The organism is Leisingera sp. McT4-56, from assembly GCF_020514995.1.
Lineage (GTDB): Bacteria > Pseudomonadota > Alphaproteobacteria > Rhodobacterales > Rhodobacteraceae > Leisingera > Leisingera aquaemixtae_A.
In genome coordinates this window covers 1-54,704 of record NZ_JAJALF010000021.1, presented here as the reverse complement: position 1 = coordinate 54,704, position 54,704 = coordinate 1, and the positions used below count along the sequence as shown (strand labels likewise).

At 63.9% G+C, this 54,704-nt stretch carries 59 protein-coding genes; 29 read left to right on the top strand and 30 right to left on the bottom strand.

Translation table 11 applies throughout. The features are described from left to right. Positions 1 to 109: 109 nt before the first annotated feature. From LHL23_RS18975 to LHL23_RS18955, 5 genes are all read right to left on the bottom strand, one after another. Positions 110 to 1,342: a Tm-1-like ATP-binding domain-containing protein gene (locus LHL23_RS18975; RefSeq protein ID WP_226431095.1), complete on the bottom strand. Its 1,233-nt coding sequence runs from the start codon at positions 1,340 to 1,342 to the stop codon at positions 110 to 112. A 115-nt stretch (positions 1,343 to 1,457) separates the two neighbouring features. Beyond that, the gene (locus tag LHL23_RS18970) at positions 1,458 to 2,900 is read right to left on the bottom strand and encodes an aldehyde dehydrogenase (protein ID WP_226431121.1); all 1,443 of its coding nucleotides are present in this window, start codon (positions 2,898 to 2,900) and stop codon (positions 1,458 to 1,460) included. After that, on the bottom strand, positions 2,807 to 4,426 hold the full coding sequence (locus LHL23_RS18965; protein ID WP_226431094.1) for a tripartite tricarboxylate transporter permease: 1,620 nt from the start codon (positions 4,424 to 4,426) through the stop codon (positions 2,807 to 2,809). The genes LHL23_RS18970 and LHL23_RS18965 overlap by 94 nt, the downstream gene beginning before the upstream one ends. A gap of 9 nt (positions 4,427 to 4,435) precedes the next feature. Further along, entirely contained in the window at positions 4,436 to 4,966 is a 531-nt protein-coding gene (locus LHL23_RS18960; protein ID WP_226431093.1) for a tripartite tricarboxylate transporter TctB family protein, read from the bottom strand. Between the two features lie 71 nt (positions 4,967 to 5,037). Beyond that, a complete protein-coding gene (locus tag LHL23_RS18955; protein WP_226431092.1) occupies positions 5,038 to 5,985 on the bottom strand; it encodes a tripartite tricarboxylate transporter substrate binding protein in 948 nt (315 codons plus the stop codon). A 161-nt stretch (positions 5,986 to 6,146) separates the two neighbouring features. Between LHL23_RS18955 and LHL23_RS18950 the strand changes: the two genes are divergently transcribed. Both LHL23_RS18950 and LHL23_RS18945 read left to right on the top strand, forming a co-directional pair. After that, complete coding sequence (locus tag LHL23_RS18950) at positions 6,147 to 6,926, top strand: IclR family transcriptional regulator (protein ID WP_226431091.1); 780 nt, start codon at positions 6,147 to 6,149, stop codon at positions 6,924 to 6,926. Between the two features lie 45 nt (positions 6,927 to 6,971). Next, positions 6,972 to 8,327 (top strand): aspartate aminotransferase family protein, encoded by a 1,356-nt coding sequence (locus LHL23_RS18945; RefSeq protein WP_222479627.1) that lies wholly within the window; start codon positions 6,972 to 6,974, stop codon positions 8,325 to 8,327. A 161-nt stretch (positions 8,328 to 8,488) separates the two neighbouring features. On the opposite strand, the gene LHL23_RS18940 is transcribed toward LHL23_RS18945, so the two are convergent. The 3 genes from LHL23_RS18940 to LHL23_RS18930 form a co-directional block, all read right to left on the bottom strand. Then, entirely contained in the window at positions 8,489 to 8,800 is a 312-nt protein-coding gene (locus LHL23_RS18940) for a 2Fe-2S iron-sulfur cluster-binding protein (RefSeq protein ID WP_222479625.1), read from the bottom strand. 19 nt (positions 8,801 to 8,819) lie between these two features. Beyond that, positions 8,820 to 10,109 carry a glutamine synthetase family protein gene (locus LHL23_RS18935; protein WP_226431090.1) on the bottom strand — a complete coding sequence of 430 codons (1,290 nt, stop codon included), beginning with the start codon at positions 10,107 to 10,109 and terminating at the stop codon, positions 8,820 to 8,822. Between the two features lie 110 nt (positions 10,110 to 10,219). Next, a complete protein-coding gene (locus LHL23_RS18930; RefSeq protein WP_226431089.1) occupies positions 10,220 to 11,479 on the bottom strand; it encodes a cytochrome P450 in 1,260 nt (419 codons plus the stop codon). Between the two features lie 81 nt (positions 11,480 to 11,560). Here LHL23_RS18930 and LHL23_RS18925 point away from each other — a divergent pair, with 81 nt between their 5' ends. Further along, a complete protein-coding gene (locus tag LHL23_RS18925; RefSeq protein WP_226431088.1) occupies positions 11,561 to 12,268 on the top strand; it encodes a type 1 glutamine amidotransferase in 708 nt (235 codons plus the stop codon). A 99-nt stretch (positions 12,269 to 12,367) separates the two neighbouring features. On the opposite strand, the gene LHL23_RS18920 is transcribed toward LHL23_RS18925, so the two are convergent. Further along, a complete protein-coding gene (locus LHL23_RS18920; protein WP_226431087.1) occupies positions 12,368 to 13,018 on the bottom strand; it encodes a GntR family transcriptional regulator in 651 nt (216 codons plus the stop codon). Positions 13,019 to 13,156: 138 nt separating this feature from the next. After that, positions 13,157 to 14,782: a sulfatase-like hydrolase/transferase gene (locus LHL23_RS18915; protein ID WP_226431086.1), complete on the bottom strand. Its 1,626-nt coding sequence runs from the start codon at positions 14,780 to 14,782 to the stop codon at positions 13,157 to 13,159. 126 nt (positions 14,783 to 14,908) lie between these two features. On the opposite strand from LHL23_RS18915, the gene LHL23_RS18910 reads away from it, so the two are divergent. The 23 genes from LHL23_RS18910 to LHL23_RS18800 all read left to right on the top strand — a co-directional run bounded on the left by LHL23_RS18910 (position 14,909) and on the right by LHL23_RS18800 (position 34,388). Continuing rightward, entirely contained in the window at positions 14,909 to 15,436 is a 528-nt protein-coding gene (locus LHL23_RS18910) for a GNAT family N-acetyltransferase (RefSeq protein WP_226431085.1), read from the top strand. Positions 15,437 to 15,706: 270 nt separating this feature from the next. After that, the gene (gene pcaF, locus LHL23_RS18905) at positions 15,707 to 16,909 is read left to right on the top strand and encodes a 3-oxoadipyl-CoA thiolase (RefSeq protein ID WP_226431084.1); all 1,203 of its coding nucleotides are present in this window, start codon (positions 15,707 to 15,709) and stop codon (positions 16,907 to 16,909) included. Between the two features lie 24 nt (positions 16,910 to 16,933). Beyond that, positions 16,934 to 17,911, top strand: coding sequence for a 1,2-phenylacetyl-CoA epoxidase subunit PaaA (gene paaA / locus LHL23_RS18900; RefSeq protein ID WP_222479609.1), 978 nt, complete (start codon positions 16,934 to 16,936; stop codon positions 17,909 to 17,911). Positions 17,912 to 17,973: 62 nt separating this feature from the next. Next, the gene (paaB, locus tag LHL23_RS18895; protein WP_008557866.1) at positions 17,974 to 18,258 is read left to right on the top strand and encodes a 1,2-phenylacetyl-CoA epoxidase subunit PaaB; all 285 of its coding nucleotides are present in this window, start codon (positions 17,974 to 17,976) and stop codon (positions 18,256 to 18,258) included. Beyond that, positions 18,258 to 19,019: a 1,2-phenylacetyl-CoA epoxidase subunit PaaC gene (gene paaC, locus LHL23_RS18890; RefSeq protein WP_222479607.1), complete on the top strand. Its 762-nt coding sequence runs from the start codon at positions 18,258 to 18,260 to the stop codon at positions 19,017 to 19,019. The genes paaB and paaC overlap by 1 nt, the downstream gene beginning before the upstream one ends. Positions 19,020 to 19,146: 127 nt before the next feature. Next, positions 19,147 to 19,620 carry a 1,2-phenylacetyl-CoA epoxidase subunit PaaD gene (gene paaD / locus LHL23_RS18885; RefSeq protein ID WP_226431083.1) on the top strand — a complete coding sequence of 158 codons (474 nt, stop codon included), beginning with the start codon at positions 19,147 to 19,149 and terminating at the stop codon, positions 19,618 to 19,620. 10 nt (positions 19,621 to 19,630) lie between these two features. After that, on the top strand, positions 19,631 to 20,704 hold the full coding sequence (paaE, locus tag LHL23_RS18880; RefSeq protein ID WP_226431082.1) for a 1,2-phenylacetyl-CoA epoxidase subunit PaaE: 1,074 nt from the start codon (positions 19,631 to 19,633) through the stop codon (positions 20,702 to 20,704). A 24-nt stretch (positions 20,705 to 20,728) separates the two neighbouring features. After that, entirely contained in the window at positions 20,729 to 21,490 is a 762-nt protein-coding gene (locus LHL23_RS18875) for a Phenylacetic acid catabolic protein (protein ID WP_226431081.1), read from the top strand. A 200-nt stretch (positions 21,491 to 21,690) separates the two neighbouring features. After that, positions 21,691 to 22,185 (top strand): VOC family protein, encoded by a 495-nt coding sequence (locus tag LHL23_RS18870; protein WP_226431080.1) that lies wholly within the window; start codon positions 21,691 to 21,693, stop codon positions 22,183 to 22,185. Positions 22,186 to 22,408: 223 nt separating this feature from the next. Beyond that, positions 22,409 to 23,272, top strand: a complete 864-nt coding sequence (locus LHL23_RS18865; RefSeq protein ID WP_226431079.1) for a branched-chain amino acid aminotransferase — start codon at positions 22,409 to 22,411, stop codon at positions 23,270 to 23,272. A gap of 131 nt (positions 23,273 to 23,403) precedes the next feature. Further along, a complete protein-coding gene (locus LHL23_RS18860; RefSeq protein ID WP_222479594.1) occupies positions 23,404 to 23,859 on the top strand; it encodes a universal stress protein in 456 nt (151 codons plus the stop codon). 21 nt (positions 23,860 to 23,880) lie between these two features. Then, positions 23,881 to 24,480 (top strand): 2-hydroxychromene-2-carboxylate isomerase, encoded by a 600-nt coding sequence (locus LHL23_RS18855; protein ID WP_226431078.1) that lies wholly within the window; start codon positions 23,881 to 23,883, stop codon positions 24,478 to 24,480. A 69-nt stretch (positions 24,481 to 24,549) separates the two neighbouring features. Then, positions 24,550 to 25,116, top strand: a complete 567-nt coding sequence (locus LHL23_RS18850; RefSeq protein WP_222479590.1) for a NifU family protein — start codon at positions 24,550 to 24,552, stop codon at positions 25,114 to 25,116. Positions 25,117 to 25,137: 21 nt separating this feature from the next. Beyond that, positions 25,138 to 25,734, top strand: a complete 597-nt coding sequence (gene tsaB, locus LHL23_RS18845) for a tRNA (adenosine(37)-N6)-threonylcarbamoyltransferase complex dimerization subunit type 1 TsaB (RefSeq protein WP_226431077.1) — start codon at positions 25,138 to 25,140, stop codon at positions 25,732 to 25,734. Continuing rightward, entirely contained in the window at positions 25,727 to 26,152 is a 426-nt protein-coding gene (locus tag LHL23_RS18840) for a GNAT family N-acetyltransferase (protein ID WP_226431076.1), read from the top strand. The genes tsaB and LHL23_RS18840 overlap by 8 nt, the downstream gene beginning before the upstream one ends. Before the next feature lie 155 nt (positions 26,153 to 26,307). Then, positions 26,308 to 27,303 carry a BMP family lipoprotein gene (locus LHL23_RS18835; protein WP_222479586.1) on the top strand — a complete coding sequence of 332 codons (996 nt, stop codon included), beginning with the start codon at positions 26,308 to 26,310 and terminating at the stop codon, positions 27,301 to 27,303. Positions 27,304 to 27,320: 17 nt separating this feature from the next. Next, on the top strand, positions 27,321 to 27,674 hold the full coding sequence (locus tag LHL23_RS18830) for a nuclear transport factor 2 family protein (RefSeq protein WP_226431075.1): 354 nt from the start codon (positions 27,321 to 27,323) through the stop codon (positions 27,672 to 27,674). After that, positions 27,671 to 29,200 carry an ABC transporter ATP-binding protein gene (locus LHL23_RS18825; RefSeq protein WP_226431074.1) on the top strand — a complete coding sequence of 510 codons (1,530 nt, stop codon included), beginning with the start codon at positions 27,671 to 27,673 and terminating at the stop codon, positions 29,198 to 29,200. The genes LHL23_RS18830 and LHL23_RS18825 overlap by 4 nt, the downstream gene beginning before the upstream one ends. Continuing rightward, a complete protein-coding gene (locus tag LHL23_RS18820) occupies positions 29,201 to 30,295 on the top strand; it encodes an ABC transporter permease (protein WP_222479579.1) in 1,095 nt (364 codons plus the stop codon). It abuts the gene before it with no gap. Continuing rightward, complete coding sequence (locus LHL23_RS18815; RefSeq protein WP_226431073.1) at positions 30,295 to 31,260, top strand: ABC transporter permease; 966 nt, start codon at positions 30,295 to 30,297, stop codon at positions 31,258 to 31,260. The genes LHL23_RS18820 and LHL23_RS18815 overlap by 1 nt, the downstream gene beginning before the upstream one ends. 383 nt (positions 31,261 to 31,643) lie before the next feature. Then, on the top strand, positions 31,644 to 32,567 hold the full coding sequence (locus LHL23_RS18810) for a sulfite exporter TauE/SafE family protein (protein WP_226431072.1): 924 nt from the start codon (positions 31,644 to 31,646) through the stop codon (positions 32,565 to 32,567). 109 nt (positions 32,568 to 32,676) lie between these two features. After that, on the top strand, positions 32,677 to 33,600 hold the full coding sequence (locus LHL23_RS18805) for a sulfite exporter TauE/SafE family protein (protein ID WP_174146096.1): 924 nt from the start codon (positions 32,677 to 32,679) through the stop codon (positions 33,598 to 33,600). Between the two features lie 2 nt (positions 33,601 to 33,602). Continuing rightward, on the top strand, positions 33,603 to 34,388 hold the full coding sequence (locus LHL23_RS18800; protein ID WP_222479573.1) for a TIGR02186 family protein: 786 nt from the start codon (positions 33,603 to 33,605) through the stop codon (positions 34,386 to 34,388). A gap of 217 nt (positions 34,389 to 34,605) precedes the next feature. On the opposite strand, the gene LHL23_RS18795 is transcribed toward LHL23_RS18800, so the two are convergent. From LHL23_RS18795 to LHL23_RS18770, 6 genes are all read right to left on the bottom strand, one after another. Continuing rightward, on the bottom strand, positions 34,606 to 35,343 hold the full coding sequence (locus LHL23_RS18795; protein WP_226431071.1) for an SDR family oxidoreductase: 738 nt from the start codon (positions 35,341 to 35,343) through the stop codon (positions 34,606 to 34,608). Beyond that, on the bottom strand, positions 35,340 to 36,878 hold the full coding sequence (locus tag LHL23_RS18790; protein WP_222479569.1) for an ATP-dependent DNA helicase: 1,539 nt from the start codon (positions 36,876 to 36,878) through the stop codon (positions 35,340 to 35,342). The genes LHL23_RS18795 and LHL23_RS18790 overlap by 4 nt, the downstream gene beginning before the upstream one ends. Before the next feature lie 63 nt (positions 36,879 to 36,941). Next, entirely contained in the window at positions 36,942 to 37,583 is a 642-nt protein-coding gene (locus tag LHL23_RS18785; protein WP_226431070.1) for an acyl-homoserine-lactone synthase, read from the bottom strand. 93 nt (positions 37,584 to 37,676) lie between these two features. Next, a complete protein-coding gene (locus LHL23_RS18780; protein WP_222479565.1) occupies positions 37,677 to 38,396 on the bottom strand; it encodes a helix-turn-helix transcriptional regulator in 720 nt (239 codons plus the stop codon). Between the two features lie 354 nt (positions 38,397 to 38,750). Further along, entirely contained in the window at positions 38,751 to 40,037 is a 1,287-nt protein-coding gene (gene ccrA, locus LHL23_RS18775; RefSeq protein WP_226431069.1) for a crotonyl-CoA carboxylase/reductase, read from the bottom strand. A 113-nt stretch (positions 40,038 to 40,150) separates the two neighbouring features. Then, entirely contained in the window at positions 40,151 to 41,581 is a 1,431-nt protein-coding gene (locus tag LHL23_RS18770) for a 1-acyl-sn-glycerol-3-phosphate acyltransferase (protein ID WP_226431068.1), read from the bottom strand. Positions 41,582 to 41,750: 169 nt separating this feature from the next. Between LHL23_RS18770 and LHL23_RS18765 the strand changes: the two genes are divergently transcribed. The 3 genes from LHL23_RS18765 (at position 41,751) to deoD (ending at position 44,880) form a co-directional block, all read left to right on the top strand. Next, a complete protein-coding gene (locus LHL23_RS18765) occupies positions 41,751 to 43,718 on the top strand; it encodes a protein meaA (protein ID WP_226431067.1) in 1,968 nt (655 codons plus the stop codon). 119 nt (positions 43,719 to 43,837) lie between these two features. Then, positions 43,838 to 44,155, top strand: coding sequence for an H-NS histone family protein (locus LHL23_RS18760; protein ID WP_226431066.1), 318 nt, complete (start codon positions 43,838 to 43,840; stop codon positions 44,153 to 44,155). A gap of 20 nt (positions 44,156 to 44,175) precedes the next feature. After that, a complete protein-coding gene (deoD, locus tag LHL23_RS18755) occupies positions 44,176 to 44,880 on the top strand; it encodes a purine-nucleoside phosphorylase (RefSeq protein ID WP_226431065.1) in 705 nt (234 codons plus the stop codon). Positions 44,881 to 45,058: 178 nt separating this feature from the next. Here deoD and LHL23_RS18750 read toward each other — a convergent pair whose 3' ends face one another. The 14 genes from LHL23_RS18750 to LHL23_RS18685 form a co-directional block, all read right to left on the bottom strand. Continuing rightward, on the bottom strand, positions 45,059 to 45,916 hold the full coding sequence (locus LHL23_RS18750) for an urea carboxylase-associated family protein (protein WP_226431064.1): 858 nt from the start codon (positions 45,914 to 45,916) through the stop codon (positions 45,059 to 45,061). 90 nt (positions 45,917 to 46,006) lie between these two features. Continuing rightward, entirely contained in the window at positions 46,007 to 46,201 is a 195-nt protein-coding gene (locus tag LHL23_RS18745; RefSeq protein WP_222479551.1) for a hypothetical protein, read from the bottom strand. 71 nt (positions 46,202 to 46,272) lie between these two features. Beyond that, the gene (locus LHL23_RS18740; RefSeq protein ID WP_226431063.1) at positions 46,273 to 46,428 is read right to left on the bottom strand and encodes a hypothetical protein; all 156 of its coding nucleotides are present in this window, start codon (positions 46,426 to 46,428) and stop codon (positions 46,273 to 46,275) included. Between the two features lie 123 nt (positions 46,429 to 46,551). Continuing rightward, positions 46,552 to 47,262, bottom strand: a complete 711-nt coding sequence (locus LHL23_RS18735; RefSeq protein ID WP_226431062.1) for a ZIP family metal transporter — start codon at positions 47,260 to 47,262, stop codon at positions 46,552 to 46,554. A 44-nt stretch (positions 47,263 to 47,306) separates the two neighbouring features. Next, positions 47,307 to 47,576, bottom strand: coding sequence for a hypothetical protein (locus LHL23_RS18730; RefSeq protein ID WP_226431061.1), 270 nt, complete (start codon positions 47,574 to 47,576; stop codon positions 47,307 to 47,309). 111 nt (positions 47,577 to 47,687) lie between these two features. Then, positions 47,688 to 48,467, bottom strand: coding sequence for a succinate dehydrogenase iron-sulfur subunit (locus LHL23_RS18725; protein WP_222479543.1), 780 nt, complete (start codon positions 48,465 to 48,467; stop codon positions 47,688 to 47,690). Between the two features lie 169 nt (positions 48,468 to 48,636). Continuing rightward, a complete protein-coding gene (locus LHL23_RS18720) occupies positions 48,637 to 49,272 on the bottom strand; it encodes a hypothetical protein (protein WP_226431060.1) in 636 nt (211 codons plus the stop codon). Beyond that, positions 49,272 to 51,077, bottom strand: a complete 1,806-nt coding sequence (sdhA, locus tag LHL23_RS18715; RefSeq protein WP_226431059.1) for a succinate dehydrogenase flavoprotein subunit — start codon at positions 51,075 to 51,077, stop codon at positions 49,272 to 49,274. Before sdhA ends, LHL23_RS18720 begins: the two co-directional genes overlap by 1 nt. 19 nt (positions 51,078 to 51,096) lie before the next feature. Beyond that, positions 51,097 to 51,468 carry a succinate dehydrogenase, hydrophobic membrane anchor protein gene (sdhD, locus tag LHL23_RS18710; protein ID WP_222479539.1) on the bottom strand — a complete coding sequence of 124 codons (372 nt, stop codon included), beginning with the start codon at positions 51,466 to 51,468 and terminating at the stop codon, positions 51,097 to 51,099. A gap of 19 nt (positions 51,469 to 51,487) precedes the next feature. Beyond that, positions 51,488 to 51,871: a succinate dehydrogenase, cytochrome b556 subunit gene (sdhC, locus tag LHL23_RS18705; protein ID WP_222479537.1), complete on the bottom strand. Its 384-nt coding sequence runs from the start codon at positions 51,869 to 51,871 to the stop codon at positions 51,488 to 51,490. Between the two features lie 194 nt (positions 51,872 to 52,065). After that, on the bottom strand, positions 52,066 to 52,767 hold the full coding sequence (locus LHL23_RS18700; RefSeq protein WP_226431058.1) for a DUF1194 domain-containing protein: 702 nt from the start codon (positions 52,765 to 52,767) through the stop codon (positions 52,066 to 52,068). Between the two features lie 137 nt (positions 52,768 to 52,904). Further along, positions 52,905 to 53,936: a MaoC family dehydratase gene (locus LHL23_RS18695; RefSeq protein WP_226431057.1), complete on the bottom strand. Its 1,032-nt coding sequence runs from the start codon at positions 53,934 to 53,936 to the stop codon at positions 52,905 to 52,907. Continuing rightward, positions 53,936 to 54,139 carry a DUF1737 domain-containing protein gene (locus tag LHL23_RS18690; RefSeq protein ID WP_024088976.1) on the bottom strand — a complete coding sequence of 68 codons (204 nt, stop codon included), beginning with the start codon at positions 54,137 to 54,139 and terminating at the stop codon, positions 53,936 to 53,938. Before LHL23_RS18690 ends, LHL23_RS18695 begins: the two co-directional genes overlap by 1 nt. 23 nt (positions 54,140 to 54,162) lie before the next feature. Continuing rightward, positions 54,163 to 54,702 carry an NnrU family protein gene (locus LHL23_RS18685; RefSeq protein WP_226431056.1) on the bottom strand — a complete coding sequence of 180 codons (540 nt, stop codon included), beginning with the start codon at positions 54,700 to 54,702 and terminating at the stop codon, positions 54,163 to 54,165. Positions 54,703 to 54,704 lie beyond the last annotated feature (2 nt).

Below are 54,704 nucleotides of genomic sequence, written 5' to 3'. Positions count from 1 at the left end.
GGTGCTCGCAGCCTCCGGCGGCCTGTAATGCTGGCAGTTGCGTAACAGAAAAAAAGGCAAATGGAAACTTTTTGAAACATCTTATCCGGCAGCACAACTGCCCGGCCTATCAGCCGGTTTTCACCACCCCGCTGGCGATCCAGCTATCCAGGATTTCCAGTGCCTTGGCGGCGAACTCGGCGTCATTGATGTGGCAGTCCAGCTCATGCAGCTCTGCATTCTCCGGGCAGCGCTCTCGCATTTCCTCGCAAAAGGCCGCCAGCCCCTCCGCATCATGCAGCGGCGCTCCGGGCCGGTCCCATTCGTTGCACCCGCCTGACGGCAGCAGTACCGCCACCGGCGCCTGCGCGGTAGAGAGCTTGCCGCAGATCGCCCGCGCCACCTGGCGGCGCTCCCCCGCTTCCAGCATGGCTGAGGTCAAGAGACGGTTGTGGGCGTGGGTCTCCCGGCCCTTCAGCTGGGCCGGGGTCTCCTGCCAGCCAACAAAATCCACCAGGTCATAGCAGCCCGGCGCCACCAGCTGCGGCGTTGCGGATTTCCCTGCGTTGGTCATCCGGTCCGCCCCCGCCGACAGCCCGCCGAACAGGTGGTTCGACACTTCCTGCGGGGCAAAATCCATCACCGCCGCAAAGGCGCCCTCCGCTGCCAGGCTCTCGAAAGCCCGTCCGCCCATGCCGGTGGCATGGAAAACCGCGACCTCAAACCCGCGGTCCTCCAAGGCCGGTTTCAGCGCTACCATGTAGCGCAGCACCGTCTTGCCGAAAGAGGTCATGCCGATCAGCGGCCGGTCGCGTTTGGGCGGCTCCACCGCCCGAGCCGCCCCCAGCACCGCGCCTGCCGCCTGGCTAAGCGACGCCTTGCAGATCGAATTCAGCCCATAAAGCCCGCCCGCCCACAGGATCATCTGCACGTCTGCCGGGATCCGCTCCGGCGGCATCAACGGCGAAAATGCGACGGTGGTGACGATGTATTTCGGCACCCCGACCGGAAGTGCTGCGCACATATCCAACGCTAGGTCGGTGCCCATCGTGCCGCCCAGCACAATCACCCCGTCGATGCGGCCCGCCCGGTACAGTTCCAACGACTTGGCCGACGCACCCGCGCCCATGATCTGCATGGCGGTGTTCTCATCACCCGAGGCAATCGCTTCCTCTATCGAACTGCCGCCGGCCTCGGCCACCTCATGCTTGCTGACATCAGCGGGCTGGCTGGGATCGCCCAGCACGCTCACATCCATTGTCAGCACCTTTCCGCCCTGCCCGCGGATCACCTCCGCCAGATATCCCAGCTCGTCGTCCTTGGTGTCGTAGGTTCCGGTAACCAGAATGGTTTTGTCTGCCACAGGTTCAGTCTCCCGTCAGTTCAGCTTCGCGGCGGCTATCGGCCTAACCACAGATTTTCATCTTTCCCAAATACTCCCGCCGGAGGCCGCAGGTTTTGCTCTCGCGAAACCTGCTTCAGAGCTGGATCCAAGCGGCCTTTAAATCGGTGTATTTATCCAGCGCGTGCAGCGACTTGTCATGCCCGTTGCCGGACTGACCGACGCCCCCCAACGGCACGGTATTATCCGAACCGCCATAGGTGTTCACATGCACAACCCCGGCACGGATGCCTGCGACCATCCGGTGCGCACGGGACAGGTTCTCGGTCCAGACCGCAGCTGCCAGACCGAAGTCGGTGCCATTGGCCAGGCTCAAAGCCTCTGCTTCGGTTTCAAATTTGGTGACCGCCAGAACCGGCCCGAAGACTTCGCGCTGGAACAGCGCATGGTCGCATGCCACGCCGGTAACGATGGCCGGCGACATGTATGTGCCGCCGGTCTCCTCCAGAATGCGCTGCCCGCCGGTTACCACCTGCCCGCCCTCGGCCCGCCCCATGTCCATGAAGGACAGGTTTCGGCGCAGTTGGTCCTCGGAGTTCACCGCGCCGATCTGCGTGTTCAGGTCCAGCGGGTCGCCCACCCGCAGCGCCTCCGCCTCAGCCTTCAGCATCTCCACAAACTCGTCGTGGATCGAGGCCTCGACCAGCAGGCGGGAGCCGGCGATGCAGACCTGCCCGGAGTTCCGGAAGATGCCGGCAGCAGAGACCTTCGCCGCCTTGGCCAGGTCAGGCGCATCCGCAAAGACGACATTGGGCGACTTGCCGCCCAGCTCCAGGTAACAACGCTTGAGGTTCGATCGCGCCGAAGCCTCAAGCAGCTTACGGCCCGTGGCGCCCGAACCGGTGAAGGCCAGCACATCCACATCCATTGAGGCGGCCAGCGCCGCGCCGGTTTCAGCACCAGATCCGGTCACCACGTTCAGCACCCCGTCCGGCAGCCCGCATTCAGAACATATTTCCGCCAGCCGCAAAAGCGACAAGGATGCAGTCTCTGCCGGTTTCAGTACCACCGAATTGCCCATCGCCAGCGCGGGCGCCAGCTTCCAGGCGCCGATCATCAGCGGAAAGTTCCAAGGCACGATGGCTCCCACCACGCCCACCGGCATCCGGTGCACCAGCCCCAGCACGTCCGGTGCTGTCGGTGCGACTTCACCCGCCACTTTGTCCAGCGCCTCGGCGTAATAGCGGAAGGTGCCAGCGGCCGATCCCGGCTCCGCTTTCAGCGCCATATTGAACTCTGTGCCGTTGTCGCGCACGCCCAGCACAGCCAGTTCCACCGCCTCGGCCGCGATCCGGTCCGCGATCCTGTGAAGCACCTGTTTTCGTGCAGCGGGGCTCTGTCCAGCCCAGCGGCGATCCTCATATGCCCGCCGCGCCGAAGCCACAGCGTTTTCTACATCGGTTGCAGAGGCGCCCGCCAGCGTGGTCAGAACAGATCCGTCAACCGGCGAAGCAACTTCGAGTGTCTGGCCCGAACCTTCTTGCCATGATCCTTCAAGAAAGAGTTTCTGCGGCGCCACATCAAGCTTCCGAAGCTCGTCGATGCGCGATTGGTCTGCCATTCGGCCTCCTTCAGTTCCTTCCGGTCCTTCAGCACCCGCAGGATGTGAACCGCCAGAACGATGATGATGATGATGAACAGGATGAACGCCACCGGGCGGTCAATAAAATCAAGGGGTTCCTTCACCCGCGCCATGCCTGCCCGCAGCTTCACCTCCATGATGCCGCCAAGCACCATGCCCAGGATGATCGGCACCGAAGGCAGCGACAGCCGCTTGAGGATATAGCCGAGGATGCCAAAACCTGCCGCCATCACGCAATCGGTGGCGGAGTTGCGCAGGGAATAGACCCCGACAAAACTCAGCGTCAGGATGCAGACGCCCAGGAACCGGTTAGGAATGCGCACCACCTGGATGAGCGACCGGGTGGCAAACAGCAGGAAAAGAAGCACCAGAACGTTCAGCACCAGCAGAGCGAGATACAGCGCGACGACAAAATCCATATCGTTCTGGAACAGACCCGGCCCCGGCACCACGTTGTGCACATAAAACACTGACAGCATCATCGCCGTCAGCGCCTCGCCCGGAATGCCCAGCGCCAAGAGCGGCACCATGGCTGCGGCGGGCACCGCGTTGTTGGCGGTCTCCGCCGCGATCAGCCCTTCGGAGGAGCCGTTGCCAAAGTCCTGCGGCCGCTTCGAGGTCTTCTGCGCATAGGTGTAGGACATGAACTGCGCGGTGAACTCACCCACGCCGGGGATCATCCCCATCAGCACGCCGAAAGTGGCGGAGACACCCGCCACCCGCGGATGGCGTGCCAGCTCGCGCAGACCCTGGAACATGCCGCCGCGCAGGCGGGTCATGCGGACCTTCTCGTCCTCATCCGTCAGCAGAACAAACGCCTGAGAGATCGCAAACAGCCCCAGCACCACAACGATCAGGTTGATGCCGCCGCCCAGGAAATCCTGCCCGAAGGTGTAGCGCTGGGTGTATTTCACCGGCTCCAGCCCGATGGTCTGAAGGAAGATCCCGAAGCAGGCCAGCGTCCCGGCAATCAGCGCCTGGCCGCGGTGCGCGACCACCACCAGGATGAGGCCCAGAAGCGCCGCCATGAAGATCTCGCGCGACCCGAACATCGGCGCGATCTTTGCCAGCACCGGCGCAAACAGGATCAGGCAGATGACCGAGAAGATGCCGCCAAAGAAGCTGGCGGAATAAGCCAGGCTCAAGGCCCGTCGCGGCTCGCCCCGTGCGGTCATCGGATAGCCGTCATAGGTGGTCAGCGCATTGACCGCGGTGCCGGGTGTGTTGATCAGAATTGCCGGGATTGCACCGCCGTACATGGAGGAGCCGTAGATCCCCAGCAGCACCGTCAGCCCGACAATCGGGTCCATCGAGAAGGTCGCGGGCAGCAGGATCGCAATTGCCACCGCCGGGCCAACGCCGGGAATGGCGCCGATCAGCACGCCGCCGACTGAGCCCGCCAGCAGCGCCAGCGCCACGTCCCAGCGCATCAGGATGTCTATTGCGGAGAAGATCAGGTCCATGGCGGGCACTCAGAGATAGAGAATGAAGAAGCTGCGCAGCGATCCTGGCAGATACTCATAGATGAGCGCTCCGGGGATCTTGACCGACAGCAAGGCCTTGAACAGCACCACCACGGCCACCGCAAAACCGGCGCTGATCCACAGCATGAAAGGGCTGCGGTAGCCCATCCGCCAGCTCAACAGCGGCACGAACACAAGTGTCACAGGAAGATAGCCGATGACGGGTACCAGCAGGACATAGCCCATGAACCAGCCGGCAAATTCAATCACCTGCCCCCAGCGCTTGACCTCCCACAGATCATAGCGGCTGACCCGCCGCCAGGGCAGCTTGTACAGGTGCAGCCCTCCCAGCAGCACCATGCCGCCAATGGCGACGGCAGGCCAGAACCGGGGCTGGGCAAACAGCTTGGTCTTCTGAACCCAGGCGGTCTGCTCTGTGATCAGGACCAGAAGCAGTAGCGCCACGCCCACCATGACCAGGGCAAAAACCAGCTGGCCGCGCCGCGGCCCGGCAAAACGGCGTTCACGTTCTGTAGGCATCTGAGGATTTCTTTGTCCGCGCTAATGGAAAGGGCACCGGGCCCCCGCAAGGCCCCGATGCAGGGGGAGGATTACTCCGACAGCAAGCCACCGATGCGGGCCATGGTGTCGATATCATTGGCGACCCGGGCCGCGCTGTCCTCGGCGTTCTGCCAATAGACCAGTGCACCAGTTTCCTTGGCAACGTTCTGGGCACGCTCGCTCATCACGGTTTTCTCAGCCACCGCAATGATCTTGTCGCGCACGTCCTGCGGGGTGTCCTTGTTCACAAACAGCCCGTTCCACAGGGCAATGTTCAGGCTTTCGTCCAGCTCGCCGATGGTCGGCGCATCGGGCGCCAGCGGGATACGCTCGTCGGTGATCGACACCAGCACCTTGACCTGATCCAGGCAGGGCAGCACAAGCTGCAAGGTGGTGTTAATCACATCGGCATCGCCGGAGGCCAGCGTGTTGCAGTCCAGCGCGTCAAAGGCAGCATCAGACCCCCACTCGAACCCGGCGTTCTTGGCATAAGCCTTGGTCACCTGGGTCGGGGTCAGAACATCGCCGAAATGACCCAGCGCCACGTCGTTCTCCTGGGCATAGGCCGCCAGCTCTTCCATCGTGCTGTAGGGCGCATCACCGGAGGTGGCGATCACAAAGGGATAGGTCAGGAAGATCCCCAGCGGATCGAACTTGGCGGGTGTCAGCGGCGGGATGTCGATCTGATGGCCCATCACTGGCACGCCGATCACGAAGGAGCCGATGGTGTAGCCATCTGCCGGCGCATTGGCGACCTCAATGGCACCCGGGAAAGGGCCGCCACCGCCGCCGGGCTTGTTCACCACTGCTGCAGCAACGCCGTATTCGTTCTGGAAATCCTCGGCGATCATCCGCGTCAGCACATCCTCCAGGTCACCCGGCGGCCACGGCACGATGAAGTTCACCGGCTTCTCCGGATACTCGGCCTGCGCCGCTGCCGCGCTCAGCCCCAGTGCCGCCGCTGCGGCCGCCCCTTTCATGAGGGTTTTGAGTTTCATGGCTTTCCTCCCAGTTTTGCCATTTGGTTCATTATTCGAACCATTGGTTTGAATTTAGATTGACAGGCCGCCCCGTTATCTGTCAACAAAATTGCATCGCGGGTGCGTCTTTTTCCGGAGACGCCACCCGGCAAGACCAAACAGGGAGCATGGGCAAGCGCATGGGAACGGTATCCAAAGCCTTGTCGTTACTGACATATTTCAATCACGGCCGGACCGAAATCGGGCTCAGCGATCTCACGCGACTGTCTGGCATGAACAAGGCAACGGTCTACCGGCTGATGAGCGAGCTGCAGGAATCAGGCTTTGTCGAACAGGCCGGCGCTGACCGCTCCTACCGGCTCGGCCCGCAGGTTCTGCGCCTCGCAGCCCTGCGCGAGGCGGCGGTACCGATTCTCTCGGTCTCCCGCCGTGTGCTGCGTGACCTTAGCGACGAAACCGGCGAGACCACCCACTTGTCGCTGCTGCAGGGCAGCCAGCTGAACTCGCTGTCGCATGCCTACTCCCCCCGCAATGCCACCAAGGTGATGATGGAGGACGCCGAGGTGCTGACATTCCACGGCACCAGTTCCGGCATGGCGGTGCTGGCTTATGCCGACCCGGCCTTCGCCGAGGAGGTGCTGTCGCAGCCGCTTGAGGCCCGTACCCCCGAAACAATCACCGACCCGCAGGAAATCCGCGCCCAGCTGGGTGAGATCCGCAGCACCGGCATTGCCCAGTCCATCGGAGGCTTCGAGGCGGATGTGCATTCCCACGCGGTTCCCGTCTTCGGCCCGGACCGCAAGGTGATCGGCGCTCTGGCGGTTGCCGCGCCGGTTTCCCGCATGAGCGCAGAACAGAAACAGCTGATCCCGGAGGCCCTGCGCCGCGCGGGTGCCACTCTCACCCATCGCATCGGCGGCTCTGCCCCCCCGGACTATCCGCAGGAAGAAACCGCCTGAACCCTTTCACCGGCCCGGACCGGGCCGCATCCAGGAGCTGCCCCCATGAAAGACTCCAACTTTCTGAAAGAACACAATGCCAAATCCCTCTGGCACCCGATGGCGCATCCCGGCGACAGCCTGGCCAACCCGCCCGCCATCATCACCTCGGCCCAGGGGGTGAAGATCACAGACATTGACGGGCATGAAGTTGTCGATGCTGTTGGCGGCCTGTGGAACGTGAACCTCGGCTTTTCCTGCCAGCCGGTAAAGGATGCCATCGCCGCGCAGCTTGATGTGCTGCCGTACTACTCCACCTTCCGCGGCACCACCAACGACCAGGTGATCCAGCTGGCCGAGGAGCTTCGCAAGTTCTTTGCACCCGACGGGCTCACCCGCGCCTTCTTCACCTCTGGCGGCTCGGATTCGGTGGAAAGCGCCCTGCGGCTCGCACGCCAGTACCACAAGATCCGCGGCGAGGAAGGCCGCACCAAGTTCCTGAGCCTCAAGAAGGGCTACCACGGAACCCACATGGGCGGTGCTTCGGTGAACGGCAATGCGAACTTCCGCACCCAGTACGAACCGCTCCTGCCCGGCTGCCACCACATCCCGGCGCCCTACACCTACCGCAACCCGTTCAACGAGACCGATCCGGAACGCCTTGCCCAGCTCTGCCTGCAGGCGCTGGAGGATGAAATCGCCTTCCAGGGCGCGGGCACCATCGCCGCCTTCATCATGGAGCCGGTTCTGGGTGCAGGCGGGGTGATCCCGCCGCACAAAAGCTTCATGCCCGGCGTGCGCGAGATCTGCTCGAAACACGGCATTCTCCTGATCGCCGATGAGGTGATCACCGCTTTCGGCCGCACCGGATCGTGGAGCGGCTCTCGCCACTGGGGCGTGCAGCCCGACATGATGGCGACAGCCAAGGCCATCACCAATGGATACTTCCCCTTTGGCGCAGTGATGATCGCGGACCACATGACCGAAACCTTCGAAAAGGATACCACCGGCAAGGCCGCCATCGGCCACGGCTACACCTATTCGGGCCACCCGGTCGGCGCTGCCGCCGCCCTAGCCTGCCTTGCAGAGACCCAGCGCCTGAACGTGCCGGAAAACGCTGCCGCCCGCGGCAGCCAGATCCACCAGGGCCTGCTGGCGATGCAGAAGAAATACCAGCTGATCGGCGACGTCCGCGGCGGCCACGGCCTGATGTGCGCGCTGGAACTGGTTTCCGACCGTGCCACCAAGGCCGCGGTTGACAAAAAGACCATCGGCAAGCTGCAAGAGGTGGCTTATGAGGCCGGCGCCATGGTGCGGGTGTCCGGCCCCAACATCATCCTCTCCCCGCCGCTGGTGCTGAGCGAGGCGGAGGCCGCCACAATCCTGACGGCGCTCGACGCAGGTTTTGCGGCGGTGAGCTGACGCCTGCACCAGGCGCCGCCTGATACCATGGCGGGCCCGAGGCACATGCTTCGGGTCCGCACTTTCGGCGGCGCCACTGACGCGGCGCGGTGTCGCGATACGGAATAAGGTGCAGCTTTCGCGGCCACGCCTGTTCAACTGCCTCCGCGCAGCCAGAAACCTCAGCTTGCGGGCACTTCCAGAACCAGCCCGTCCAGATCCGGATGCGTCTCTAGCTGGCAGCTCAGGCGGCTTGTCTCCCGCCGGTGCTCCGCCAGATCCAGCATGGCGCCTTCGAACTCCCCTGCCTCACCGCATTTTGCGGCCCATGCCGGGTCCACGTAAACGTGGCACGTCGCACAGGCGAGACTGCCGCCGCACTCCCCCGCCACGCCCGGCACATCATTTGCCAGCGCAGCCTCCATCAAGCTCTGGCCATAATCCACCGTTGCCGTGACAGCCTTGCCGCCCGGCAGCCTCCAGGTCACTTGCATATGCCTCGCCTGCGGGCGATCAGATGAAATGCACGTAGAAATCGCGCATCCCATCCCCTTCCAGATCACGGGTCTTGCGCACTTCCTTGCGTTTCATGAAGACGTGGCTGGCCACCAGCTCCGGCCCGACCGCCTCCGTCAGCACGGTGTCTTTCTCCAGGTCGGCGACCGCCCCCTTCAGGTCCACTGCGGTGCCTTCGCGCGCATCGGTGCGGTCGAACCCGTCGCCGGTCTCCATCGGCGGCAGCTGGCGGCCGTTCTCCACTCCCAGCCGCGCCGCCTGCAGCACAGCCGCCACCGCGGTGTAGGGATTGGCCGAGGCATCCGCCATCCGGTGCTCCAGCCTTGCCTTTGCGCCGCCCTCAGAGCTGATCCGCGTGGTCACGTTGCGATGATCCCCGCCCCAGTTCTGCCAGTACCCCGACAATGAGCCCGGCTGCAGCCGCATGTAGCTGTTGGCGGTCGGTGCGATCAGCCCCGCAAGCCCCTTGTGATGGTGCAGCAGCCCCGCCAGGCAGCCGCGCGCCAGATCGTTCATATGCGCAGGCCCGCCGCGCGGCCCGGACGAGAGCGCATTGCCGCCCGCCTCATCCAAAAAGGAGAAGTTGATGTGCATGCCAGAGCCGCCGGCCTCGGCAATGGGTTTCGGCATGAACGTCAGGACAATGCCGTATTCCAGCGCCACTTCCCGCGCCATCAGGCGGAACAGCACGATGTCATCCACCGCCTTCACCGCATCGTCAAAGGTCAGCGTGTATTCGAACTGCGGGCTGTCGAACTCGGCGGTGATCATGTCGAGCGAGAAGCCCATATCGTCCGCCATCGCCCAGATCCGGTCATTGAACCGCAACGGGTCGGCAAAAGGCCCGGTGCCATAGACCACCCCGCCGGGCGCATCATAGGGCATCAGCCGCCCGCGGTCGTCCGCCTGCAGCGCAAAGGCTTCCAGCTCGATCCCGACTTTGGGTGTCAGCCCGTGCTTTTGCCAATCCGCGACCGCCCGCTTCAGCGCCCAGCGCGGGCACAGCGCCAGCGGCTGGCCCTCGTCATCATAAAGATCGCCCAGCACCACCTGGGTCGAAGCATGCCAGCTGTCCCGGATATCGTCATGCAGCCATCTCAGCTCCATATCGGGCAGGCCCTGCTTGACCATCGCACCCGGCGCGTCCAGCAGGTCCTTGTCATAGTGGGTGCCAAAGACCGACCGGCAGAAACGCGTGCTGCCGTCACCGATCTTGGAGTTCGGCAGATACTTCCCCCGCATAATGCTGAGGTGATCGCAGAACATCGCGCGCAGCCGGGTTTTCATGGCTCAAGGTCCTTCCCTGTTGGACAGTCTACGGCATCGTTTTTCCGTGCCCTAATACTTAACATATTTAGCGGTATTGGCAGAGTCTTTCCTGCAGAAAAGCCCCGCCGCTACACTGCCTCGACCCGCACCGGCAGCTCCTTGATGCCGCCAACAAAGTTGGAGCGCAGGAACTTGTGCGGCCCGGCAGCCTTGATATGCCGGATCCGCTTGGCCAGTTCCTGAAACAGCACCGTAACCTCCAGCCGCGCCAGCCACATGCCCAGGCAGACATGCGGGCCGAACTGGCCGAATGACAGATGCCGGTTCGGGCTGCGGTGCAGATTCACGTGAAATGGATCGTCGAACTGCGACTCGTCCCGGTTGGCCGAGACAAACCAGTACAGCACTTTGTCGCCCTCGCAGATGGTCTTGCCATGCATTTCCACATCCCGCGTCGCGGTCCGGCGGAAGTAGAGCGCGGGCGTCGCCCAGCGGATGATCTCATCCGCCGCGGTGTCCCAGACCGCACCGCCCTCCTGCATCTGCACCAGCAGCTCCGGCTGATGGCACATCGCTTGGATGCCGGCGGCGATCGAATACCGCGTGGTGTCATTGCCCGCCGCCACCAGCAGGCAGAAGAAATTGCGGAACTCGGTCTCGGTGATCACCGAGCCGTCCTTGGCCGGTTCCAGGATCAGGTTCAGCACACCGGAGGTGTCGCCCTTGCGCGCCTTTTCCTCCATCAGCTCCTTGGCGTAGATGTACAGTTCCGCCCCGGCAGGAGAGTTGAACGGCATCATCCGGAACTCATCTGTCTGCATCTTGTCCAGCACATGCGAGGTGAAATCCGGATCGGTATTGGCGATCAGCGCATCGCCTTTTTCCACCAGCCAAGGCAAGTCCGCCTCCGGCAGGCCCACCACCCGACCGAGCATCCGCATCGGCAACTGGCGGGCGATCTCCTTGGTGGCGTCGAATTCCTCCTTGGCCAGCGCCTGATCCAGAATATCCGCGCAGAGGTCGCGGATATCCTGCTCATACTGCGCCATCGTGGTCTTGGAAAATGCCTTCAGGAGTTTCATCCGCACTTTGGAATGCTCCGGCGGATCGGTCTCCTGGAAGGTGCGCCGCGCCAGATACTCCTCGTAGGTCTGATCCTCCATCCGGATCCCGCGGGCAGACGAAAACACCTCGGCGTTCTTGTTCATCACCGTGATGTCCTCATAGCGGGTCACCGACCAGAAGTTCTTGCCGCCCGCGTATTCGGTCCAATGCAGCGGGTCCTCCCGCCGCAGACGCGCAAAGGTGTTGTGCGGCGCGCCATGGGCAAAGGTGTCGTGGCTGCTCAGATCCGCAAAGCCGTCGTCCGTGGGGGTCCAAACTGTCATTGCGGGCTTTCCTAATTTGCTTGCACAATGTATATTAATAGTGATCATAAATATGTAAATGAAAATCTTGCGAGCATTCCCATGCACTTGGCCATTCTGATGACCAACACTGACGAAAGCGAATTCGCCCAAAGGCACCCCAAGGACGGCGAGAAATTCACCGATCTGATCCAGATGGCCCGGCCGGGCTGGCGCACCACGGTGTTTTCCGTGAAGGACGGGGACTTCCCGCAGGATCTGTTTGAGTTCGACGGCGCGATGATCACCGGCAGCCCGGCGTCCGTCCGCTCCGGCGCGCCCTGGGTCACGCAGTTGCTGGAGCTGATCCACGCCACCCACTCCAGGCAATTCCCGCTGTTCGGCGCCTGCTTCGGCCACCAGGCCATTGCAATGGCCCTTGGCGGCAGCATTGACCGCAACCCGGACGGCTGGGTCCATGGGCTGACCCGCAACCAGCTGCTCCACCGCCCGGAATGGGCCGCTCCGCTGCCCGATGAAGTCAAACTCTACGGCTCCCATTGCGAATGCGTCCGCACCCTGCCGGACGGCGCAACCCCGATGAGCGAAAGGGGTGGCATGAACACAGGCTTCACCTTGGCCCGGAATATCTTCACCACCCAGCACCACCCGGAGATGACCCACGAATTCATTATCGCGCTGTGCGATGAAATGCGGGACGAACTCGGCCCGGCTGTTTATGCCCGCGCCCTAGACAGCCTGGAAGAGCAGTCCGATCAGCAAGCCTTTGCGGAAAGCCTCGCGCGCTTCTTCGAACAAGCCATCGCCTGAGAATTCATCTTTCCCAAAATTACTCGCCACGCTGCCCGGCAGGCTTCTATGCCGCCGAGAGGGGAGGCACGGGGCCGTCAGGCCCCGTTCAGCATCCTTTCAGCCAAGCGCCGCCAGCAGATCCATCACCGTGACTTGGTCGAACTGCACATGCGCGGTCATCGCCGCCTCTGCCGCTTCCCGGTCATGAGCAAGGATCAGCGCAGCGATCTCCCGGTGTTCCTCGGCTGACTGCGCTATAACGCCGGGATACTTGTAGCGCGCCCGGTAATAGGCCATCAGCTTGCGCGCGTTGGTCTTAATCATTTCGACCAGGAACGGATTGCCGGAGCCTTCTGCCACACAGGCATGAAACCGCAGGTTCAGCTGGTAGTAACCGGCCGCATCGCCGTCCCCCTTCTCCGCAGCGTGTTTCTCGCAGGCGGCCACCGCCGCCTCCAGTTCCCAGGCCTGCGCCGGCGACAGCCGCCGCGCGGCCAGCGCCGCCGCCTGCCCCTCCAGCCGGGCATGCACTTCCAGGATTGCCAGGAATTCCTCCAGCGTCGGCTTGAACAGCACCGCCCCCTTGCGCGGCAGCCGCTTGATCAGCCCGATCGCCTCCAGCTGGATAAAAGCCTCCCGCACCGGCGTCCGCGAGACCCCGTGCCGCTCCACCAGCTCGCTTTCCTCAAGCGGCGCGCCGGGCACCAGCCTTCCGGCCTCGATATCCTCAAGGATTGCGTTCAGAACCTGTTCCGTCTGCCCTGCCATTGCGCCGCCTTTGATGCGTTTGCCGCCAATTTATGCGCCCCTCCGCTGCTTGGCAACGCGGACTGGAGGGGGGGGGGCGCTGCCCCCGCCCTGCGGGCTCCCCCGGAGTATTTGCGCAAAGGTGAATGAGCAGGACGATTACCGGGGCACGGGACCGCGGTACTTCTCCGTCAGCTCCTGCGCCACCTCATCCGCTTCATAAACCCCCAGCAGGATCCCCTTGCGCCCGGACTTGCCGCGCCGCGCCTTGATCTGCGCATCCGACAGGGTGATCCGCTGCGACATCCTGAGGCCCCATTCCAACAGCCGGTCATACATGAGATCGATGACCTCCTGATGCGCATCGCCCTTGGCGAGGTCCACCAGTTCCTCCGGGTCGTTTTCCACGTCGAACAGCATCGGCCGCAGCCCGCCTTCGGCATGCATGAATTTCCAGCTTTTGTCGGTGACCATGAACAGCCGCGCGTCCTTCGGCGCCAGCCCCAGTTTTTCGCACAGCGGCATGGTGGAATAGTCGAACTCGGCAATCGCATAGTCGCGCCAATCCGGGCTTTCGCCGCGCAGGAACGGCATAAGCGAGCGCCCCTCCAGGATATGCGGCGCCGGTTCGCCACCTGCCACTTCCAGGAAAGTGGGCAGGAGGTCAATCGCCTCCACCAGTTCGTCGCAGGTGGTGCCGCGTGTCGCATCAACCTCCGCACGCGGGTCATAGATGATCAGCGGCACCTTGATTGAAGGCTCGTGGAACAGGTTTTTCTCTCCCAGCCAGTGATCGCCCAGATAATCGCCATGGTCCGAGGTCACCACGATCATCGTGTCCCGCATCCGGCCGGTTTCCTCCAGCCAGGCAAACAGCCGCCCCATCTGGTCATCCGCCTGCTTGATCAGCCCCATATAGGCGGGGATTACCTTTTCCCGTACCTCGTCACGGCTGAAAGTTTTGCCGATCTGGTTGTTCATCATGCCATCAAAGACGGGATGTGCGTTTTCCCGTTCCGCTTCGGAACGCACCACCGGCAGCACATGCTCTGGCCCGTACATATCGTGATAGGGCGCAGGCACGATGTACGGCCAGTGGGGCTTGATATAGCTCAGATGCGCGCACCAGGGGCCTTCCGCCTGCGCGATAAACTCCATTACCTTGGTGGTCAGCCAGGGTGTTTCGCTGTCTTCTTCGGCGATATTGGCAGGCTTGTCCGCGTTGACCATGAACCAGCCGGAGGCAATGTCATCACCGTCAATCCCGGCATTGGCAAAGTCGTTCCACGGGTTTTCACCCGGATAGCCCTTTTCCTTCAGGTATTCATTATAGGGGCTGCGCTTGCTGTCGTAAAAACCATCCGGCCCTTCCGCCCACAGCCCGTCGTCGCGCACCCACGGATCGAACCCGCATTCCGACTGGCGCACGCCGATCACGCTGTCCGGCGCCAGCCCCAGCCGCCGCATCCCTTCAGCATCTGCCACCATATGGGTCTTGCCGATCAGATGGCAGCCCATCCCCACCTTGCGCAGATGGTCGCCCATTGTCCACTCGCCTACCCGCAAGGGGTAGCTGTTGAACTGCACCCCGTGGCTGGAGGGATAGCGCCCGGTATAGCTCGACATCCGCGACGAGCCGCAAGTGGGCGACTGCACATAGGCACGGGTGAAGCGCACCCCCTTGGCGGCCAGCCCGTCAATGTGTGGTGTTTGCAGATGCGGATGGCCCGCGCAGCTCAGATAGTCGAACCGCAACTGGTCGAACATGATATAGAGAATGTTCATCGGCGCCTCCCGCTCAGTGCCACCCCATTAATAAACAAGTGAAGCAATTTTAGCGAGGAGATCTTCTTGACCCCAGCGCCCGCTGCCTGACTATGGCGCGTGTTTTTCTTATTCCTTTTGGCTTTCATGACCAGACCCATGCTGCAAACCGCGATCCGCCCCGCCGCCGCAGGCGACTGCACCAGCCTCGCTGCCCTGTCGATCGAAGTTTGGACAGGCACCTACCTGCGCAACGGAGTCAGCGGGCATTTCGCAGACTATGTGCTCAGCCGCTATACCCCGGCGCATTTTGCAGAGGCCCTGGACAACCCGGCCGAGCGCCTGCTGGTCTCGCAGAACCGGGACGGCATCGATGGCTACATCCGGCTCGCGCACGGACGGCCAAGCCCAGCCGGCGGGGCGTCCTGCACCGAGATCGCAACACTCTATGTTCAGCCCAGGCACCACGGGCATGGCACCGGCCTCCGCCTGCTGCAGGCCGGGCTTCAACTCTGCCGGTCAAACGGCTGGGACGCACCCTGGCTCACCAGCAATTCGGATAACGCGCGCGCGATCTCGTTCTATCTGCGGAACGGGTTTGAGCAGGCAGGCCAGACCCATTTCAGCATCGGACAGGCCAATTACCCCAACACTGTCCTGCAATACCGGGCCTGATAGGGCGCCCCAAGGCCGGCCCGTCTCTTCCCGCCTTTACCGGCCGTTCCTGCAATAATTTTTTAGTTGAGCCTGGCGCTGCTGAAGGCGCCGCCAGATCAAACGCCCTGTCTGAACCGGCCGGCCCACGCTCTGCCACACCAATTCGTTACAGATTTTTCAATCAAACATTTTTCACGTTACATTTCACTTGCTGCGAATCATCTTCCAGCGTAATACCGACCCAACGGTCGGCTTTTCCTGCCGCCGCCACAGGAGACGCGAACACCCATGGATGCTTTCATCTGCGATGCCACCCGCACCCCGATCGGCCGCTACGGCGGCGCGCTGAGCCAGGTGCGGACCGATGACCTTGCCGCTCTACCGATTGCCGCGCTAGCCGCGCGCAACCCGGACGTTGACTGGGGCAGCCTGGATGACGTGATCCTGGGCGATGCCAACCAGGCGGGTGAAAGCAACCGCAACGTGGCCCGCATGGCGGCACTGCTGGCGGGCCTGCCGACCTCAGTGCCCGGCACCACCATCAACCGCCTCTGCGCCTCCGGCATGGATGCGGTCGGCATGGCGTCCCGCGGCATCAAGGCAGGCGACTATGACATGGCCATCGCCGGCGGTGTCGAAAGCATGTCGCGCGCGCCCTTCGTTATGCCCAAGGCCACCAGCGCCTTCACCCGCGCCAATGCGGTCTATGACACCACCATCGGCTGGCGCTTCGTGAACAAGAAGATGCACGAGATGTACGGCACCGACTCGATGCCGCAGACCGCCGACAACGTGGCAGAGGATTACGGCGTCTCCCGCGAGGATCAGGACGCCTTTGCCGCCCGCAGCCAGGCCCGCTGGGCCGCCGCGCATGAGGCCGGCATCTTCAAGGACGAAATCACCCCGGTCACTATCCCGCAGCGCAAGGGCGATGATCTGGTGGTCGACACCGACGAACACCCCCGCCCCGGCACCTCGGCAGAGATGCTGTCAGGCCTCAAGGGTGTCAACGGCCCGGACAAGAGCGTGACCGCAGGCAATGCCTCCGGCGTCAACGACGGCGCCGCGGCGATCCTGATGGCGAATGAGGCTGCGGCCGCGAAAAACGGCCTGAAACCGATGGCCCGCATCGTCGGCATGGCCGCCGCCGGCGTCGAGCCGCGCATCATGGGCATCGGCCCGGTGCCCGCCACCAGCAAGGTGCTGGCCCGCACCGGCCTGACCATCGGCCAGATGGACGTGATCGAGCTGAACGAGGCGTTTGCCTCGCAAGGCCTCGCCACCCTGCGCGAGCTTGGCCTTCCGGATGATGCGCCCCATGTTAATCCCAACGGCGGTGCAATTGCACTGGGTCACCCGCTCGGCATGTCCGGGGCGCGGCTGGTGCTGACCGCCGCCTACCAATTGCAGCGCACCGGCGGGCGTTATGCCCTGTGCACCATGTGCGTCGGCGTCGGACAGGGCACCGCCCTGATCTTGGAACGCATTTAACGAAAACCTGAGGAGGTCCCAGACATGTATGCTCAGATGGTCCAATCCGAAGCGACCCAGGACGATCCCGAAAAACTGGCCGCCTTCCAGGCGCGCATCGACGCGGGCGAGAAGATCGAGCCCAAGGACTGGATGCCCGAAGGCTACCGCAAGACGCTGATCCGCCAGATCGGCCAGCACGCCCACTCGGAAATCGTCGGCCAGCTGCCCGAAGGCAACTGGATCACCCGTGCCCCCACGCTGGAACGCAAGGCGATCCTGCTCGCCAAGGTGCAGGACGAGGCGGGCCACGGCCTCTACCTCTACTGTGCGGCGGAAACCATGGGCGTTTCGCGCGACGAGCTCACCGAAATGCTGCTCGACGGGCGCATGAAGTATTCGTCGATCTTCAACTACCCGACGCTGAACTGGGCCGACATCGGCGCGGTGGGCTGGCTGGTTGACGGCGCGGCGATCATGAACCAGGTGCCGCTGCAGCGGACTAGCTTCGGCCCCTATTCCCGCGCGATGATCCGCATCTGCAAGGAAGAGAGCTTCCATGCCCGCCAGGGGTTCGACGCCATCCGCAAGATGGCCGAGGGCACGCCCGCGCAGAAGAAAATGGCGCAGGATGCGGTCAACCGCCTTTGGTTCCCGGCGCTGATGATGTTCGGCCCGTCCGACAAGGACTCGGTCCACTCCGCGCAAAGCATGGCCTGGAAGATCAAGATCAACACCAACGACGAGCTGCGCCAGAAATTCGTCGACCAGACGGTGCCGCAGATCGAATTCCTCGGCCTCGACCTGCCGGATCCCACCATCAAGTGGAACGAAGAGCGCGGCCACTACGACTACAGCGACCCGGACTGGTCGGAGTTCTTCGAGGTGATCAAGGGCAACGGCCCCTGCAACGTCGACCGCCTGGCCGCCCGCAACAAGGCCTGGGACGACGGCGCCTGGGTCCGTGACGGCCTGCTTGCCCACGCCAAAAAGAAAGCCGCGCGCCAGCACGCCGCCGAGTAAACCGAAGCATTCCGGCGCTCCGCCCGACGCGCAGCGCCCCCTCAGCCAGGAGGATTTGAGACATGAAAAACGAATGGCCCCTCTGGGAAATCTTTATCCGCGGCCAGCACGGCATGAGCCACCGCCACGTCGGCTCCCTGCATGCGCCCGACGCTGAAATGGCGATCAAGAACGCCCGCGACGTTTATACCCGCCGCAACGAAGGCGTCTCGATCTGGGTGGTGGAAGCCAACCACATCGCCGCCTCCTCGCCCAGCGACAAGGGCCCGCTGTATGAGCCGTCGGAGTCCAAAGTCTACCGCCACCCGACCTTCTTCGACATCCCCGAAGAAGTGGGGGCGATGTAATGACCCGCGAAGACGCATTTTCCCAGTTTCTGCTGCGGATGGGGGACAACACCTTGGTCCTCGGCCACCGGGTCAGCGAATGGTGCGGCCACGCGCCGGTGCTGGAAGAGGACATCGCGCTGGCCAATACCGCGCTCGACCTGATCGGGCAGACCCAAATGTGGCTGGGCCTCGCGGGCGAGGTGCAGGGCGGCAGCAAAACCGCCGACGACCTCGCCTTCCTGCGCGACGCCTGGGATTTCCGCAACGTGCTGTTGTGCGAGGTTCCGAACGGCGACTTCGGCCGCACCCTGATGCGCCAGTTCCTGTTCGATGCCTGGCACTCGATCCAGCTGGGCCGGCTGATGAAATCCTCGGACGAGCGGGTTGCCGCGATTGCCGAAAAGGCCTCGAAAGAGGTTGCCTATCACCTGGAGCGTTCCGCCGACACCGTGGTGGGCCTGGGCGACGGCACAGAGGAAAGCCGCCGCCGGATGCAGGAGGCGCTGGATTACCTGTGGCCCTACGTCGGCGAGATGTTCCAGTCCGACGAGGTCGACGCCGAGATGGTGAAGGCGGGCATCGCCCCCGATCCAGCCTCCCTGCGCGAGGAATATGACGCGCTGGTCTCCCGCATCCTGGGCGACGCGACGCTGACCATTCCGGAGAGCAGCTTTGCCCACAAGGGCGGCCGCACCGGAGCGATGCATACTGAGCACCTGGGCCATCTGCTGACTCAGATGCAATGGCTGCAGCGCGCCTATCCGGGCGCAAAGTGGTAAGGCCGCGGCCAAGGAACTGAGGGCATCGCCCTTCCGGCAGGGCGGGCGGGAAACTCCCGCCTCCCAGGCGGCAGGACGGGTGTTGCCCGGCATGCTGCCGGGCAGAACAGCCAATGAGGGTAACCGCATGAGCCAAGTGACAACTCAGCCAAGCATTGACCAGATCTGGGAATGGCTCGACGCTGTGCCGGACCCGGAGATCCCGGTGATCTCGCTGGTGGATCTTGGCATAATCCGAGATGTGGCCTGGGAGGGCGAGACCCTGGTGGTCACCGTCACCCCGACCTACTCCGGCTGCCCGGCCACTTCGGTGATCAACATGGACATCGAAACCGCCCTGCGCGGCCACGGCATCAAGGATCTGAAACTCAAAACCCAGATCTCTCCTGCCTGGACCACCGACTGGCTGTCCGACAAGGGCCGCACCAAGCTGGAGGGCTTCGGTATCGCCCCGCCCCAGCCCGCAGGCGGCCCCGAAAAATGCCCGCACTGCGGCAGCAAGAATCTCACCAAGGTCAGCCAGTTCGGCTCGACCCCCTGCAAGGCCCACTGGCGCTGCCAGGACTGCCTGGAACCCTTTGATTATTTCAAGTGCATCTAAGGAGACCCTGATGGCGCGCTTTCACGACCTTGAAGTCACCGACGTCCGCAAGACCATCCGCGATGCGGTGGTTGTCACCCTGAAGCCCGTGAACGGCGCGGCTGCTGAGTTCGATTTCACCCAAGGCCAGTACCTGACCTTCCGCCGCGACTTTGACGGCGAGGAACTGCGCCGCAGCTACTCGATCTGCGCGGGCAAGAACGAAGGCGTCCTGCAGGTCGGCATCAAGCGCGTCGACGGCGGCGCATTTTCGACCTGGGCCAACACTGAGCTCAAGGCCGGCGACACCCTGCAGGCGATGGCGCCGATGGGGACCTTCTTCACCCCGCTCGACGGCACGGCGGAAAAGCACTACCTGGGCTTTGCCGGCGGCTCCGGCATCACGCCCGTCCTGTCGATCCTCAAGACCACGCTGGACGCCGAGCCCAAATCTTCCTTCACGCTGGTCTACGCCAACAAGGGCGTGAACACGATCATGTTCCGCGAGGAGCTGGAGGATCTGAAAAACCTCTACATGGGCCGGTTCAATGTCATCCATGTGCTGGAATCGGATGCACAGGAAATCGACCTGTTCACCGGCCTGGTCACGCAGGAGAAATGCGCCCAGCTGTTCGAGCACTGGATCGACATCCAGTCGGTCGACACCGCCTTCATCTGCGGCCCGGAGCCGATGATGCTGGGCATCGCCGCGGCGCTGCGCACTGCGGGCCTCACCGACAGCCAGATCAAGTTCGAACTCTTCGCCTCCGCCCAGCCGGGCCGCGCCAAGCGCAAGGCCGCCGCAAGCGACGCAGGCACCAGCGCCAACCAGACCAGGGCAGCGATCACCCTGGACGGCGCCACCCAGACCATCGATATGGGCAAGGACATGACCCTCTTGGACGCGGCGCTGGAGAACGCCATGGACGCGCCCTATGCGTGCAAGGCAGGCGTCTGCTCCACCTGCCGCTGCAAGGTGCTGGAGGGCGAGGTCGAAATGGTCGCCAACCACGCGCTGGAGGACTACGAAGTCGAAAAAGGCTATGTGCTGTCCTGCCAGGCCTATCCGGTGACCGATAACGTCGTGGTCGATTACGACCAGTAATGCCTGCGCGAGGGAGGAAAGATCATGACTGACGAGATGAGCATCGCAAGCTATCTGGCCCAGGGTGGTGTGCTGAGCAACCCGTCCAACGTGCCGCCGCGCTACCGCGCCGAGCTGATGAAGATGATGGCAACCTTCGTCGACAGCGAACTGGCGGGTGCTGCCGGCTTTGCCGACATCATCAACGAAGGGCCGGGCATCAAGGCACGCATCGCCGCCGCCAAGATCGTGCTGGAAAAATCCGACAGCGCCGAAAAGGTGCTGCGCATCATGGGCGATTTCGGCGCCGATACAGAGCGTTATGCCGACCACCACCCCTGGACCGCGCGGCTGGAGCGGGACGCCGACATCGGCCAGACCCGCACCAAGCACGACATGCGGCTGGCCGTGTTCAACTACCCGCTGGAAGGCTGGGCGGATGCGGTGGTGATGAACCTGCTCATGGGCGCCGCCGTCACCGTGCAGCTGGAAGAGCTGAGCCACGTCTCCTACCAGCCGCTGGCCGAGGCGTTCCGCGCCATCCAGCCCATCGAGGCGCATCATGCCGAACTGGCGGAGGAAGGGCTGATGGTGCTGGTGGAGGCGCAAGGCGCCGATGCCCTGCAGGAACTGACGAACTACTGGTGGCCGCGGGTCGCTGCCAGCTTCGGCTCGGAGACCTCGCAAAAGTTCGAAGGCCTCAAGTCCATGGGCCTGCGCCGCACCCCGAATGCGGAGCTGAAGGCGCGCTGGGAACAGGCCGCCTCTACCGTGCTGGCCAAGGCCGGATTGAAACCGACCACCTGACATTCAACGGGATAACTCCCGCCCGGGCATCAGCGCATCTCAGATGCGCAGGCCCGGTTGGGACCGGCGCGCCTGGCGGCGCGCTGGCCGTGCTGCACCGCCAGGCTGTGCAAATCCACAGGGAAAAGGTGCGGCGCTGCGGAATGGCATCTTCAACGCCTGGCCCCCATCTTTGCAGCAACAGACAGATGGAGGCTGCAATGAGCACCGGCACAGCAACACTTCCCGCAGGCACCGGCATCGGCCATGTCCACCTCAAGGTATCAGACCTGGAGCGGGCGATCGGATTCTACAGCGGCATCCTGGGCTTTGACGTGACCCAGCGGCTGGGCAGCTCTGCCGCCTTCCTGTCAGCTGGCGGCTATCACCACCATATCGGCCTCAACACCTGGCAGTCGCGCGGCGGCCCTGCCCCGGCGCCCAACATGACCGGCCTCTACCATACCGCCATCCTGCTGCCGGACCGCAAGAGCCTGGCCGCGGTGCTGCGCCGGGTGCTGGACGCAGGCATCGCGCTGGAGGGCGCAGCCGACCACGGCGTCTCCGAGGCCATCTATCTGCACGACCCGGACGGCAACGGAGTAGAGCTGTACCGCGACCGGCCGGAGGCGGAGTGGCCGCGTGCATCGGACGGCAGCCTCGCCATGGGCACGGAGGCCCTGGACTTGCAGGCTTTGCTCGCGGAGGTTGAGTAGGTCAGAAACGCTGCCTGAATGTTTCGCGCGCGAAACAATTGGTCAGACATGCTGACTTAATGGACGCGACGTCAATTTCCGTCCAACAACATGGCAAGCCGTTGCAACAAAACAGAAAACATGCTCCACCGACGCCGTATCGCCGGCATTGGCGAGCGATGTTAGGTCTGGACCTCTGACCTTCCTCTGCCTACCCTTGCGGCAAGCACAGGGAGGCAGAACCATGGCTGTGGGCCGCACAATCCGCACTTACTTCAACGGCAGTTGGCAGGATGGCAACCCGGCGGTGATGCGGGCTGCGGACCATGCGATGTGGCTTGGCTCGTCGGTGTTCGACGGCGCACGGCTGTTTGACGGCATGACGCCGGACCTGGATCTGCATTGCGCCCGCACCAATGCCTCGGCAGAGGCGTTGATGATGACGCCCACGCACACGGTTGAGCAGATGGTGGAAATCATCCGCGAAGGCCTGCAGGGCTTTGCCCCCGGCGCCGCGGTCTATATCCGGCCGATGTACTGGGCCGCCGATGGCGACGAGACGCTGATTGCCCCCGACGCCGGCAGCACCCGGTTCGCCATCTGCCTGGAGGAAATCCCAATGGCAGCTCCTGAGGCCTCAGCCACGCTGACCCGCACCCGCTTCCGCCGCCCGGTGCTGGAGAGCGCGGTGGTGAATGCCAAGGCGGGCTGCCTTTACCCCAACAACGCCCGGATGCTGCGGGAGGCGCGCAGCAAGGGGTTCAGCAACGCGCTGGTGCTGGACGCCATGGGCAATGTCGCCGAAACCGCCACCACCAATGTCTTCATGGTCCGCGACGGCGAGGTCTTCACCCCGATCCCCAACGGCACCTTCCTGGCCGGGATCACCCGCGCCCGCCACATCAGCAACATGCGCGCCGACGGCATCACCGTGCATGAATGCGTGCTGGGCTATCAGGATTTCGAGGAGGCCGACGAGGTCTTCCTCTCCGGCAATATGAGCAAAGTAACCCCTGTCACCGCTTTTGACAGCTGCCGCTATCAGGCCGGCCCGGTCGCCAAGCGGGTGCGGGACCTCTACTGGGACTGGGCCGCTGGCCGGACCTAACTTCCGGCCCCGGCACCGTTTGCACCGCCAGCGATAGGGCCAGATGCCGTAACCCTATGGCGGCTTTTGGCTCTCTTGCCTGATGGCCCGGCTTGCGCCATGATCCGCGGTGCAACAACGAGAGAGCGAAGATGCGCAAATTCCTTGTGGTCCTGGACGATAGCCGCGAATGCCTGAACGCCATGCGCTTTGCCGCAATGCGGGCGGCGCATACCGGTGCGGGCGTCATCATCCTGTCGGTCATCCCGCCGGATGAATTCAACCACTGGATCGGCGTCGGCGAAGTGATGCGGGAGGAAGCCCGCGAACGGATCCACGCCCATTTCGAGGTATTTGCCAAATGGATGCGCGACCGCCAGAACGTTGACCCTGAGCTGGTGATCCGCGAAGGCGAACCGGTGCCGGAGATCCTCGACTATATCGAGGGCGACCCGGAAATCGGCGTGCTGGTGCTGGGTGCGGGCACCGGCCGCAAGGGGCCGGGGCCGCTGGTCACCCAGCTGACCAAGAACTCCGGCACCCTGCCGGTGCCGATCACCATCGTGCCCGGCGATCTCAGCAAGGAAAAGCTGGAAGCAATCACCTGATTGAAGGGCATGGCAGAGGCGATGACCGGCAGGATTACATTCTGGTTCGAATTCGCCTCCAGCTATTCCTATCTCAGTGTGATGCGCATCGGCGAACTGGCCGCCGCCCGCAATGTTGCTGTGACCTGGAAGCCGTTTCTGTTGGGCCCGATCTTTGCCGCCCAGGGCTGGGACACTTCTCCTTTCAATATCTACCCGGCCAAGGGGCGCTACATGTGGCGCGACATGGAGCGGACCTGCGCGGCTCGCGGCCTGCCCTTCTGCCGCCCGCAGGTGTTTCCCCAGAACGGGCTGATGGCAGCGCGTCTGGCCTTGGCTGCGGCCGAAGAGGACCGCATTGAAGCTTTCGCCAAAACGGTGTTTCAGGCGCAGTTCGGCGCGGGCGCGGATATTGCACGCGAAGCCATTCTGAAGGACTGTCTGCGCCAGAGCGGCCTTGATGCGGCGCTGATGCAGTGCACGCAAAACTCCGCAATCAAATCGGCATTGAGGGCGCAGACCAACGAGGCCATTGCAGCGGGCATTTTCGGCGCGCCCAGCTTCACCAGCGGTGCGGAATTGTTCTGGGGCGATGACCGGCTGGAGCAGGCGCTGGACCACGCGGCAGGCGCTGTGATTTAGAATCGTTCCAAATCTTGACTTGGCGGGCCACAGGGCGCATATCGGGGGCACGCTTAACGGAGACCCGACATGTTCATTCAGACTGAATCCACGCCCAACCCGGCGACGCTGAAATTCCTGCCGGGCCAGACCGTTCTGGAGGTGGGCACCGCTGACTTCCCCAGCGCAGACGCCGCCGGCAAATCGCCGCTGGCCTCCCGTATCTTTGCGGTCGAGGGCGTGACTGGCGTGTTCTTCGGCAACGACTTCGTGACCGTCACCAAGGCAGAGGGCGTCGAGTGGGACCACATCAAACCCGCCATCCTGGGTGCAGTGATGGAACACTACCAGTCCGGCCAGCCGGTGATGGCGGATGGCACTGCTGACCCGGCTTCGGGCCATGCCGAGCATTCCGGCGAGGACGCCGAGATCGTCAACCAGATCAAGGAGCTGCTGGACAGCCGGGTGCGCCCGGCGGTGGCCCAGGACGGCGGCGACATCACCTTCCACGGCTTTGACCGCGGTGTTGTCTACCTGCACATGCAGGGCGCCTGCGCCGGCTGCCCGTCCTCGACCTTGACCCTGAAAATGGGCATCGAGAACCTGCTGCGCCACTACATCCCGGAAGTCACCGAGGTGCGTCCGGTTGCCGTCTGACCGGTTACGAAAGGACATCTGATGGCTTCCGAACCGCTGGTTCTGGGATTTGACACATCGGCCGCGCATTGCGCGGCCGCTTTGCTGCGCGGGGAGACCGTACTGGCCTCCCGGCTGGAAGAGATGTCCCGCGGACAGGCCGAACGGCTGGTGCCGCTCTTGGAAGAGGTGCTGGCGGAGGGCGGTGCCGCCTGGGCCGGCCTCGACGCCATCGGCGTGGGCATCGGCCCCGGCAATTTCACCGGCATCCGCATTGCGGTTTCCGCCGCCCGCGGGCTGGCGCTGGGGCTGGAGGTGCCAGTTGTGGGCGTGGACGGTTTTGAGGCCCGCGCCGCCGAAGGCACCCTGCCCGCGGTGCCTGCACCGCGCGATCAGGTCTATGCCGCCCTTCCCGGGCAGGCACCGCGTCTGATGCCGCGCCAGGAGGCCGAGGACGCCGCCCGCGACGCCGGGCTGGCCTGTGCGCCCGAAGCAAGCCCCGCCGGGATCGCCGAAGCCATAGCGCGCATCGCTGCGGAGCGGTTTCAAACTGTCACAGAGCCGCCTGCGCCGCTGTACCTGCGCGCAGCTGATGCGGCGCCCTCCAGCGACGTGCCGCCGGCGCTGATTGATGAGTGATCCGCTGACACCGGAAACAATGGCCGCCACCCATGCCGCGGCCTTCACCCAGTCGCGGCCCTGGTCGGCAGCAGAATTTGCCGGCCTTCTCGACAGCCCGCTGGTCTTTGCCGCCGGCAGCGCCCGCTGTTTTGCTCTGGTGCGGGTGATTGCGGATGAGGCCGAGCTGCTGACCATCGCCACAGATCCGGCCCATCAGCGCAAGGGGCTGGCCCGCGCCTGCATGGCAGAATGGGAATCAGCCGCCCGCGCGCGCGGCGCCGCCGAGGTGTTCCTGGAAGTGGCCGCCGACAACGCGCCCGCACAGGCGCTGTACCGCGCCTGCGGATTCGCGGAATGCGGGCGCCGGGCGGGATATTACCGCCGCCAGGACGCAAAAGCCGCGGATGCAATCCTGATGAGAAAAGCTTTACGCTAGGCCAGTTGCGCGGATTTCGCACCATTTGGTCAAAAAGCGGTTGACCCCCTCCCTGCCCTGCAGGCTAAATTGCCGCACCCTCTAAGGCCTGAACGGGGCCGGGCAGCGGAAAACCCCCGCTGCATCCAACAAAAATGACAGTGGGAGTTAACCTGATGACCCTGATGAAACCGCTGATGGGCGCAGCCGCGTCGCTGGCCCTGACCGCAGGTGCCGCGCTGGCGGAACCGGCGCTGATCTTCGATCTGGGCGGCAAGTTCGACAAGAGCTTCAACGAAGCCGCGCATGGCGGCGCCCAGCGCTGGGCTGAAGAGACCGGCGAAACCTACCGCGAGATCGAACTGCAGTCCGAAGCCCAGCGCGAGCAGGCCCTGCGCCGCTTTGCCGAGGCCGGCGCCAACCCGATCGTGATGGTGGGCTTTGCCTTCGCCGATGCCCTGGGCCAGGTGGCTGCCGATTACCCGGACACCAAATTCACCATCATCGACATGGTGGTTGAGGGCGACAACGTGCGCTCTGTTGTCTTCAATGAACACGAAGGCTCCTATCTGGTCGGCATGATGGCGGCGATGGCGTCCAAGTCGAACACCGTCGGCTTCATCGGCGGCATGGACATCCCGCTGATCCGCAAGTTCGCCTGCGGCTATGCCCAGGGCGTCAGCGCAGCCAACCCGGATGCCAAGGTCATCGCCAACATGACCGGCACCACCCCGGCGGCTTGGAACGACCCGGTCAAGGGCTCGGAGCTGACCAAGGCGCAGATCAGCCAGGGCGCGGACGTGGTTTATGCCGCGGCCGGCGGCACCGGTGTGGGCGTGCTGCAGACCGCAGCCGACGAAGGCATCCTGTCGATCGGTGTGGACAGCAACCAGAACCACCTGCATCCGGGCCAGGTGCTGACCTCGATGACCAAGAACGTCGGCAACGCCGTGTTCGAGGCCTTCTCCGACGGCGCGGACATGGAGACCGGCTTCTCGGTCATGGGCCTGTCCAACGGCGGTGTCGGCTATGCCATGGACGAGCACAACGCATCGCTGGTCTCTGCCGAGATGCAGTCCGCGGTGGACGACGCTGCCGCCAAGATCGCCTCGGGCGAGATCAAGGTGCATGACTACATGTCCGACGACAGCTGCCCTGCGCTGAGCTTCTAAAGAGAAAGCCCCAGGCCATGACGGATTCTATTCACATTCTGTTTGCGGCCTGGGGCGACCCATCGCCCGAAGCCCGCGCCGAAAAGACGGACGCGGCCATCGGGCCCGGTTTTTACTACTCCGATCCCAACACCCCTACCCCCATCTCCGGGCGCGACGCCTACCTGGACTATATCGCGCAGTTCAGCGCGATGATGCCGGGCGCCGCAGCCAGGGTCGTTGCCGTCTCGGAACACCACGGCCATGCGCGCGCCACGGTGGATTTCGAAAAAGACGGCCAGCGCATGGTGCGCGGCCAGTATTTTGCCGATCTGAAAGACGGCAAGGTGGTGCGGCTGATCGGATTCACAGGCATGGGAGAGCCCGATTGACCGCCCCCGCCATCGAACTCAAAGGCATTTCCAAGGCCTTTGGCCCGGTCCAGGCTAACAAGGACATTTCCATCAGCGTCGCCCCCGGCACCATTCACGGCATCATCGGTGAAAACGGTGCAGGCAAGTCGACGCTGATGTCGATCCTCTATGGGTTTTACAAGGCCGACAGCGGCGAGATCTGGATCAAGGGCAAGAAGACCGCGATCCCGGACAGCCAGGCAGCGATTGCCGCGGGCATCGGCATGGTGTTCCAGCACTTCAAGCTGGTGGAGAATTTCTCCGTGCTGGAAAACATCGTGCTGGGGGCCGAGGACAGCGGCATGCTGATGCCCTCGCTGCGCCGCGCCCGCAAGGAGCTGAAGGCGCTGGAGGAGGAATACGAGCTGTTCGTGGACCCCGACGCCCGCATCGACGAGATCGGCGTCGGCATGCAGCAGCGGGTGGAGATCCTCAAGGCGCTTTACCGAAAGGCTGAGATCCTGATCCTGGATGAGCCAACCGGCGTGCTGACGCCCTCCGAGGCCGATCAGCTGTTCCGCATCCTCGACCGGCTGCGCGCCGAAGGAAAGACCATCATCCTGATCACCCACAAGCTGCGGGAGATCATGGAATACACCGACACGGTCTCCGTCATGCGCCGCGGCCAGATGACCGCCACCGTCAAGACCGCCGAGACCAGCCCCGAGCACCTGGCAGAGCTGATGGTGGGCCGCAAGGTGCTGCTGCGCGTTGACAAGATTCCGGCCCAGCCCGGCGCCCCGATTCTGGAGATCGAGAACCTGCGGGTGGTGGACAGCGCCGGCGTCGAGCGCGTCAAGGGCATCGACCTGACCGTGCGCGCAGGCGAGATCGTCGGCATCGCCGGTGTGGCCGGCAATGGCCAGTCGGAGCTCTTGGAGGTTCTGGGCGGCATGCGCCCCGGCACCGGTAGCATCAAGCTGCATGGCACGCCCCTGCCCCTGCACGGCCAGGGCTCGGATGCCGCCGCGCGGCGCGCCGCCCATATCGGCCATGTGCCGGAGGACCGCCAGCGCGAGGGCCTGATCATGGACTTCCACGCCTGGGAGAACGTGGCCTTCGGCTATCACCGCGACGCCGCCTATCAGAACGGTATTCTGATGAACAACGCAGCGTTGCGCGCAGATACCGAGGCCAAGATGGAAAAGTTCGACGTACGCCCGCCTGATCCCTGGCTGGCGGCCAAGAACTTCTCCGGCGGCAACCAGCAGAAAATCGTCGTGGCGCGCGAGATCGAGCGCAACCCCGACCTCTTGCTGGTCGGCCAGCCGACCCGCGGCGTCGACATCGGCGCCATCGAATTCATTCACAAGCAGATCGTCGAACTGCGCGACCAGGGCAAGGCGATCCTGCTGGTCTCGGTCGAGCTGGAGGAGATCCTGTCTCTGGCGGACCGGGTTGCGGTGATGTTTGACGGCATGATCATGGGCGAACGGCCTGCCGATCAGACCGATGAGAAAGAACTGGGCCTCTTGATGGCCGGTGTCGCGGGGGAGGCCGCGTAAATGGACAAGATGCCGAAATGGGCCGATGTGGTCCTGATTCCGCTGATCAGCCTGATCCTGGCCGCGATCCTGTCGGCCCTGGTGATCCTCGGGATCGGCGAAGACCCGGTTGCCGCGGTCAAGCTGATGGTCGAAGGCGCCTTGGGCTCCACCTATGGCTGGGGCTATACGCTGTACTACGCCACCAATTTCATGTTCACCGGGCTTGCGGTGGCGATTGCCGCCCATGCGGGCCTGTTCAACATCGGCGGCGAAGGCCAGGCGATGCTGGGCGGGCTTGGCGTGGCGCTGGTCTGCCTGCTGATCCCCTGGCCGCACTGGACGCTGGCGCTGGTCTTTGCGGCGCTCGGCGCCGGGATCTTTGGCGCAGCCTGGGCCGCGATCCCCGCCTATCTGCAGGCCAAGCGCGGCAGCCACATCGTGATCACCACCATCATGTTCAACTTCATCGCCGCAGCGGTGCTGAACTATGTGCTGGTCAACCTCTTGCGCCCCGTGGGCTCCATGGACCCGGCCACTGAACGCTTCCCCGAGTCCGTGCACTTGCCGTCCCTGCATGAGCTGCTGGCTCCGATCGGGATCGAATTTTCGAAATCCGCCCCCGCCAACGTCAGCCTGCTGGTGGCCGTCGGCGCCTGCCTGTTTGTCTGGCTGCTGATCTGGCGCACGCCGCTGGGTTATGAAATCCGCTCCCTGGGCAAATCGGAGCCGGGCGCGCGCTACGCCGGCATCTCCTCTGTCCGCACCATCATGATCGCGATGCTGATCTCCGGCGCTCTGGCCGGCATGATGGCAATCAACAACGTGATGGGAGAGGCTGAGCGGCTGGTGCTGAACGCCACCGAAGGCGCCGGTTTCATCGGCATCGCGGTGGCGCTGATGGGGCGCAACCACCCGTTCGGCGTGTTCCTGGCGGCGATCCTCTTTGGCTTCCTCTACCAGGGCGGCGCCGAGCTGGCGCTCTGGACCTCGATCCCGCGGGAGCTGATCGTGGTGATCCAGGCGCTGGTGATCCTGTTCACCGGCGCGCTCGACAACATGGTGCGGATGCCGCTTGAGAAGATCTTCCTGGCGGTGCGGAAGGGGCAGAACTGATGGATTTCCTGACGATCATCCAGCTCTTGGATTCCACCGTCCGCCTGGCCACGCCTTTGCTGCTGGCCTGCCTTGCGGGGCTGTTTTCCGAACGCGCAGGCATTTTCGACATCGGCCTTGAGGGCAAGATGCTGATGGCCGCCTTCTTCTCCGCCGCTGTGGCAGCCGTCACCGGCAATGTCTGGCTGGGGCTGCTGGCCGGCATCGGTTCGTCGCTGCTGCTGGCGGCGCTGCACGGGGTGGCCTCCATCACCTTCCGCGGCAACCAGCTGATCTCCGGCGTGGCGATCAACTTCCTGGCGGCGGGCATGACAGTGCTGATCGCCCAGGACTGGTTCCAGCAGGGCGGCCGCACCCCCTCGCTGATCGGCGGCGGCCGCTTCACTCCGTTCGACCTGCCGTTTGCCGGGAGCCTCTCTAGCGTGCCGGTGCTGGGTCCCATTTACTCCGAGCTGCTCTCGGGCCACTCGATCCTGGTCTACATCGCTTTCCTGGCGGTGCCTGCCACCTGGTGGGTGCTGTTTCGCACCCGCTTTGGCCTGCGCCTGCGCGCGGTGGGGGAAAACCCGGCCGCGGTCGATACTGCCGGGGTTTCGGTTGTCGGCCTGCGCTACGCGGCGGTGCTGATCTGCGGTCTGTTGTGCGGCATTGCGGGCGCCTACCTGGCCACCGCGCTGCAAGCGGGTTTCGTCAAGGACATGACCGCCGGGCGCGGCTTCATCGCCCTGGCGGCGCTGATCTTTGCCAAGTGGCGGCCCTGGCACGCGATGGGCGCCTGCCTACTGTTCGGCCTGCTGCAAGCCATCGCGCTGCGCTTTCAGAACATCGAACTGGGCGGCATCACCATCCCGGTGCAGGCAATGGACGCGCTGCCCTACGTGCTGACGGTGGTGATCCTGGCCGGTTTCGTCGGCAAGGCGATCCCGCCCCGGGCCGGCGGCGAGCCCTACGTCAAGGAGCGCTAAGCGCTGTCTGCAGCTGTTGAAACGCCCGGCCCCTCGCCGGGCTTTTCTTTTTCCTGCCCTTCGTCTTTTCCGGATCAAGGGCCGCGCAGCAGCGGCGCGCAGGCGCCGTTCACCCTTGACGCGGAAAAGACGCAAGCACAATTGGCATGGCATGGCCATCTGAGGGGCAGCCCTGCCCGTCAGAGGCCTCTCAGCAGAACCTCTTTCCCGCCGCACGCAGTGCGGCGCCCGGCCCAAGGCCGCCAAGGCGAAGGGCCATGCCCTTCACCCGCAGGCGCTAGAGCACCTGCCCTTAGGTCCAGTTCACCACACTCTGTCGGTCCTGTCCGCCGCAGTGCCGCCTGGCCGGTTGACCCCTTGCGTTCTGATTGCTGTATGGCCCCATGCACGTGTTCCTGCCCATCGCCGAAGTCTCGGTCAACTTTCTGCTGCTCTTGGGCATCGGCGGCGCTGTGGGCGTGCTGTCGGGCATGTTCGGGGTCGGCGGCGGCTTTTTGATCACGCCGCTGCTGTTTCTGATCGGCATCCCGCCGGGGGTTGCGGTTGCCACCTCTGCCAACCAGGTGGTGGCCTCGTCCGTGTCCGGCCTGATGGCGCATTTCCGTCGCCGCACCGTGGATCTGAAGATGGGCTATGTGCTGCTGGGCGGCGGGCTTCTGGGCGCCGCGCTGGGGATGGCGGTCTTCAACTGGCTCAAGCAGCTGGGCCAGGTCGATCTGGCGGTGCAGCTTTGCTACGTGCTGTTCCTTGGCGTGATCGGCGCGCTGATGTTCGTCGAAAGCGTCAACGCCATCCGCAGGGCACGCCAGGCCGGCGGCCCCCCCGCCTACAAGCGGCGCCAGCGGTCCTGGGTGCACGCGCTGCCCTACAAGATGCGCTTCAAGGCCTCCGGGCTTTATATCTCGGTGATCCCGCCCGTGCTGGTCGGCTTCGGCGTTGGCATCCTGTCGGCGATCATGGGCGTCGGCGGCGGATTCATCATGGTGCCAGCGATGATCTACATCCTCGGCATGCCCACCAAGGTGGTGATCGGCACCTCGCTGTTCCAGATCATCTTTGTCGCCGGGTTCACCACGGTGATGCATGCCACGACCAACCACACGGTTGACGTGGTGCTGGCACTGTTCCTGCTGATCGGCGGCGTTGCGGGCGCCCAGCTGGGCACTCTGATCGGCGCCAGGCTCAAGGCCGAGCAGCTGCGCGTACTGCTCGCGCTGCTGGTTCTGTCGGTCTCGGTCAAGATCGGGTTCGAGCTGCTGCTGGAACCCGCCGACCTGTTTTCCCTGACCGTGCTCAATCTGCCCTGAAGCGCCTGTCGGCAGCTATAAGTCCAGTTTGCAACGGCAAATCAGTCCTGCACGCTGCAGAGCGGCATAGATCATTGATTTTTGATATGACTGCGGTTTAACAAAGAACATGCAGATCTACCTTCCCATAGCTGAGGTCTCAGTGAATGCCTTCCTTCTCCTGGGACTTGGGGGAATGGTGGGGGTTCTCTCGGGCATGTTCGGAGTTGGCGGCGGTTTCCTGATGACGCCGCTTCTGTTCTTCATCGGCATCCCGCCCGCAGTGGCGGTGGCCACCGAGGCAAACCAGATTGTCGCCTCTTCCTTCTCCGGCGTGCTGGCGCATTTCCGAAGGCGCACGGTCGACATCAAAATGGGGCTGGTGCTGCAGGCCGGCGGCCTGATGGGCGCGGCGCTGGGGGTTGTGGTGTTCAACTACCTCAAGGCGCTCGGCCAGGTCGATCTGCTGGTCAAGCTCTGCTACGTCGTCTTCCTGGGCGTTGTCGGCGGGCTGATGTTCATCGAAAGCCTGAACGCGATCCGCAAGTCCAAGAAGGCAGGCGGCGCCGCGCCTGCGGCCCGGCGCCAGCGCGGCTGGGTGCATGCGCTGCCGTTCAAGATGCGGTTCCGCACTTCAGGCCTCTATATCTCGGTGATCCCGCCCATTCTGGTCGGCGTCTGCGTCGGCATTCTGGCCGCGATCATGGGTGTCGGCGGCGGTTTCATCATGGTGCCTGCGATGATCTACATCCTCGGCATGCCGACCAAGGTGGTTGTCGGCACCTCGCTGTTCCAGATCATCCTGGTCACCGGTTTCACCACCATGCTGCACGCCACCACCAACTATACCGTGGACATCGTTCTGGCGGTTCTGCTGCTGATCGGCGGCGTGGTGGGCGCCCAGATCGGCACTCGCATTGGGGTCTACCTCAAGGCCGAGCAGCTGCGCATCCTGCTGGCGCTGATGGTCATTGCGGTCTGCGTGAAGCTGGGCCTCGACCTGCTGCTGCAACCCTCCGAGCTGTTCACGCTCGGCGAAGCGGGAGGCCACTGATCATGCGCAAGCTGCTTCTCTCTGCCCTGGCTGCCGCCGCCCTTGCGCTGCTGCCGCAATCCGCGGCCCGGGCCGCCAAGGAGGAGGTCGTGCTGGGCCTCAGCCAGGACCGGGTGGCGATCACCGCCACCTTCGACGGCTCCGAGATCCTGATCTTCGGTGCGGTGAAAAGGGAAACCCCGATCCCGCAGGACGACCCGCTGGAGGTGGTCGTGGCAGTCTCCGGCCCGGCCCCGTCCGTGATGGTGCGGCGCAAGGAAAAGAAGCTGGGCATCTGGGTCAACGTGGACAGCGTGCTGGTCGACTCGGCGCCGGCCTTCTACGCGGTGGCCACCAGCGCCCCGTTTGCCAAAGTTCTGAAAGATACCGAAGACCTGCGCTACCGGATTTCGATCAAACGCGCGATCCGCTCGGTCGGCGCGGCAATGCACATCCGCGGCGCCCAGGCCTTTGCCGATGCAGTGATGCGGATCCGCGAGAAGAACGGGCTCTATTCGCTGCGCGAAAACACCGTGGCGGTGGATGAGCAGACCCTGTTCCGCACCGCGATCAAGATGCCTGCCGACCTGACCGAGGGCGATTACCTGACCCGCATCTTCCTGACTCGCGGCGGCGAGGTGGTGTCGCAATATGAGACCACCATCGACGTGCGCAAGGTCGGGCTGGAACGGTTCCTGTTCTCCCTCTCGCGCGAGCAGCCGTTCCTCTATGGCCTGATGTCGCTGGCAATTGCCATTGCCGCCGGCTGGGGCGCATCTGCGGCCTTCAGCCTGCTCAGGAACCGGTAAGGAGGGGCGCTGCCCCTCTTGGCCTGACGGCCAATTCACCGCGGAGTATTTTGCTGCAAAGAAGAAGCCCCCCGGCTCTCCTTTGTAAAATGCACTCCTGTCCCGCTGCCTGGCCGGCGGCTTTGCCGCCAAGAGCGGAGCCATGCTGCGCGCCGGCGCAGCGCCGTGCCCAACGGGAGCGGCGCATCCGGGATGCGCCCGCAACGGGCGGGAGAGCCTAGCCACGGCCGATGTAGGGCATCTTGGTGGCCATCACCGTCATGAACTGCACATTGGCCTCCAGCGGAAGATTGGCCATATGCAGCACCGACTTCGCCGCGTCCTCCACCGCAAATGTGTGCATCATCTCAGCCCCGGGATTGGCCTCCGCGTGGCGCTGGCTCAGGTCCGCCACCATCGGGGTGCGGGTGTTGCCGATGTCGATCTGGCCGCAGGCGATGTCAAAGGGGCGCCCGTCCAGCGACAGGCTTTTGGTGAGGCCGGTAATCGCCGCCTTGGTCGCCGCATAAGGCGCCGAATGGGGCCGCGGCACGTATGCGGCGATGGAGCCGTTGTTGATGATCCGCCCGCCCTGCGGCGCCTGGTGGCGCATCTGCCGGAAGGCGGCGCGGGCGGTCAGGTACATGCCGGTGAGGTTCACGTTCACAGAGGCGAACCAGTCCTCCAGCGGGATCTCGTCAATGGTGCCCGGCGGGGTGAAGATGCCTGCATTGTTGAACAGTGCATCCAGCCGGCCTGCCGCCATAACAAAGCTGTTCACCGCATGGTCCACCGCCGCCGGGTCAGTCACATCGGCAGGCAGCACATGAGCGTTCGTGTGGCCCTGCGCCACCTCTTCCAGCTTCTCCGCCCGGCGGGCCGCCAGCCCGACCTGCCAGCCCTCTGCCAGGAACAGCTCCGCCACGGCTCGGCCGATGCCGGAGCTGGCGCCAGTGATCAGGATTGTCTTGCTCATGCCGGGGTTTCCTCCTGTGCTTCCAGCGTCAGCGCCGCGGCCGGCACCGCCTTCAGGTCATCCACCTGCAGCGGGCCTGCGGGCTTGGCCAGGCGGTTCCTGACCACCCAGATCAGCCGCTCCTGGGCGCGGGTGATGGCCACATAGGCCAGCCGCTTCCACAGCGGCTGGCCAGCCTCCACCCGGCCCATGCGGGCAGCGGCATAGATATCGGGCGCAAAGACCTGGGTGGTATCCCATTGCGAGCCTTGTGCCTTGTGGATGGTCACTGCGGCACCGTGCAGAAACGTTGCCCCCATGCGGGCGGCATAGGGGATGAAGGGCTCTTCCTCATCCGGCTTCTCGATCTTCACGATCGAAGCGGCAGAGACCTGCGGGTCCTCCGCCCCCATCACATGCAGGCGCGAGAAGCCGGGCTTGCGGCCGGGGCCGAGAAAGATCACCTGGGCGCCCTTAATCAGCCCCCGGGCCTCCAGGTCCAGGCGTTTCTTGCGGTGCTTCATCGGCAACTCAATGCCGTCGCAGATCAGCGGCTCGCCGGCGATCAGCTCATCCTCCGGCGCGCCGTAAACGGTGCGGAAGGCATTGATCAGCCGGATACGGGTATTGTTGCGCCAGACCAGCACCGGCGAGCGCGCCATCAGGTCGACCTCCACCCTCTGGCCCCAGACCACGCGGTCATCGCGGCGGGCGGTATCCTCCACCATGCGCTCGAAATCCTCGAACCCGAGCTGCGGGTCGGCCAGCGCATGGGCCAGGTCCAAAATCGGGTTCCCGGCCTCCTGCCGGTGGATGCGGTTCAGGATAAGGCGGCGCGGCTCCGGCAGCGCGTCGAACACCATCGACCCCGACTGGTTCACCGGCGCCAGCTGCGCCGGGTCGCCGAACAAAATGAGGTTCGGGAAAATTTCCTTCAGGTCCTCGAACTGGCGGTCGTCCAGCATCGAGGCCTCGTCGACGAAGCCGATGTCCAAGGGCTCCTCGCGCCGTTTCCAGCCGGTAATGAAATCGGAGCCGCGCAGCCCCGCGGCGGCCAGCGCGCCGGGGATCGACTTGTTCTTCTCATAGAAGGCGGCGGCGCGGGCCAGCGCCTCCTCGGTCAGCCCTTCGATCTCGGGCTGGTCGCCCTGCCCCGCCAGCCATTCGGCGATCTTCTCGAACTCCGGATCATAGACCGGGGTATAGAGAATGCGGTGAATGGTGGTGGCCGGCACTCCACGCAGGCGCAGCACGCTGGCGGCCTTGTTGGTCGGCGCCAGGATTGCCAGGGTGCGGCGGTCGTCGCCTTTCTTGCGGCTTTCATAGTCGCCGGAGACAACCTCGACGCCTGAATTCTCAAGCGCCTTGTAAAGCTCGGCCAGCAGCAGCGTCTTGCCCGATCCGGCCTTGCCGATCACCGCCATCACCCCGGCGTCGCCGCGGGGCGGGTGCAGTAGCCCGTCATCAAGGTCCACCCCCGCCTTGCGCAGGAGCTCGGTCACGCTGTCATAAGCGGTGGCCTGGTCATCGGAAAACTGTACGGGCAAAGCTGTCATGGCGCGACCCTACAGCCGCGGGGCCGGGTCCGCCAGAGGAACCGGCCCCGGAATCCGCCGCCGTCAGGCGGTCAGCGCCAAGGGTTTCGCCGCACGCGCTCCGCCAAAGGAGCGGTCGAACCAGAGCTGTGAGAGTTCCGGCGAGATGCCCGCCTTGGCGGCTACGTTCCGGTAGACTTCCGGCGTGTATCCCCACAGCCCCAGGCAGATGCGGTCGCGTCCTTCGCCTTGGGTGCCGATGACCTCCGGGCTGAAGCCAAGGCTGCGGTAGATCCGCACCATCCGGCGGTCGAAGACGCCTGCGAAATGCGCAACCGAGAAATTGCGCATGATCTCAACTCCGCCCAGGGTCAGCGCCCCGGCCACATTGCCGCCGGCTTCCCGCGACAGGCAGAAGCGGGTGCATTCCCAGATCAGCGGGCTGCAGACCGGCACACCGCCCGCAAGATCCAGGAACACGTCATTGACCATCACCGGTCCTGTGGTCGGCAGAAACCGCATGGAGCCGCCGTGGCTGCCGTCGGGCATTTCCCAGATCACATACAGCGGGTCCAGCGCGTCATACTGATCGCGTTCCTCGCCGTTGCGGTCGACCTGCACCTCCCAGCCCAGCCGGTCCCTGAACTGATCCGCCCGGTCCCGGAACATCGAATGCGCCAGAAATGCGTGGTTGTGTAGATCGCGGCCATAGATATAGCGAAGCATGAATTTGTCCCCTTCTGGTTGAACAGTGGGGACAGGGTACGGTTACATCACACAATCTCAGAGTGTATTTACGATAGATTTCTCAACCTGGCGCTAAATTACAATTAGACCAAGCGACATGGCGCGGGCAATCGCGTGCGTGGTATTGATCGCCCCCAGCTTGAAGCGGGCGCTTTCGATGTAGACGCGCAGCGTGTGTTCGGAGATCGACAAAGTCTTGGCCACCTGCGCGCGGCTGTAGCCGATCGCCAGCAAGGTCAGCGCGTCCACCTCGCGCGGCGACAGCGGCTGGGCCTGCTCCGGGCTGCGGTCGGGCTCAAACTCCAGCGCCTTGCGGTTAAAGTAATGCGCCATCAGGATCATGTCGCGGCTGTAGCGCTCCGTCAGCTTTTCCCAAGCTTCGTCGTCGCAGCTATGGCTGACGGTGAACACCGCAAACTGCCCGTTCGGCCCGCGGATCGGGATCGAATACCCCTGGTTGCCCACCCCGTGCTCCAGCGCGTCTTTGAGGAACTCCCGGGCAGGCTTTGGCGACCAGTCCAGCCGTTTCCAGTCCACCGGGTGAAAACGCTGGTAGCAGCCGGCCACAACCGGATCGACCCGGACATACGATTTCTTCTGGTAGCGCTCGACCCAGCCCTGCGGGTAGGTGCCGAAGTAATAGTGATCGCCGGCGCTGTCCACCCAGTGATACATGGCGTGATCGACGCCGAACACGGCACAGACCTGCTCGATGATCAGCTGGAGGCCATCCAGCGTCTCCGTCGCATCAAGCGACTCGAGGATACGGTCCAGTTCTGCCTTGTTCGCCATCAGCGATGCGCCATTCCCTTCGGGGCCTGCTCCTTAAAGCCGCTGGGTTCCGTCGGGAACCCGGCAAGAGGCAGACCGGTTAAGCGGACCTTTCTGCAGCGCCAGCTACCCGAAGGTCAATGGCAACATGCTGAAATCACTCCGCTCGAGCGGCAGAAACCGTGAGACACGCTGAAAACTCGAAAAAGCGCCACAATTACACAGGTACGCGCCGCAATAGCATCGCCTGTCCCCATAAACAGCGCGGAGGCGGCTGCTGACAGTCCGAATTGGATAAAATTGTAAATAAAATTCCCCGCGTTTCACATAAGCGAAGCGCGGGGAATACCATTCAGGTCCGGGCGCAGAGCCAGGTCAGCTGCCTGCTTCGAGCACATCCTGCAGGGTGCGCAGGCCGGTCTTCGGCGCCTGCACCAGCACCGACATGTTGCCCGGCAGATGCTCGTTCCGCAGCATCTTCATGTGCGCCTCGGGCAGATCCGCCCAAGTGAAGACTTCGGACATGCAGGGATCGAGGCGGCGCTCGACCATCAGCTTGTTGGCGGCCGCGGCCTGCTTGAGGTGGGCAAAGTGGGAGCCCTGCAGACGCTTCTGGTGCATCCACATGTAACGCACGTCGAAGGTCAGGTTATAGCCGGTGGTACCCGCGCAGATAACGACCATGCCGCCCTTCTTCACCACGAAGGTGGAGACCGGGAAAGTTGCCTCGCCGGGGTGCTCGAACACCATGTCGACGTTCACGCCCTTGCCGGTGATGTCCCAGATCGCCTTGCCGAACTTGCGGGCCTCCTTGAACCACTCGGCATACTCCGGGGTGTTGACCGTGGGCAGCTGGCCCCAGCAGTTGAAGTCCTTGCGGTTCAGAACGCCCTTGGCGCCCAGCCCCATGACAAAGTCGCGCTTGCTTTCGTCCGAGATCACGCCGATGGCGTTGGCGCCGGCGGTGTTGATCAGCTGGATCGCATAGGACCCCAGGCCGCCCGAGGCGCCCCAGACCAGCACGTTCTGGCCCGGCTTCAGGTCGTGCGGCTCATGGCCGAACAGCATCCGGTAGGCAGTGGCCAGGGTCAGTGTGTAACAGGCGCTTTCTTCCCAGGTCAGATGCTTGGGGCGCGGCATCAGCTGCTGGGCCTGCACGTTGGTGAACTGGGCAAACGAGCCATCCGGGGTCTCATAGCCCCAGATCCGCTGGCTAGGGGAGTACATCGGGTCGCCGCCGTTGCATTCCTCGTCGTCGCCGTCGTCCTGATTGCAGTGGATCACGACCTCGTCGCCGACCTTCCAGCGGGTGACCTTGGAGCCCACCGCCCAGACGATGCCCGAGGCATCGGAACCGGCAATGTGATAAGGTGCCTTGTGGCCGTCAAACGGCGAGATCGGCTTGCCAAGGGAGGCCCAGACGCCGTTGTAGTTGACGCCGGCCGCCATCACCAGGACCAGCACCTCGTTGCTGTCCAGCTCCGGCACATCGACCACTTCCTGCTGCATCGCAGTGTTCGGCTCGCCGTGGCGCTCCTTGCGGATCGCCCATGCGTACATCTTCTTGGGCACATAACCCATCGGGGGGATTTCCCCCAGCTCATAGAGATCTTTCTCGGGCGCCTCGTACGACATGACGTCAGTCTGGGTATCCAATGCCATGATGGCCTCCTTTGTATCCTGTTCTTTTGCCGCGGTGCAGAATCGCAGCGGTTACCTGAGGGATAGGATTGGAAGAGTAATATTGCAACCTCTTTTGCGTCATTTGGGTAATTTTATGACCTTGCGGATGCAGCATCACCTTTAGCAGGTGCAGAAAAATCACGGTCTCCACCGGGCAACTCGCCGCCGCCGGGAAGCAGGTGGCGGATCGAATTGGCATAAAACGCCAGCAGGTCGCGGCCCTCTTCTGCCGGAACGATGCGGCCATCGGCCTCAGAGACCAGACCGCGCCGCAGCAGCTGGCGCAGCCCGGCCTCAGCCGCATAGGACAGGTTTTCCCGCGGAATGTGGACGTGCGCCAGCGGCATCGCCGCGGCCAGATCCTCCAGCCGGTGCTCGATGGCGGCCCGGCTGAGCGGCCCGTGCCGCAGCAGGATGGCCGCGATCATCGGCACCGGCAGCACCGGCACAATGGCGCTGATCCGCTGCATCAGTTCCCGTGCCAGCGGTTTGGTGATGTCGCCCTGCCGCCCGGCGCCGAACCCGGCCAGGCTCAGCGGGCGGCCGAAATTCACCCCGGCATAGCCGGAGCGGTGGTAGCGGCCGGTCATCCACAGCCACAGCTGCCGCAGCAGCCGCAGTGCCACCAGCCCTATCCGGGCGCGGAAGCGGCGGTCGCCCGCCTTGGCGGCAGAGGTCAGGATCTTGTCCTCCAGCACCCGGTCGTAGTTCAGCGCCACCGGCACAAAGACCACGTCGCGCCGGTCCGGATCGTAGCCCTCGACGATGTATTTCAGCAGCCCAAGCTTGGGCGCGGCCAGCGCGCCATCAAGGCTGAGGCCGCCCTCGGGAAACATCGCCTGGGTGGAGCCGCCGCGGGTGGCCAGGCGTACATAGGCCGCCAGCACCTTGCGGTAGAGATCATTGCGCGAGCGGCGGCGGATGAAATAGGCGCCCATCGCCCGGATCAGACGGCTGAGCGGCCAGACCCGCGCCCACTCCCCCACCGCATAAGACAGCGCCGAGCGCTCCGCCGCCAGGTAGGTGACCAGCACGTAATCCATGTTGGAGCGGTGGTTCATCACAAAGACCACGGTGGCAGTGGGGTCGATGGCGCGCAGCGCTTCCTCGTCCTGATGGCCCAGCCGCACTCTATAGACCGCATTGGACAGGAACCGCGCCGCCCGGATCGCCAGGCTGAAATAGGCAAAAGCGGAAAACCCGGGCACGATCTCGCGCGCATAGCGGCGCACCTGTTCGAAGGCGACGTTTTCCGGGATGCCTTCTGCCGCAGCGTGATCCGCCGCGGCCTGCGCGACCTGCGGGTCGTGAATCAGCCGCTGGATCATGTCGTGGCGGCGGGCCAGCTTGAACGGCTCGATCGGCCGCTCCAACCGTTTGTTCAGCCGCGCCACCGCCCGTTCCAGCCGCCGCCGGAAAAACCAGCGCACCGAGGGGAACAGGAAATGCGACGCAAAGGTCACCGCGGCAAAACCGACGATAAGCACAAAGAGCCACAGCGGAAGTTCCACGATTTGCGTCATAGTTGAACAGTTGCCCATGGCAACAGCCTTTACAAGCGCCAAGCCTGCAGGGTTTGCCGCCCCGGCAGCGGAATTGCCGCAACGCAGCGAATTGACATGGGTTGAAAATTGCAGTTTACATCTGCTTGACGAAATAAAATTACCGACACACTGACTCGCGAGGCCCGACATGCCGCAGATGCAAAAAGACCGCCCCTGGCTGATCCGCACCTATGCCGGCCATTCCACGGCATCGGCATCCAACGCGCTTTACCGCGCCAACCTGGCCAAGGGGCAGACAGGCCTCTCGGTCGCCTTCGACCTGCCGACCCAGACCGGCTATGACAGCGACCATGTGCTGGCCCGCGGCGAAGTGGGCAAGGTGGGCGTGCCCGTCTGCCACCTGGGCGACATGCGGACCCTGTTCGACCAGATCCCGCTGGAGCAGATGAACACCTCGATGACCATCAACGCCACCGCCCCCTGGCTGCTGGCCCTTTATATCGCGGTGGCAGAGGAACAGGGCGCGGATGTGTCCAAGCTGCAGGGCACGGTGCAGAACGACCTGATCAAGGAATACCTCTCGCGCGGCACCTATGTCTGCCCGCCCAAGCCCAGCCTCAAGATGATCGCGGATGTGGCGGAGTACTGCTACACCAACGTGCCCAAGTGGAACCCGATGAACGTCTGCTCCTACCACCTGCAGGAGGCCGGCGCGACGCCGGAGCAGGAGCTGGCCTTTGCCTTGGCGACCGCCCAGGCGGTGCTGGACGAGCTGAAGCCGCGCATCGCGCCGGAGGACTTCCCGGCGATGGTGGGCCGCATCTCCTTCTTCGTGAACGCGGGCATCCGGTTTGTCACCGAGATGTGCAAGATGCGCGCCTTTGTCGATCTGTGGGATGAAATCAGCGAGAAACGCTATGGCGTCGCCGACCCCAAGTTCCGCCGCTTCCGCTATGGCGTGCAAGTGAACTCGCTGGGCCTGACCGAACAGCAGCCGGAGAACAACGTCTACCGGATCCTGATCGAGATGCTGGCGGTGACGCTGTCGAAAAAGGCCCGCGCCCGCGCGGTGCAGCTGCCCGCCTGGAACGAGGCGCTTGGCCTGCCCCGCCCCTGGGACCAGCAGTGGTCGATGCGGATGCAGCAGATCCTGGCTTATGAGACCGACCTTCTGGAATACGGCGACCTGTTCGACGGCAACCCGGCGGTGGACGCCAAGGTGGAGGAGCTGAAGGAAGGTGCCCGCGCCGAACTGGCCAACCTGGAATCGATGGGCGGCGCGGTTGCCTCGATCGAATACATGAAGGGCCGCCTGGTCGATTCCAACGCCGAACGGCTGAACCGGATCGAGAAGAACGAGACCATCGTGGTCGGCGTCAACAAATGGACCGCGGGCGAGCCCTCGCCGCTGCAGACCGAGGACGGCGGCATCATGGTTGTCGACCCGGCGGTGGAGCAGGAACAGATCAGCCGGCTCAATGCCTGGCGCGGAGATCGTGACAATGACGCGGTGCAATCGGCACTGGCCGCCCTGCGCGCGGCCGCGCAAAGCGGCGCCAATATCATGGAACCCTCGATTGCCGCCGCCAAGGCCGGCGTCACCACCGGCGAATGGGCCGAGGAAATGCGCAAGGTCCACGGCACCTACCGCGGCCCGACAGGCGTTTCGGCCTCTGTCTCCAACAAGACCGAAGGGCTGGACGACCTGCGCGATGCGGTCAATGCCGTCAGCGACGTGCTGGGCCGCCGGATCAAGTTCGTGGTCGGCAAGCCTGGCCTGGACGGCCATTCCAACGGCGCCGAGCAGATTGCCTTCCGCGCCCGCGACTGCGGCATGGACATCACCTATGACGGCATCCGCATGACCCCTGCGGAACTGGTGGAAGCGGCGCAGAAGGACGACGCCCATGTGGTCGGCTTGTCGATCCTCTCGGGCAGCCACCTGCCGCTGGTGAAGGAGATGATGCAGCGCATGCGCGACGCCGGTCTGGACCATATTCCGGTAATTGTCGGCGGCATTATCCCGGATGAGGACGCGCAAAAGCTGAAATCAATGGGAGTCGCACGCGTCTATACGCCCAAGGATTTTGAGCTGAATTCAATTATGAGCGACATTGTCGACCTGGCAAAGCCACCTCAAATTGCAGCGAATTGACCCTTAACAGGCAAATTCCCGCAAATAGCCGAAAAAGATGCTGAAACGCGTCTGGAAATTGGGCCATAAGGAATGACATACCGGTTTTTCCGGTATGTCATTTTTATATGGAGTTCAAAATGACCGTCGATCTTTCAGCAATGAGCAGAAAAGAACTTCTTCAGCTGCAAACCGATGTTGCTGAGGCGCTGCGCGACGCAGAACTGCGCGAACGCCAGGAAGCATTGAAAGCCGCCGAGGAAGCGGCCGCAAAATTTGGTTTTTCACTGGATGAAATTGCCGGCGCGAACCGCCAGAGCGCCAAGAAAACCAAGGCTGCCCCGAAATACCGCAACCCGAGCAACCCCGAGGAAACCTGGACCGGCCGCGGCCGCAAACCGCATTGGGTGCATGCCGCCCTGACCGCGGGCATGGATATTTCCGACCTGGAAATCTGACACCGCAGCGGAGCAAGGCGATGACCATTCATATCGGCGCCGCGCAGGGCGACATTGCTGAAACCGTTCTGATGCCCGGCGACCCCTACCGCGCGAAATGGGCGGCCGAAACTTTTCTGCAGGATGCCCGGCTGGTCAATGAAGTGCGCGGAATGCTGGGCTATACCGGCACCTGGAACGGCCACCGCGTCACCATCCAGGGCAGCGGCATGGGCATGCCCTCGCTGTCGATCTACACCAATGAGCTGATCCGGGACTACGGCGCAAAGACCCTGATCCGCATCGGCTCCTGCGGCGGCATGCAGGACAAGGTCAAAGTCCGAGATGTAATCCTGGCAATGACCGCGAGCACCCTGAACAGCCCCTCCAGCGGCATTTTCCGCGAGCTGAACTTTGCGCCCTGCGCCGATTGGGGCCTGCTGCAGGCAGCTGCGCAGGCTGCCGCCAAACGCGGATCAACCACCCACATCGGCGGCATCTACTCGTCGGACGTGTTCTATGACGAACGCCCCGACCTGAACGAGCAGATGGTCCGCCACGGCATCCTGGGCGTCGAGATGGAGGCAGCGGAATTGTACACGCTGGCCGCCCGCCACGGCTGCCGTGCGCTGGCGGTGCTGACCGTGTCCGACCATCTGGGCACCGGCGAGGCCTTGCCGTCCGATCAGCGCGAACGCAGCTTTGGCGATATGGTCGAAATTGCGCTGGAAGCCGCATTCAGCTGAAGCCGCGCAGAACAAATCAGAAAAGGGCGGCAGATTTTCTGCTGCCCTTTTCTTTCCACCGGCCGTTCATTCCGGCGATGCCGGCCGAACCTTAAAATTCCCATTTTGAAAATAAGTGAGCCGATTTTTCCGGACGGCAGTATTGGCAGCCGCTCCGCATTCCAATTGGCTCACCGGTTCACCCGCGGCCATGGCTGCGGTCATAGCCATTGGGCGGCGGGCTTTGCCAATCATCCAGTGCGCCTTTTTCCGGGGCAAATATCTCAACCAGCAGCGGATAACAGGCGGCTGTATCGCTGGAATGCTCGGCCGAGCAATCACCGCCCGGGCAGGCGCTGAGGCTGCCCAGCAAATCAATTTCGGCAAAAAACTCCAGATAATCGCCGGGACGCACCGGGCTTGCCTTCATGAAATACTGGCCGGTATCGCGGGTGAAGCCGGTGCACATGAATACATTGAGGACATCATGCACATGCGGTTCTGCTTCTGCCAGGGGAACCCCCAGATGATCCGCCAGCGCCCGGGTCAGGTTGGAGTGGCAGCAATGGTGGTACTGGCTGCCCGCCAGCAGATTGCCGGTGTAAGGGTCGCAGCGGGTGCCGATCACATCATGCACCGAACCGCCGTATTCATCCATGCCGTACCAGCCCAGCGTGTCCGCCACGACGGTCGCCATCGGGCGCAGATGCGGGAAGCTGGTCCACATCCGTTCGCCGGTGGTGATATGGGTGCCGTGCAGGGCGCGGGTCTTGCCGGAATAGAACCGCTCGCTGAGGTCATTCCTGTTCCACAGGTTCAGGTCGCCCACCTGCGGCCCCTCGACAGAGCTGATGCGGAAGAAATGCCCGGCAGGCACCTCGAAACAGGCGGCATCGCGGGGCGGCACCAGCACCTCTCCGGTCTTCACCGCGCCCTCGCGCGCCTGGCTGTAGAGCGCAAGGTCCGGCACTGGCAGGGTGTCATTGGGGTAGCAGATTACCGGCTTGACGGCACGGCGGACCGCCGCATCGGCGGGGGCAGCGGGAGTGCTGGACATTTGGGCTAACCTTCCTGTTCGTTTGCCCCATCAAGACCGCATCCCCGCCGGGGTGCAAGCCCTTCGCGCCACTGCCGCAAGCACATCTTGTCAGGCGCTGCGCTCCGGATTGCGGCAGATGCGCGGTGCTTCGCTGCCCGCATCCACCGCACCGCAATAGCTGCAGCGCCACTGTCCTTCAGATTTCACCTGCCGCCAGCGGCAGTTGCGGGTCAGATCCAGCGCGCGGTGGCGCCACAGGAAATAGCAGAAGACGCCAACCGCCAGAACAGCAATGAGTATCATGCGGCCTGTCTAGCCCCGCCTGCCCCGCCCTTCAAATGGAAATGCCAGGCAGGACAGAGGCAAAACCTGCTTCATGCTGCCTGGTAATATTCAAACAGCTGCTCCTGCTCCTGAACAGGCGCCACCGGCGTTTCAGGGGTGTAATATGCATAGGCCTGCTCCAGCGCCTCAAGTGCGGCGCGGGCTTGCTGATCACGCTGATCTTGCTGGGTTTCAACAGGTTTCATCGGGCGGTCTCCTGACTTTCGGCACCATCCTCCCCTAAGCCGCAGCCTAGCCCGCGGCGCCGGCCTGCGCACCGCATGATTTTGCAGGTTTGCCATGCAGCCGCCGCAAGTCCTGCACCCGCCTCAGCTGATCAGCATGTTCCCTGCCAGCCCCAGCGCAAACCCGGCGACCGCCCCCAGCGCAGGCGCATTGCTGTGGCTGCTGTGCGCATTGGGCGCGATATCCTGGAACAGCAGGTAAAGAATGCCGCCGGCGGCAAAGATCATGATCGCCCCCAGTGCGGCCTCGGCCTCAGCCAGCCAGACCAGCCCGGCCAGCGCACAGGCCGGGCCAAGCGCGGCCAGCCCCAGAAACAGCAGCAGCACATGCCAGCCCGGGCTGTCGCCGCTCCAGACCTCGCGGAAAGCGGCAAAACCCTCGGGCAAGTTCTGCAGGAAAATCATCAGCGCCAGCAGCTTGGCAGTGGCCGCATCAGCCACCAGCATTGCCCCCAGCGCCATCGCCTCCGGCAGGTAATCGAGCAGCATCGCCAGCAGCAGCGCGCCGCTGCCGCCACTACGCTGCAAAACGGTATCGATCAGGTAGAAAACCAACCCGCCCGCAGCAAACAGGCCGACCGCCCAATGCGGCGGCAGCGCGTCTGCCGCCTCGGGCACCAGCACCAGCGCCACCGCTGATGCCAGCGCCCCGCCGCCAACAGCCGAGATGGTGTGCAGCACCCGGTCGCGCAGCGCTGGGTTGGTGATGTGCTCGCACCAGGCAAGCAGCCCGCCCAGCGGCATCGACAGGCCGGCAAAACCGGCCAGGAGTACGGCATAAACGTGCGGTTGCATTCCGGCAGGTTAGAACCGCGGCCCACCTGCCTCAACAGCAAAAATCACACGTTGACGCAGGAGGTTGCCTGCGCCGCCTGCGCCTCTGTCACATTCGGCCCGGACTGCACATTGCGCAACACAGTGGCCCCGGCGCCATGGCCCAGGAACTCGGTGCTGATCCGGACCTGGCCGGTGATCCCGGCCTCCGCGATACAACCCGGAATCCTGGCATCCGTCGCCGCCAGCTGGCCGCCGATACGGTCGTGATCCGTTGCCGTCATGCAGCCCGCCATCAGGGTCAGCGCCCCTGCGGCGCATCCAAGAAGCCTCATGCCCGTAAATCCATTGCCTGCCAAAAACACACCCCCGGTTTCGCAGGAAACCGGGGGCCTTGCAATTTTCATCGCGCGAGGCGGCGGATCCTTGCGGACCGCCTGCGGTGTTCAGACCGCGCGCTCGACCATCATCTTCTTGATATGCGCAATCGCCTTGGCCGGGTTCAGGCCTTTGGGGCAGGTCTTGGCGCAGTTCATGATGGTGTGGCAGCGGTAAAGCTTGAACGGGTCCTCGAGGTTGTCCAGACGCTCGCCAGTGGCCTCGTCCCGGCTGTCGATGATCCAGCGGTAGGCATGCAGCAGCGCGGCCGGCCCCAGGTAGCGGTCGCCGTTCCACCAGTAGCTCGGGCAGGAGGTCGAGCAGGATGCGCACATCACGCATTCATAGAGGCCATCCAGCTTCTTGCGGTCCTCGATGGACTGCTTCCACTCTTTCGCCGGGCGGTTGGTCTTGGTCTCCAGCCACGGCATGATCGAGGCATGCTGGGCATAGAAATGCGTCAGATCCGGGATCAGGTCCTTGACCACCGGCATATGCGGCAGCGGGTAGATCGCCACATCGCCCTTGATCTCATCCATGCCGTAGATACAGGCCAGCGTGTTGATGCCGTCGATGTTCATCGCGCAGGAGCCGCAGATCCCCTCGCGGCAGGAGCGGCGGAAGGTCAGCGTCGGGTCGATCTCGTTCTTGATCTTGATCAGCGCGTCCAGAACCATCGGGCCGCAGCTGTCCATATCGACGAAATAGGTGTCGACCCGCGGGTTCTGGCCGTCATCCGGGTTCCAGCGGTAGATCTTGAACTTGCGCACATTGCTGGCGCCGTCCGGCTTGGGCCAGGTCTTGCCCGTGGTGATCTTGGAGTTCTTGGGGAGGCTGAATTGAACCATGATTTCAACTCCTTCACATGCCCAGCAAGCAGAATCTGCCTGCAGCAATTCGTTCATTGAGGCCAAGCCGCCGCGCGCGCGCCTGCGAACCACCGGCCGTTGGTTGTGTCACAAAGCCACCACGGGCTGAATTGCCGTGTAGCAGGGAGTCAGAAGCGCGACACACTTTTCAGCTCCCGACACAATAGGTTGAACCACCGTAAAGAACGGAGGCGTCTTTCGGGCATTGCAGTCGCGGCACCGTCGTATAGGCGGCCTGCGGTGCAGCCTGCTCCAAGCCCCCAGCCTGATAAGGCTGAGCGGGAGCCGCTGTCGCACCCCTGCGCAGTTTTCCCCTTGCACAGGCATTGATCGCGCGGGCGTCTTGCTTGGTAACTGAGCCCCCCGGGACAATCGTTACTTCAGTCGCCCGGCTGCCATAGGAGAAAACCTGCACCTCGAACTGTCCCGGCACGCCGAGCTCATTCTTACAGGCAAGAATGTTCGCGTTTTGCGTCTCCGCACTGTGCAAAAAAACATCGCGGCCAGCACCATATTGCCCCAGGAGCCGCTCTCTTGAGCACTTGTTGATGCTGCGTGCCTCATTCAGCGAAACCCCGTTTCCGTTGGCAGCGAAAACCGAGACCCGGCCGTCCCTAAGCAATAGTTTCTGCGGTGCAAACGGCCCCTTGATACCCAGATCAGCATGACAGCTGCGCAGCGAGTCCTTCTGCACACTTTCGCTCAGCGACAGAATCGTATCCGCGCCTGGTGTAGCGCAGGCAGTCAATGCCGCGCATGCGGTGACAAGGATAGCACCCCGCATCAGAACGTCCGCGCCTTGGGCGCGATTTTCTTGAGGCTGATGCCGCCTTCGTCTTCGGTGGTCAGCGGATCCACGATCACCGGACGGTAGCTGAGATCCACCTTGTTGCCCTCAACCCGGGAGACGGTGTGGACACGCCAGTTCTCGTCGTCGCGGGTGGTGAAATCCTCATGCGCGTGGGCGCCGCGGCTTTCCTTGCGCGCTTCGGCGCCAACGATGGTGGCCAGCGCATTCGGCATCAGGTTCGTGAGCTCCAGCGTCTCCATCAGGTCGGAGTTCCAGACCAGCGAGCGGTCAGTCACCTGCAGGTCATCGAGCTTGGCCGCAATCGCGGTCATCTTCTCGACGCCTTCCGCCATGGTCTTGGAGGTGCGGAACACCGCCGCGTCTGCCTGCATGCACTTCTGCATCTCAAGGCGCAGATCCGCGGTCGGGATGCCGCCCTTGGCGTTGCGCAGGGTGTCGAACCGGTCGAACGCCTTGTCGACGGAGGCCTGGTTCAGCACCGGGTTCGCCGCTTCCGGGTCCACAACCTTGCCCGCGCGGATGGCAGAGGCACGGCCGAAGACCACCAGGTCGATCAGCGAGTTGGACCCAAGCCGGTTGGCGCCATGCACCGAGGCGCAGCCCGCCTCGCCCACGGCCATCAGGCCCGGCACCACGGCGGTCGGATCCTCGGCGGTCGGGTTCAGCACCTCGCCCCAATAGTTGGTCGGGATGCCGCCCATGTTGTAGTGCACGGTGGGCAGAACCGGGATCGGCTCCTTGGTCACATCCACGCCGGCAAAGATCTTGGCGCTTTCCGAAATACCCGGCAGCCGCTCCGCCAGCGCCTCGGCCGGCAGGTGGGAGAGGTTCAGGTGGATATGGTCGCCCTCGGCGCCGACGCCGCGGCCTTCACGGATCTCCATGGTCATGGAACGCGAGACATAGTCGCGCGGCGCCAAGTCCTTGTACTGGGGCGCATAGCGCTCCATGAACCGTTCGCCTTCGGAGTTGGTGAGATAGCCGCCCTCGCCCCGTGCGCCCTCGGTGATCAGGCAGCCGGAGCCGTAGATGCCGGTCGGGTGGAACTGCACGAACTCCATGTCCTGCAGCGCCAGGCCCGCGCGCGCCACCATGCCGCCGCCGTCGCCGGTGCAGGTATGCGCCGAGGTGGCGGAGAAGTAGGCGCGGCCATAGCCGCCGGTCGCCAGCACCACCATCTTGGCGTTGAAGACATGCATGGTGCCGTCATCCAGCTTCCAGCACACAACCCCCTGGCACTGCCCGTCCTCGGACATGATCAGGTCGATGGCGAAATACTCGATGTAGAATTCCGCGTTGTTTTTCAGCGACTGGCCATACAGCGTGTGCAGGATCGCGTGGCCGGTCCGGTCAGCGGCGGCGCAGGTGCGCTGCACCGCGGGGCCTTCACCGAACTCGGTGGTGTGGCCGCCGAACGGGCGCTGGTAGATCTTGCCTTCCTCGGTGCGCGAGAACGGCACACCGTAGTGCTCCAGCTCGTAAACCGCCTTGGGGGCCTCGCGCGCCAGGTATTCCATCGCGTCGGTGTCGCCCAGCCAGTCGGAGCCCTTGACGGTATCATACATGTGCCATTGCCAGCTGTCCGGGCCCATGTTGCCCAAGCTGGCGGCAATGCCGCCCTGCGCCGCCACGGTGTGGGAGCGGGTCGGGAACACCTTGGTCACACAGGCCGTGCGCAGCCCCTGCTCCGCCATGCCCAGCGTCGCACGGAGGCCAGCCCCGCCGGCGCCAACCACGACCACGTCATATTCATGTGTTTCGTATTCGTAAGCAGCCATTGATGAAAACCTCGGGGAGTTACAGGGCCAGGCGGATCAGCGCGTAAACGCCGGTCGCGGCCACGGCATAAGACAGGCAGGTGACCAGGATGATCGTCAGGCGGCCCTTAAAGCCGTGCACGTAGTCCTCGATCATGGTCTGGGCGCCCGATTTGAAATGCATCATGCCGACCACCAGGGTCAGCGCGGCCACGATGGCCGGGAACGGGCGCGAGTAATAGGCGGTGATTTCCTCATAGGAGCCGCCCAGCGCGCTGCCGAAGGTGAAGACAAACAGCGGCACCAGGATCAGCAGCCCGATGGCGCTCACCTGCATGGACCAGTGATGGGCGGTGCCCGATTTGGCGGCGCCCATGCCAACGGCGCGCTTGCGGTCGGTCAGATAACGCATGGCGAAACTCTCCCTTGGCTCAGACGATGACGATGGTGATGAGGGTCAGGACAACAGAGCCGATCACGACGGCCCAGCCCAGCTTCTCGGCCTGCTCCAGGTCCAGCATGTAGCCGTTGTCCCAGATCAGGTGCCGGACGCCCGCCAGCGTGTGATACCACAGGCCCAGCGCCGACAGCGTCATCACCAGATCGCCGAACCAACTGGTCAGCAGGCCGTTGGCGGTGGCGAAATAGTCAGGCGAGGTTGCGGCGGCCAGAAACCACCAGGCGATCAGCAGCGCGGAAACGATCAGCGCGTTGCCGGTGATCCGCGTCAGGATCGACGTCACGGAGGTCAGCTGCGGCCGGTAGACCTGCAAATGCGGCGAAAGCGGGCGGTTGCCCCGATTGACATCGGCCATGTTGGCTCCTTTTCAGGTTGGCTGACGACGTTTTAGCCGATTTTTACGGCGTGTCACCCGGCGGATCGGTCAAATCCGGCAGGTTTCTGGCCTGTTGGCGCTAAAACGCCACGGCTTGTGATCACAGCAAATAATTAGTGATCACAAATCCTCCGGTTGAAAATTTTTTGCAGAATCACAAGGCAATCTGCAAATCACTGCAAAGCCGCGCCGCCTTGGCGGGACCCGGGCAGCAGCGCCGCAGTCTGCCGCGCCACTTCCCGCACCAGCTTCTTGCGGATGCGCGACGGGTAGTCGGCAAAGCTCGCGGCAGAGACCACAAAGGCCCCCTCGCCGCGGATCACATTTTCGAAGAAATAGGCGGTCAGCTCCGGCTCGCTCTGCTCGATGGCGATGGCATTCACGGTCACATTGGCGGCCGCCAGCGCTGCATGCGCCGCCCGCGGCTCAACCCCTTCATTGGAGAACCCGTCGCCGGAGACATCGATCACCCGGCGCCTGCAATGCGCCACCGCCGGAAACTGCTCAAGCGCCAGGAACAGCGCCTCGCCAACGGCGGTCGAGTAATTGCGCCAGGGACGCGGCGCCTGCTCGATCTGCTGCGCCAGCGCCTCCACATCGCCGAAGGTCCGGATTTCAGCCCAGGGCAGCGTCACTTCCTGCCGCGACTGCCCGGACCATTGCATCAGCAGCACCTGGGCGCGTGCCTTGACCAGCGCCTCAGAGACCACCCCGTCGCGCAGCCCCGCCGCCAGACCGTCCATCTGAATGCGGTATTCCTCGGCATCGACAGAGCCGGAGACATCCACCGCCAGCACCAATGCCAGATCGCAGGCCGCTGCCTTCAGCGGCCAGAGGGAGAGCATGGAGAAAACCAGAAGCTGCAAAACCCGCATGCCGCCAGCTTAAGCGGCAATCGCGCGAAAGGTCATCACAATTCTGCCAGCCGCGGGAAAACCCCGCAGCTACTTTCTGATTTGAAGCACCTTGCGGATGAGCGCCCGCGGCGGCAGGGGGCAGCGCCCCTGCCCGGTCACTTCGGCATCAAGGCCCAGTAATCCAGATCCAGCAGAACATCCGGCAGATACTTGCCGTCCTCGCCCTTCAGCTCAAACGGCGCGCCGCCCTTGGTCGCGACCAGCCGCAGCCGGATTGCGCCAACGCCGGGCGCCGCGGTGTCGGCCTTGTCCAGCACCTCGGACCAGGCCCGCACAGTAAGACCCGACAGGCAGGGGTTGGCGTGCGCCCCGCCATTCAGGCCGACGATCATCTGGGCGTTGGCCAGCCCGTTGAACGACAGCGTCCGCGCCATCGAGATCACATGGCCGCCATAGATCAGCCTTGTGCCGTCGGGCCGCGCGGTGTTGTCGAAATGCACCTTGGCGGTGTTCTGCCACAGCCGGGTCGCCATCATGTGCTCGGCTTCCTCGATGGTGACGCCGTCCACATGGTCGATGCTCTCGCCCACCTCATAGTCGCCCCAGCGGTGCGGCTCGCCTGCCAGGGTGAAATCGTAACTGCTGAAATCCAGCCCGGCCGGAATCACCAGCTGCTCCGCCGGGATCACCTTGTTCAGCTCGGGGATCACCGTCTCCGGCGCCGGCGCATCCAGGTCGCGTTTGCGCACCATCACCCAGCGCACGTATTCCATCACGCATTCATCGCGCTGGTTCAGCCCGCGGGTGCGCACATAGACCACGCCGGATTTGCCGTTGGAGTTCTGCTTGAGGCCGATCACCTCGGACTCCGAGCGCAGCGTGTCTCCGGGGTAAACCGGCAGCAGCCAGCGCCCCTCGGCATAGCCGAGGTTCGCCAGCGCATTGAGGGAGATGTCCGGCACCGTTTTGCCGAACACCACATGGAAGGCCGCCAGATCATCCAGCGGCGCTGAGGGCAGACCAGAGGCCCGGGCAAATTCATCCGAAGAATAGAGCGCATGGCGCGCCGGGTAGAGCGCGTGATAGAGCGCCCGCTCGCCGCCTGACACCGTGCGGGGCACCGCATGGGCGATCACCTCGCCCACGGTGTAATCTTCGAAAAACCGGCCCGGATTGGTCTTGGCCATCAGTGCTCTCCCAGTTTGGTCTCAGGGGTGTAGGTTCCGTCCGCTTCCTTCACCACCGCCTGGCCGCAGCGCATGATCCCCTTGACGGGATCAAAGGTCTGGGTCGGGCTGCCGTGCAGTTCCCAGCCCTTGTTCAGCGCATCGGTCACCTTGTGGCAGAAGGCGGAGGTGTCGTCCTCGGACAAAAATCGGTACAGTTTCATGGCTTCCTATCCTGCTCTCGGGTCTATCCGCCAAACGGCGACGGGCCGACCAGACCATGGACGTAGCCGATCACCCCCATCAGGACAATCGAGGCGGCAAGGAACATCCCGTCCTTGGCGATGGTGCCCTTGGGGCCCGGCTGCCAGCCCGGCTCGGCGCGGTTGATCACAACCTTCTCGGCGATGGACCAGGCCCACAGACCGCCGAACAGGACAAAGGACGCCGGATCCCAGTTCACCAGCAGGTGCGCCAGCGCCCACAGGCCGAAGCCCGTCAGCATCGGGTGGCGCATCTTGTAGAACAGTGCCCCCTTATGCGGGCCGGGGCTCATGAAATAGATCGCAACCAGCACCAGCAGGTTGTTGATATGTGTCAGGAACGGCGGAACCAGCGCCAGGTCGAAGCTCTCGGCGGAGCGGTAGCCCAGCACCATCAGCACCACACCCGCCACGAGCACCAGCGCCACCACGCCGCGCCCGCCATTGCCCATGGAGGCGCGCATATCCGGCGCCAGCCGTTTGAACAGGTGGCCGCCCCACCACAGCAGAAGTCCCAGGATCAAAA

What these genes read in the sequence shown, in the direction of transcription:
- LHL23_RS18965 (WP_226431094.1), bottom strand. Translation starts at nt 4,426, where the DNA reads ATGGACCTGATCTTCTCCGCAATAGACATCCTGATGCGCTGGGACGTG.
- LHL23_RS18960 (WP_226431093.1), bottom strand. Translation starts at nt 4,966, where the DNA reads ATGCCTACAGAACGTGAACGCCGTTTTGCCGGGCCGCGGCGCGGCCAG.
- LHL23_RS18955 (WP_226431092.1), bottom strand. Translation starts at nt 5,985, where the DNA reads ATGAAACTCAAAACCCTCATGAAAGGGGCGGCCGCAGCGGCGGCACTG.
- LHL23_RS18950 (WP_226431091.1), top strand. Translation starts at nt 6,147, where the DNA reads ATGGGAACGGTATCCAAAGCCTTGTCGTTACTGACATATTTCAATCAC.
- LHL23_RS18945 (WP_222479627.1), top strand. Translation starts at nt 6,972, where the DNA reads ATGAAAGACTCCAACTTTCTGAAAGAACACAATGCCAAATCCCTCTGG.
- LHL23_RS18940 (WP_222479625.1), bottom strand. Translation starts at nt 8,800, where the DNA reads ATGCAAGTGACCTGGAGGCTGCCGGGCGGCAAGGCTGTCACGGCAACG.
- LHL23_RS18935 (WP_226431090.1), bottom strand. Translation starts at nt 10,109, where the DNA reads ATGAAAACCCGGCTGCGCGCGATGTTCTGCGATCACCTCAGCATTATG.
- LHL23_RS18930 (WP_226431089.1), bottom strand. Translation starts at nt 11,479, where the DNA reads ATGACAGTTTGGACCCCCACGGACGACGGCTTTGCGGATCTGAGCAGC.
- LHL23_RS18925 (WP_226431088.1), top strand. Translation starts at nt 11,561, where the DNA reads ATGCACTTGGCCATTCTGATGACCAACACTGACGAAAGCGAATTCGCC.
- LHL23_RS18920 (WP_226431087.1), bottom strand. Translation starts at nt 13,018, where the DNA reads ATGGCAGGGCAGACGGAACAGGTTCTGAACGCAATCCTTGAGGATATC.
- LHL23_RS18915 (WP_226431086.1), bottom strand. Translation starts at nt 14,782, where the DNA reads ATGAACATTCTCTATATCATGTTCGACCAGTTGCGGTTCGACTATCTG.
- LHL23_RS18910 (WP_226431085.1), top strand. Translation starts at nt 14,909, where the DNA reads ATGACCAGACCCATGCTGCAAACCGCGATCCGCCCCGCCGCCGCAGGC.
- pcaF (WP_226431084.1), top strand. Translation starts at nt 15,707, where the DNA reads ATGGATGCTTTCATCTGCGATGCCACCCGCACCCCGATCGGCCGCTAC.
- paaA (WP_222479609.1), top strand. Translation starts at nt 16,934, where the DNA reads ATGTATGCTCAGATGGTCCAATCCGAAGCGACCCAGGACGATCCCGAA.
- paaB (WP_008557866.1), top strand. Translation starts at nt 17,974, where the DNA reads ATGAAAAACGAATGGCCCCTCTGGGAAATCTTTATCCGCGGCCAGCAC.
- paaC (WP_222479607.1), top strand. Translation starts at nt 18,258, where the DNA reads ATGACCCGCGAAGACGCATTTTCCCAGTTTCTGCTGCGGATGGGGGAC.
- paaD (WP_226431083.1), top strand. Translation starts at nt 19,147, where the DNA reads ATGAGCCAAGTGACAACTCAGCCAAGCATTGACCAGATCTGGGAATGG.
- paaE (WP_226431082.1), top strand. Translation starts at nt 19,631, where the DNA reads ATGGCGCGCTTTCACGACCTTGAAGTCACCGACGTCCGCAAGACCATC.
- LHL23_RS18875 (WP_226431081.1), top strand. Translation starts at nt 20,729, where the DNA reads ATGACTGACGAGATGAGCATCGCAAGCTATCTGGCCCAGGGTGGTGTG.
- LHL23_RS18870 (WP_226431080.1), top strand. Translation starts at nt 21,691, where the DNA reads ATGAGCACCGGCACAGCAACACTTCCCGCAGGCACCGGCATCGGCCAT.
- LHL23_RS18865 (WP_226431079.1), top strand. Translation starts at nt 22,409, where the DNA reads ATGGCTGTGGGCCGCACAATCCGCACTTACTTCAACGGCAGTTGGCAG.
- LHL23_RS18860 (WP_222479594.1), top strand. Translation starts at nt 23,404, where the DNA reads ATGCGCAAATTCCTTGTGGTCCTGGACGATAGCCGCGAATGCCTGAAC.
- LHL23_RS18855 (WP_226431078.1), top strand. Translation starts at nt 23,881, where the DNA reads ATGACCGGCAGGATTACATTCTGGTTCGAATTCGCCTCCAGCTATTCC.
- LHL23_RS18850 (WP_222479590.1), top strand. Translation starts at nt 24,550, where the DNA reads ATGTTCATTCAGACTGAATCCACGCCCAACCCGGCGACGCTGAAATTC.
- tsaB (WP_226431077.1), top strand. Translation starts at nt 25,138, where the DNA reads ATGGCTTCCGAACCGCTGGTTCTGGGATTTGACACATCGGCCGCGCAT.
- LHL23_RS18840 (WP_226431076.1), top strand. Translation starts at nt 25,727, where the DNA reads ATGAGTGATCCGCTGACACCGGAAACAATGGCCGCCACCCATGCCGCG.
- LHL23_RS18835 (WP_222479586.1), top strand. Translation starts at nt 26,308, where the DNA reads ATGACCCTGATGAAACCGCTGATGGGCGCAGCCGCGTCGCTGGCCCTG.
- LHL23_RS18830 (WP_226431075.1), top strand. Translation starts at nt 27,321, where the DNA reads ATGACGGATTCTATTCACATTCTGTTTGCGGCCTGGGGCGACCCATCG.
- LHL23_RS18820 (WP_222479579.1), top strand. Translation starts at nt 29,201, where the DNA reads ATGGACAAGATGCCGAAATGGGCCGATGTGGTCCTGATTCCGCTGATC.
- LHL23_RS18815 (WP_226431073.1), top strand. Translation starts at nt 30,295, where the DNA reads ATGGATTTCCTGACGATCATCCAGCTCTTGGATTCCACCGTCCGCCTG.
- LHL23_RS18810 (WP_226431072.1), top strand. Translation starts at nt 31,644, where the DNA reads ATGCACGTGTTCCTGCCCATCGCCGAAGTCTCGGTCAACTTTCTGCTG.
- LHL23_RS18805 (WP_174146096.1), top strand. Translation starts at nt 32,677, where the DNA reads ATGCAGATCTACCTTCCCATAGCTGAGGTCTCAGTGAATGCCTTCCTT.
- LHL23_RS18800 (WP_222479573.1), top strand. Translation starts at nt 33,603, where the DNA reads ATGCGCAAGCTGCTTCTCTCTGCCCTGGCTGCCGCCGCCCTTGCGCTG.
- LHL23_RS18795 (WP_226431071.1), bottom strand. Translation starts at nt 35,343, where the DNA reads ATGAGCAAGACAATCCTGATCACTGGCGCCAGCTCCGGCATCGGCCGA.
- LHL23_RS18790 (WP_222479569.1), bottom strand. Translation starts at nt 36,878, where the DNA reads ATGACAGCTTTGCCCGTACAGTTTTCCGATGACCAGGCCACCGCTTAT.
- LHL23_RS18785 (WP_226431070.1), bottom strand. Translation starts at nt 37,583, where the DNA reads ATGCTTCGCTATATCTATGGCCGCGATCTACACAACCACGCATTTCTG.
- LHL23_RS18780 (WP_222479565.1), bottom strand. Translation starts at nt 38,396, where the DNA reads ATGGCGAACAAGGCAGAACTGGACCGTATCCTCGAGTCGCTTGATGCG.
- ccrA (WP_226431069.1), bottom strand. Translation starts at nt 40,037, where the DNA reads ATGGCATTGGATACCCAGACTGACGTCATGTCGTACGAGGCGCCCGAG.
- LHL23_RS18770 (WP_226431068.1), bottom strand. Translation starts at nt 41,581, where the DNA reads ATGACGCAAATCGTGGAACTTCCGCTGTGGCTCTTTGTGCTTATCGTC.
- LHL23_RS18765 (WP_226431067.1), top strand. Translation starts at nt 41,751, where the DNA reads ATGCCGCAGATGCAAAAAGACCGCCCCTGGCTGATCCGCACCTATGCC.
- LHL23_RS18760 (WP_226431066.1), top strand. Translation starts at nt 43,838, where the DNA reads ATGACCGTCGATCTTTCAGCAATGAGCAGAAAAGAACTTCTTCAGCTG.
- deoD (WP_226431065.1), top strand. Translation starts at nt 44,176, where the DNA reads ATGACCATTCATATCGGCGCCGCGCAGGGCGACATTGCTGAAACCGTT.
- LHL23_RS18750 (WP_226431064.1), bottom strand. Translation starts at nt 45,916, where the DNA reads ATGTCCAGCACTCCCGCTGCCCCCGCCGATGCGGCGGTCCGCCGTGCC.
- LHL23_RS18745 (WP_222479551.1), bottom strand. Translation starts at nt 46,201, where the DNA reads ATGATACTCATTGCTGTTCTGGCGGTTGGCGTCTTCTGCTATTTCCTG.
- LHL23_RS18740 (WP_226431063.1), bottom strand. Translation starts at nt 46,428, where the DNA reads ATGAAACCTGTTGAAACCCAGCAAGATCAGCGTGATCAGCAAGCCCGC.
- LHL23_RS18735 (WP_226431062.1), bottom strand. Translation starts at nt 47,262, where the DNA reads ATGCAACCGCACGTTTATGCCGTACTCCTGGCCGGTTTTGCCGGCCTG.
- LHL23_RS18730 (WP_226431061.1), bottom strand. Translation starts at nt 47,576, where the DNA reads ATGAGGCTTCTTGGATGCGCCGCAGGGGCGCTGACCCTGATGGCGGGC.
- LHL23_RS18725 (WP_222479543.1), bottom strand. Translation starts at nt 48,467, where the DNA reads ATGGTTCAATTCAGCCTCCCCAAGAACTCCAAGATCACCACGGGCAAG.
- LHL23_RS18720 (WP_226431060.1), bottom strand. Translation starts at nt 49,272, where the DNA reads ATGCGGGGTGCTATCCTTGTCACCGCATGCGCGGCATTGACTGCCTGC.
- sdhA (WP_226431059.1), bottom strand. Translation starts at nt 51,077, where the DNA reads ATGGCTGCTTACGAATACGAAACACATGAATATGACGTGGTCGTGGTT.
- sdhD (WP_222479539.1), bottom strand. Translation starts at nt 51,468, where the DNA reads ATGCGTTATCTGACCGACCGCAAGCGCGCCGTTGGCATGGGCGCCGCC.
- sdhC (WP_222479537.1), bottom strand. Translation starts at nt 51,871, where the DNA reads ATGGCCGATGTCAATCGGGGCAACCGCCCGCTTTCGCCGCATTTGCAG.
- LHL23_RS18700 (WP_226431058.1), bottom strand. Translation starts at nt 52,767, where the DNA reads ATGCGGGTTTTGCAGCTTCTGGTTTTCTCCATGCTCTCCCTCTGGCCG.
- LHL23_RS18695 (WP_226431057.1), bottom strand. Translation starts at nt 53,936, where the DNA reads ATGGCCAAGACCAATCCGGGCCGGTTTTTCGAAGATTACACCGTGGGC.
- LHL23_RS18690 (WP_024088976.1), bottom strand. Translation starts at nt 54,139, where the DNA reads ATGAAACTGTACCGATTTTTGTCCGAGGACGACACCTCCGCCTTCTGC.